We start from the raw sequence: 54,238 nt of genomic DNA, 5'->3' as shown, positions 1-54,238 counted from the left end.
GCGAGCAGTAACACCCGCAATAAACAGTTCAATCAGTTTGTTTTGCTTGTACTGACTTAAACGACTTCTTCTCATAGGGATTATTCTAACCTGAAATTAGATTTCCCTAGTTATCTAGTACAGCCCCATAAACTAAAAAATATAGCGTCCTATAGACAACGATAATTTAAAAAGTTCCAAAGGCACTAAATTTTTAAAAAATTTGCAATAAATTAATAATAATCGCTCAATTACAAGCGGTCAGTAAAAAGTTAAAATTTGCAAATTAACCACTTTTACAAAAAATGTCTCTTAACTAACCGCTTATCTATCCAATACATCAAAATATGTACTACGCTAAGGCTAGTCCGTTATAAAGCGGATGAACTAGAGCAATACACTTTTATATCGCAAAATAAAAAAGGTCTGATATTGCTATCAGACCTTTTTGAAACTGTTGAATTGATTAAGCGACTACTGCTTTCTCAACAACACGAACTAAAGTCCAGGATTTTGTTTTAGAGAGTGGACGACACTCTTTAATTTCAACAACATCGCCTAATTTAGCTTCGTTATTTTCATCATGTACGTGAAGTTTTGTTGTGCGACGGATAAACTTACCATAGATTGGGTGTTTAACCGTGCGTTCGATAGCAACAACGAAAGACTTTTCCATTTTGTCACTAACAACTTTACCTTGTACTGTACGAATTTTATCAGTCATTACTCACCCGCCTTTTCGGTTAATACAGTTTTTACTCGTGCAATATTGCGACGCACTTGTTTTAACTGATGGGTTTGTTGAAGCTGACCGGTGGCTGCTTGCATACGCAATTTGAATTGTTCACCTAAAAGGTTCACTAACTCAGCATTCAGCTCTTCAACATTTTTTGTACGTAGTTCTTGAGCTTTCATTACATCACCGTCTTAGTTACAAATGTGGTTTTAAACGGAAGTTTTGCCGCCGCTAACGCAAATGCGTGGCGTGCAATTTCTTCAGAAACACCATCCATTTCATAGAGAACTTTACCCGGTTGGATTAAGGCTACCCAGTACTCAACGTTACCTTTACCTTTACCCATACGGACTTCTAATGGTTTTTCAGTAATTGGTTTATCTGGGAATACACGAATCCAGATTTTACCTTGACGTTTTACCGCACGAGTCATCGCACGACGAGCCGCTTCGATTTGACGAGCAGTTAAACGACCACGACCAATTGCTTTCAAACCGAATGTACCGAAGCTCACTTCAGTACCACCCGCAATACCACGGTTACGACCTTTGTGGACTTTGCGGAATTTTGTACGTTTTGGTTGTAACATTCAGTGATTCTCCTTATTTACGACCACGACGAGCAGGCTTTTTAGGCTGTGCCGCTGGTTCTTTCTCAGATGCAATCACTGCAGCCATACCACCAAGAATTTCACCTTTGAAGATCCACACTTTAATACCGATTACACCGTATGTTGTGTGTGCTTCTGCAGTGTTATAATCGATGTCAGCACGAAGTGTATGTAGAGGTACACGACCTTCACGATACCACTCTGAACGTGCGATTTCTGCACCACCTAAACGACCGCTAACTTCAACTTTGATACCTTTAGCACCTAAACGCATTGCGTTTTGTACCGCACGTTTCATTGCACGACGGAACATTACACGGCGTTCAAGTTGGGAAGCGATGCTATCTGCAACTAATTTTGCATCTAGCTCTGGTTTTTTCACTTCAGCAATGTTGATTTGAGCAGGCACGCCGGCAATTTTTGATACGGCGTTTCTTAATTTTTCAACATCTTCGCCTTTTTTACCGATAACGATACCCGGGCGTGCTGTGTGAATAGTTACACGGATACTTTTTGCCGGACGCTCAATAGTGATGCGTGAAACAGAAGCATTCGCTAACTCTTTATTTAAAAATTGACGTACTTTGAAATCGCCTTCTAAGTTATCAGCGAAATCTTGTGTATTCGCAAACCAAGTAGAGCTCCAAGGCTTAACAATACCTAGGCGAATACCATGTGGATGTACTTTTTGACCCATTGCTATTCTCCTACTGATTAACGATCTGACACAACCACGGTGATGTGGCTGGTACGTTTTAAGATACGATCTGCGCGACCTTTAGCACGTGGCATTACACGTTTCATGCTTGGACCTTCATCAACGAAAATCTTCGCAACTTTAAGATCATCGACATCTGCACCGTCATTGTGCTCTGCATTTGCAATAGCTGACTCTAATACTTTTTTCACTAAAGCGGCTGCTTTTTTGTTAGTAAAAGTTAAGATTTCTAATGCGTTAGCAACTTTTTTACCGCGAATTAAATCAGCAACTAAGCGAGCTTTTTGGGCAGAAGTACGAGCGTAACGATGTTTTGCAATAGTTTCCATCTTTTACCTCTTATTTCTTAGCTTTCTTATCTGCGGCATGACCGCGGTATGTACGAGTCGGTGCAAATTCACCTAATTTATGCCCGATCATTTCATCAGAAACATAAACAGGAACATGCTGACGACCATTATGGACTGCGATGGTCAATCCGATCATTGAAGGAATGATCATTGAACGACGGGACCAGGTTTTAATTGGTTTTTTATCCCCGCTTTCCACCGCCTTCTCTACCTTCTTCAACAAGTGTAGGTCAAGGAAAGGACCTTTCTTGAGAGAACGTGGCATGGCTTATCCTCTTAATTGATTAAAAAATTATTTACCACGACGACGTACTATAAATTTATCAGTACGTTTGTTATGGCGAGTTTTCTTACCTTTGGTTTGAACGCCCCAAGGTGTAACTGGGTGTTTACCGAAGTTACGACCTTCACCACCACCGTGCGGGTGGTCAACCGGGTTCATTGCAGTACCACGAACAGTCGGACGAATACCTCTCCAACGGTTTGCACCTGCTTTACCAAGTACGCGAAGCATATGCTCTGAGTTACCCACTTCACCAATAGTTGCAGTACACTCAGCTAATACTTTACGCATTTCGCCTGAACGAAGACGTAAAGTTACATAGTTACCTTCACGGGCAATGATTTGTACGTAACTTCCAGCAGAACGTGCGATTTGACCGCCTTTGCCCGGTTTTAACTCAACGTTATGCACCGTGCTACCCACTGGGATATTACGCATAGGTAATGCGTTACCGACTTTAATTGGCGCTGATGCACCCGCTTGGATCTGATCACCTGCAGATAAACCTTTAGGAGCTAAGATATAACGGCGCTCACCGTCTTTATAAAGAACTAATGCAATATTAGCAGAACGGTTTGGATCGTATTCTAAACGCTCAACAACAGCTGGAATATCCAATTTGTTACGTTTAAAGTCAATTAAACGGTAATGTTGTTTATGACCACCACCGATATGACGAGTGGTAATACGACCGAAATTGTTACGACCACCTGTTTTAGATTTTGTATCTAAAAGTGCTGCAAAAGGTTTACCTTTATGAAGCTCAGGGTTAACAATTTTTACTACATGACGACGACCAGCGGAGGTCGGCTTACATTTAACGATAGCCATAGTCTTCTAATCCTCCGAAATTACTCTGCCGCACCTTCAACGAAGTCAAGTGATTGACCTTCTTGAAGAGTTACATAAGCTTTTTTCCAGTCACTGCGACGACCTGATTTTGCACCGTGACGTTTAGTTTTACCTTTAACAACCACTGTACGAACAGAATCTACTTTAACTTCGAAAAGTTGCTCAACCGCATTCGCAATTTCAACTTTATTTGCATCTAATGCTACTTTAAATACGATTGTATTTGCTTTTTCTGCGTTATTTGTCGCTTTCTCAGAGATATGAGGTGCTTTAAGCACTTTTAGCAAACGTTCTTGTTGAATCATGCTAACATCTCCTCAATTTGTTTCACTGCATCGACAGTCATAACTACTTTATCAAAAGCAATTAAGCTAACCGGATCAATACCTTGCACATCACGTACATCTACTTTATAGAGGTTGCGTGCAGCTAAGAATAGGTTTTCTTCTAAACTTGCAGTGATGATAAGAGCGTCAGTTAACGCCATATCTTTTAATTTTTGTACTAAAACTTTCGTTTTTGGTGCATCGATCTCAAATTTCTCAACAACGATCAAACGCTCTTGACGAACTAATTCGGAAAGAATGCTTTTAATTGCACCACGGTACATTTTCTTGTTCACTTTTTGGCTGTGATCTTGTGGTTTTGCTGCGAAAGTCACACCACCAGAACGCCAAATTGGTGATTTGATATCACCTGAACGAGCACGACCTGTACCTTTTTGACGCCAAGGTTTTTTACCTGAACCAGACACTTCAGCACGAGTTTTTTGAGCACGGCTTCCTTGACGAGCACCTGCTGCATAAGCAACAACTACTTGATGAATCAATGCTTCATTGAACTCACGTCCGAAGGTAGTTTCAGAAACAGTTAGTGCGTTAGCACCTACAACTTGTAATTCCATCTCTATCTCCTAGACTTATGCTTTAACTGCCGGTTTAACGATAACGTTACTATTAGTTGCACCCGGAACAGAGCCTTTCACTAATAATAATTTACGTTCAGCATCAACACGAACCACTTCCAGTGATTGAACGGTAACACGTTCAGCACCTAAATGACCCGCCATTTTTTTGCCTTTAAACACACGACCTGGAGTTTGGTTTTGACCAATAGAACCAAGCACACGGTGTGATAAAGAGTTACCGTGAGTAGCATCTTGAGTACGGAAGTTCCAACGTTTCACACCACCTTGGAAACCTTTACCTTTAGACGTACCAGTAACATCAACTTTTTTAACATCTGCGAAGATGTCTACGTTAATTTCTTGACCTAAAGTGAATTCTTCACCTTCAGTACGAAATTCCCATAAACCGCGACCCGCTTCAACACCTGCTTTAACGAAATGACCTGCTTCAGGCTTAGTTACACGACTTGCTTTTTTAGTGCCAGTAGTAACTTGAATTGCAGTATAGCCATCGTTTTCAAGAGTTTTAACTTGAGTAACACGGTTGGCTTCGATTTCGATAACGGTAACCGGTACTGACACACCATCTTCATTGAAGATACGGGTCATACCAATTTTACGACCGACTAAACCAATCATTGTAATAACCTCTTAATTAACCTAGGCTGATCTGCACGTCAACGCCGGCAGCCAAATCTAAACGCATAAGTGCATCAACAGTTTTTTCTGTTGGCTCAACAATATCGACTAAACGTTTATGCGTACGAATTTCGTATTGGTCACGTGCGTCTTTATTTACGTGTGGAGAAATCAACACGGTAAAACGCTCTTTACGAGTCGGTAAAGGAATCGGACCACGAACTTGCGCGCCAGTACGTTTAGCTGTTTCTACGATCTCCGCAGTAGATTGATCAATTAAACGATGATCAAATGCTTTTAAACGGATACGGATTCTTTGGTTCTGCATCAGAACAGAGCTCCATTAAAATTTAGCTAATGAAAAACCGAACCACCACTTAAGCCAAATTAACTAAGGGGGCGCAGTCATACCTTGTTATAGTTTCCCAATCGGAAACATTTTAAGTACTGCTCTATTGGCAGCACCACTCAGTAAATGATTACACTGAGCGACTTTAACCTACAAAATCTGTAAATTAATAAAGCGACAGAATTCTACAAAATAATCGCATACATTGCAAGCAATTTTTAACTTTATCCCCCCACATTCTCCTAAAATTTAGCAATTTCTCTATCAAATTATCTGTTCAACAACCTCTTTTTTATATTTTTACGACAAACATCACAAAAATAATACTATTTTGTCATTGAAATTTAACATTTATTGGGTAAGGTGTTGATCCCAAAAAACAAAAAAATCCTTTAGATACAATCGCTCAGGGTAAGGAGATTTGTATGACATCGGCAGACCAAGAGGCACAAAAATTTAAACAACTACTCTCAACTATCCTTGGAGAGATCAACATAAAATCCTACTTTTTCCTACTATGGATTTCGTAAACATAAATTGCTCTTTGCCTTATATAAAGACGGGAACTTCTACCTACATATCCCCGATGAAATTATCGATCAGCTACTTCCCTACGACGGTGTTGTACAACTTGAGGATAAAAAATCAGGCATACACTCGCAAAATTATTACCAATTACCTCACACATTGATAGAAAATAATGCGCTTTTTTCATACTGGGTAAACAGTTGTTTCACTATACTTCAAAAAAAGCATAACGTCATTACAAAAAAACCACGTCTGATACGCTATATGCCGAATATGAATGCTCACACTGAAAAAACCCTAAAAAAGCTCAATATCCACTCAGTCGATGATTTAATTGCTAAAGGTGAAATCAATACCTTTATCGCCTTACTGGAAAAAGGATTTGATGTAGATGAATCAATGCTATTCAAACTCCATTGCGCCATTCGACATAAACTGATCTATACACTAACCCCCAAAGAAAAAATCGCTTTGCTCACCGAAGCAAACAAAGCCTTATACGAAGCAGGTTTACGAAAACGCTTTAGAATATAGGAAGCAAACTCGCCAATTTATGATCCACATCACATTTTTGGAAAAATGTCGTCCCCTAATGTCGCTTTTCCATTCCTTTATTCCATTGGCAGTGCTACTATTTTTAAGTTATGGTGAACTTTCGGCTCGCTTTATTTTGTAAAACAACGGCTAAAATCGACCGCTTGCAAGTAAGTTATGCCGATAGGTTCCTTCGTAATCGCACTGATGACTATTATCTAGGAGAAAACAATGGCATTCCGTATCGAAAAAGACACAATGGGCGAAGTTCAAGTACCGGCAAATCGTTATTGGGCGGCACAAACTGAGCGCTCACGCAACAATTTTAAAATTGGACCGGAAGGTTCAATGCCGGCAGAAATTATTGAAGCCTTTGGCTATCTCAAAAAAGCGGCCGCCTTCGCCAACCACGATTTAGGCGTGTTATCGATCGAGAAACGGGATCTTATCGCCCAAGCCTGCGATGAAATCTTAGCAAACAAATTAGAAGGAGAATTTCCACTCGTTATCTGGCAAACCGGTTCAGGCACACAATCCAATATGAACCTTAACGAAGTGATTTCAAACCGCGCACACGTTCTCAACGGCGGTAAACTCGGTGAAAAAAGTATTATTCACCCAAATGACGATGTGAATAAATCCCAATCATCCAATGATACCTACCCAACTGCAATGCACATCGCTGCGTACAAAAAAGTAGTTGAGCACACTTTGCCGTGCGTAAAACGCCTGCAAAAAACGTTAAGTGAAAAAGCCGAAGCATTTAAAAATGTGGTGAAAATCGGTCGTACTCATTTAATGGATGCAACCCCACTCACTCTCGGTCAAGAATTTTCTGCTTATGCCGCACAATTAGCCTTTGGTATCAAAGCATTAGAAAATACCTTGCCTCATCTGGCGGAACTCGCCCTAGGCGGCACAGCGGTCGGCACTGGCTTAAACACACCGAAAGGCTATGACGTGAAAGTTGCCGACTACATCGCTCAATTTACCGGCTTACCGTTCATCACCGCCCAAAATAAATTTGAAGCGTTAGCCACCCACGATGCGATTGTCGAAACACACGGCGCATTAAAACAGCTCGCCGTTTCCCTTTACAAAATCGCTAACGATATCCGCTTACTTGCCTCTGGCCCACGCTCCGGTATCGGAGAAATTCTAATTCCGGAAAACGAACCCGGTTCATCAATTATGCCGGGTAAAGTGAACCCGACCCAATGCGAAGCAATGACAATGGTATGCGCCCAAGTATTAGGTAACGATACTACTATCTCATTTGCCGGCACTCAGGGGCATTTCCAGCTTAACGTTTTCAAACCGGTAATGGCGTACAACTTCCTCCAATCCGCCCAACTACTCGGCGATGCGTGCATCTCTTTTGACGAGCATTGCGCTATCGGCATTGAGCCGAACTTCCCTCGCATCAAAAAACAGCTAGACGATTCACTAATGCTAGTAACCGCATTAAACACCAAAATCGGCTATGAAAATGCAGCGAAAATTGCTAAAACCGCCCATAAAAACGGCACAACGCTAAAAGAAGAGGCAATCAATTTAGGCTTAGTTACCGCAGAGCAATTTGATGAGTGGGTTCGTCCGGAAGATATGGTCGGTAGCTTAAAATAAAAACTGAAACAAGCGGTCGGTTCGGATCGAAAATAGACAAAATAGAGTATTAAATCAAAAGGATACAGATTGAACAATCTGTATCCTTTTTGTATATTGAAGGCTTCGCTTTTGTCAAAAATACCCATAACCCGACCGCTTGTTCTTACGAAGATTAAGCGAAACCCGCAAGCCAGAGGCGGATTTTTAAGCCCCAGTAGCTGGTTAAGCCAGTTGTGTGGTTGATAATCTGTCCGTTTTTGATTATTAAAATGGTGGGGGTTGCTTGAATTCCCCACTGTTTTGAAAGTTGCCCGTTAGGATCGTTAATAACACTGAATGTGTAGCGATTATCCGCTAAATAGCCTTGTACCTCTGCCGCCGAGCCGGATTTTAACGCAACACTTAATACCGGCGAACCTTGCTCGGCAAATTTTTGGACGGCGGGAGAGGTATATTCACAAAAATAGCACCAACTGCCCCAGAAGTAGAGTAACATTGGTTGATTATGACTCAACTGTGCAATGATTTTTGGCTGTTGGGTAACATCATAAAGCACCTGATCTGCAAATTGAGCCGGTGCAGTGGGTTTTCGATACCAATCCACCACGATACTCAAGATAATGAACAAGCTGCCGAACAGGAGTAGGTTTTTCGTAAAACGGACAATAAGAGACGGCTTTTTCATTTGTGTTCTTGCCCCATTGCTAAATAATTTGCACCTCTGGCGAGCATTCTAAGTTGCATTACCACCCGTTGCTTGAGTTTTTCCCGCTCTTGCGTATTCATATCAAGTGCGTGAGAACCGGCGGTAAACACTAACGTAACCAGCCCCTCCGATTCAATATAAGCCAATTCTCGCCCGATGCCGTGATTTTTAATCTGAATGTAATCCGCCAATTCCGCCACAAAATGTTGGATTTCCCGAGATGCCGCAGTGCGAAAGGCTTGCGATGTGCCGGAACTTTCCCGTAATAGCAGGCGGAACATATTCGGCCGTTCTTCAATAAACTCAAAAAAGGTTTCCACTGAGATGACGATCACACTGCCGCCCTTTTCCAACCGCTTGCGTGCTTGCCGCATTAGCTGGCGAAGAATTAAGCCCGATTCGTCCACCATTGCCAGTCCTAATTCGTCCATATCTTTGAAATGGCGATAAAACGAGGTGGCAGCGATACCGGCTTCTCTGGCAACTTCTCTTAAGCTGAGATTGGAAAAACTTTTTTCGGCGGTCAATTGGTTAAATGCGGCGTCCACTAAGGCACGGCGGGTTTTCTCTTTTTGAATCGCCCGAATGCCGACCGTACTCATTTGACGTCATCCATCATTGTTTTAATTGTTTTCGCTAAGCGTTCGTAGCGAAGTCTAAGCGGTGAACCGGGGCGATATACCAAACCGATTGTTCTGAAGGGTTTTGGTTCGTTGAAGCCGAGATAGACACTATGCTCATTTTGATCCGAACCTGCCGCCAACTCCGGCATTAAGGTAATCCCTGCACCCGTGGCGACCATATTACGCAAGGTTTCCAAACTGCCTACTTTAATCCGCTCATTCTCTTTTGCGCCAATAGTATTACAGTAGTCCATTATTTTAGTGCGTAAGCAATGACCGTTATCCAACACTAAAATTTCTTGATCGGATAATTGATCCAAATCGATCTTCTCTTGTTTTGCCCAAGGGTGATCGTCCGACACCGCTAACAACATATTTTCATTAAAAATCGGCACTTCGATAAAGGACTCGGTTTCCTTGGCAAGCGATAAAATCGCACAGTCTAGTTGTCCCGACTCTAACTGCTCAATCACCGTATTGGTTGGCAATTCGTAGAGGTAAATTTCAAGTTCGGGGAATTGAGACTTTAACTGCGGCAGAATAAGAGGGGAAATATAAGGTGCTAAGGTCGGAATAATCCCGATATGCATCGGGCCGGACATCTCTTTACCTTGGCTACTCGCCATTTCACGCAGAATTTTTACCTCTCTCAGCACGACTTTTGCCTGCTCGACCAGACCAAGCCCCGCTTGCGTAAATAGCACTTTACGGCTCGTTCTTTCCAGCAATACCGTGCCTAATTCATCTTCTAATTTACGAATTTGCCCGCTTAATGTCGGCTGGCTCACATTACACGCATCGGCCGCTTTACGAAAATGCTTAAAATCAGCGAGCGCAATGAGATATTCTAAGTCACGGATATTCATACTGTTTCCTTGCTAAATTGAAGATGGCGAATTATGGCATATTTATGTGTATAATGCCTGTGATTTTTCACACAACGAAATATTAGGAGAAAATTAAGATGTCTTTTAAAGATATGACCGGGCAAAAAGTCCCGCACGTTACGTTCAAAACCCGCCAAGATGATGCTTGGGTAGATGTTACTACCGATGAGCTGTTTAATAACAAAACCGTCATCGTCTTTTCACTGCCGGGTGCCTTCACACCGACTTGTTCATCGACCCACTTACCCCGCTACAATGAATTAGCACCGGAGTTTTACGCTTTAGGTGTCGATGAAATCATTTGTATGTCGGTAAACGATACCTTTGTAATGAACGCGTGGAAAGCCGATCAAGAATCAGACAACATCACCGTTATTCCAGACGGTAACGGCGAATTTACCGCCGGAATGGGAATGTTAGTCGGCAAAGAAGATTTAGGCTTTGGCAAACGTTCTTGGCGTTATTCAATGTTGGTGAAAAACGGTATCGTTGAGAAAATGTTTGTCGAGCCGCAAGAGCCGGGCGATCCGTTTAAAGTGTCTGATGCCGATACAATGATCAAATATCTCAAACCGGACTGGCAGGCAAAACCGTCTGTGGCGATTTTCACTAAGCCGGGCTGCACCTTCTGCCAACAAGCCAAAGCGTTACTTGCAGAGAAAGGGTTGAGCTATGAAGAAATCGTCTTAGGGCGTGATGCCAGCACCACTTCATTACGGGCGATTACCGGGAAATCCACCGCACCGCAGATTTTTATCGGCGGAAAATTGATCGGCGGTAGCGATGATTTAGCCCGCTATTTCGCATAGTGATCTCTAAAGCTAAGCCCTATGCTTAGCTTTTTTCGTTTCCGGCTCTTAAAGAGATCTCCCCTATCGTAAACGCTCGAATAATTTCCCCCTGCTGCAAAATCAGCTCGCCTTGATCATTAATCCCCAGCGAAATTCCTTGTATTTCCTCCTTTTCAGTGATCAATTTCACCGAGCGGTGATAAAAGAGATCAAAACGTTGCCAACGCTGGGCATACGGCGCAAAACCTTGTTGTCGGTAGTGTTGTAATGCGGTTTGTAATCGCTGACCAAGTTCAATCACCAAAGCGGTACGATCCAACTCATAGGCGGATAAATCACTCCATTGCTGAGTTACGAGTGAGAGATCAACCTGATCCATTCCCAAATTCAGCCCGATCCCGATCACCAAATAAATTCCCTGTCGATCGACACGGCTTTCAATTAAGATCCCGCCCATTTTTCTGCCTTGATAGTAAATATCGTTAGGCCATTTAATCTGAATCGCGGGAATGTCCAATGCTTCAAAGGTTTCCGCAATCACCACCGATACCACCAAGCTCAACGCCGATAGTTGCGGGATCTCCGCCGTTTCATAATGCCATAGCATTGAAAAATAGAGATTACGGCTTTGGGGCGAAAACCACTGCCGCCCCCGTCTGCCCCGCCCCGCCGTTTGTGTTTGTGCTACGCACAGCGATCCGTTGGCTAAATCTCGGTAATGCTGCAACACATATTCATTGGTCGAATTAAGCTGCGCAAAACTCAATACCTGCCCTTGCGTTAAGGCTTGGGCAATCCGCTGTGCATCAATATCGCTCATCGGGTCGCTACCTCGCTATCCACTTCCCCTTGCTTGCCGATAAAACGCACTTCAGGGTGCAATTCCACCCCAAACCGCTCCCGTACTTTACGGCGAACCGCTTGCGCTAATGCCACCACATCTGCCCCGGTGGCATTCTCTTTATTGATCAGCACCAACGCTTGTTGCGTATGTACCGCCGCTCCACCAATTTGATAGCCCTTGAGTGCGGCTTGATCGATCAGCCAGCCCGCCGGCAATTTAACGCGACCATCAGCTTGCGGATAGTGAGGAATGGTAGGGCAAGCGGTCTGAATCCGCACAAAATTTGCAAAATCCACTACCGGATTTTTAAAGAAACTGCCCGCATTACCCACGTCATCGGGATCAGGCAATTTAGCACGGCGAACGGCACACACCTCGTCAAAAATCTGCTTAGGGGTAACCGTTTGCGGGTCAAGCTGCGTGAGCGAACCATAATTCAGCACTGGCTGCCACGCTTTTGCCAGTTTAAGCCCGACCGCTACAATCGCATAGCCTTCACGGTACTGCCGTTTGAAAATGCTGTCCCGATAGCCGAACTGGCAATCCTCTCGGCTTAAACGGATCGTTCCACCGTTGTTTAAATTCAGCAGATCGACATAATCGCACACCTGCTCAAACTCTACACCGTACGCCCCGATATTTTGGATCGGTGCAGAACCGGCCACGCCGGGAATTAACGCCAGATTTTCCAAGCCGCCCATACCGTGAGCCAACGCCCACTCCACCAAAGCGTGCCAATTTTCACCGCCGCCAACGTGTAAATAGTAAAACTGCTCGTCCTCACGCTGTTCAATCCCTTTTAATCGGTTAATTAGCACCGTGCCGTCAAAATCCGCTAAAAAGAGGACATTAGACCCCTGCCCCAGCAACAAAGTCGGCTCATTGTTTTGCTTTGCTTGCCGCCAAGCCGTCAGCAACTGCTCAACCGTATCAAAGGGTACGATCGTTTTGGCTTGTGCAGGCAGATGAAAGGTGTGAAAAGCGGTTAATTGTTTCATTCGGTTTCTCCACGTCAAAGGGGAAGGCACTACTCTAGATTTTGGATCTGCTCACGCATCTGCTCGATTAACACTTTCAGCTCAACCGCAGAATTAGTAATATCAGCATTGATCGATTTTGATGCCAACGTATTCGCTTCTCGGTTCAACTCTTGCATCATAAAATCCAATTTACGCCCGACCGCTCCGCCTTTCTTCAGGATTGCCGTCGTTTCTTTAACGTGAAGCTGCAAGCGATCCAACTCTTCCGCCACATCGATTTTTTGTGCCAATAGCACCATTTCTTGCTCTAAACGTTGCGGGTCGAGTGCCAGATTTAACTCGTCAAAACGCTGCTGCAAGCGGTCTTTTTGCCACTGTAAAATGCAAGGCATCTGCGCCTGCACTTTGGCGGTTTCTAGTGCAATGCTATCGAGACGTTGTTGAATAAGGGTGTGTAAATTCGCCCCTTCCCGCCCTCGCATTGCGATAAACTCCGCCAAAATTTGCTCAAAGCCTTGCAATAAATCTTGGCTAATCACATCGAAATCTTGGTGTTGCGTATCGACCACCCCCGGCACACGCAGAATATCTACCAGGTTAATCTCGCCCTGCCCTGCGGTATTTTGTAGCCATTTTAACGCCTCGATAACTTGGACGGCATAGCCCTCATTTAAAGCTACCCCTTTATTTTCAGCCTGATTAAACTCAATACGCAGGCTACATTCCACTTTGCCCCGAGTGAGCACTTGGCGCAACCGCTCACGCAAGCCCATTTCTAAATGGCGAAAACTTTCCGGCAAGCGAAAATAGGTTTCCAAAAAACGTTGATTAACGGAACGTATTTCCCATACGGCATTGCCCCACGCTTTTTTCAGTTCCAAGTGGGCAAACGCGGTCATACTGTAAATCATTTTGTGCTTCTCTCTTGATAAAATTTGGCATATTGTACTGGTTATTCTGCTAGAATAGGCAAAATTTTATGAAAAAGGAAGAAATATGCGTCCAAATAACCGCCTTGCCCACCAAACCCGCCCGATTAACATCACCCGTCATTACACCCGCTATGCCGAAGGGTCAGTTCTGGTTGAATTTGGCGAAACCAAAGTGCTGTGTAATGCCACAGTCGAAGAAAGCGTGCCACGCTTTCTGAAAGGTCAGCAACAAGGCTGGATTACTGCCGAATACGGAATGTTACCCCGTGCTACCCATAGCCGCAGTCAGCGGGAAGCGGCAAAAGGCAAACAGAGCGGACGCACGATGGAAATTCAGCGACTAATCGCCCGCTCGCTGCGTGCGGTGGTCGATTTAACCGCCTTAGGCGAACGTACGATTACCCTTGATTGTGATGTCATTCAAGCGGACGGCGGCACCCGTACCGCTGCAATTACCGGTGCGTGCGTGGCACTCCACGATGCGTTAAGCAAATTAGTGGCTGACGGTGTGTTAAAGCAGCACCCGATGAAAGCCTTGGTTGCCGCGATTTCGGTCGGCATTGTCGCAGGCGAAGCGGTCTGCGATTTGGAATATGAGGAAGACTCCAACGCCGAAACGGATATGAATGTGGTAATGTTGGAGGACAGACGTTTGGTCGAGGTGCAAGGCACTGCCGAAGGCGAACCGTTCAGCCACACTGAATTGCTCACTCTGCTGGATTTAGCAAAGCAAGGCATTCAACAACTGATTAGCGCTCAACGCCAAGCGCTTAATTTAGCCTAAACAACAAGCGGTCAATAATGACCGCTTTTTTGCAAAAGGAGATAAACGATGCACCACAACACCATTCACCCTAAAATGTTCTATTACGGTTTCCCGGTAATTTTACTCACCACCTGCGATCAACAGGGTAAAACCAACATCACCCCGATTTCGTCCAGTTGGTGCTTAGGCGATAATGTCGTCATCGGTTTAAGCACACAGGGCAAAGCCTTTGAAAATTTACAGCAATGTGGGGAAGCGGTGCTAAATCTTGCCGACCAATCCCTATGGCAACAGGTTGAAAGTATTGCCTCTCTCACCGCCAAAAGCCCGATACCTGATTTTAAACAAGATCACTACCAATTCTGCGACACTAAATTTGAACGAGGCAATTTTACTGCCCAAGCCGCTACACAGATTCAGCCTGCCCGAATCTTAGAATGTCCGATTCAAGCAGAAACCCAAGTGGCGCAGATCAACTTACGGGAGGGCTATGCGATTATTGAGCTGAAAATCGTTGTGGTACACGCCCACCCGGATTTAATCTTCGACAACGACAAAATCAATCCGGAAAAATGGCAACCGCTCATCTACAATTTCCGCCATTATCACGGATTGAGCGAAACCCTCGGTAAAAACTTTCGGGCATAGCTACGACAAGCGGTCGGTTTTCGGTCATTTCTTGCAAAACAGTCGCGTTAAGTTTTTCTTAAGATTTATTTGCTTTAATAGATTTAAGCGCAATGCGCTGCTTAAATGAAACATAATAAATTTAGTAGAGGACACCGAATGAAAAAAGTGATCGCACTCGCCGCTTTAGTCGGCTTATCTTCCATTGCCGTTGCTCAAGGTTTTAAAGACGACAACAACACTTATCACGGTAAACCACATACCCAACACGGTTTTTACGATGACAGAAATGCCGCTAAAAGCGTAAAAGATGCCTTAAACGCCGCCGATAACAGCCTTGTGATTATCGAGGGGAAAATTGTTAAACAAGTCGGCAAAGATGATTTTATTTTCCAAGATGCCACCGGCGAAATGGAAATTGAGGTCAGCCGTAAGGCGTGGAACGGGCAAACCATTACCCCGCAAGATACCGTTGAAATCCGAGGCAAAGTGGATAAAGACTGGGGCAAAACCGAGATTGAAGTGAAACAGGTGATTAAGAAATAATCGCATTAAAGGGATATCGTAACATATCCCTTTATTTTTTAAGATGTTATTTCTTGAGTAACATACTGATACCCCTCTTCGTGCGGGACAAATTCAAAAATGTGGCTAATGCAGTCGGGCGCATCGCTCTCTTGGTGGGAGACGAATAAGAGTTGAGTTTGGCTGTTTTGAACCAGTTGGTCGATAAAATGCTTCACCAGCTTGCGATTTAAGCCGTCCAGTCCTTGTAGCGGTTCATCTAAAATCAAAATCGGTGGGTGCTTTACCATTGCCCGTGCAATGAGCAGTAGCCGTTGTTGCCCCCACGAGAGCGAGCGAAACGGGGCATTTTCCAAATGCAATAGATTTAAACGAGCCAGCCACTCTTGTGCTTTATGTTTTAAGGTATCGGGAATCCGTTGATAAACGCCGATCGAATCAAAAAAGCCCGACACAATCACATCGCACACACTGCAATTTACCCGATAATCCATATGCAACTGGCTGCTCACATAGCCGATACGTTGCTTGATCTCCCAAATGGTTTCGCCCGATCCCCGCTGCTTGCCAAACAGTACCACGTGGTTGGCATAGGCTTGCGGGTGATCGCCCGTGATGAGCGAAAGAAGCGTGGATTTGCCCGCCCCGTTCGGCCCTTTAATCCACCAATGCTGCTGCGGTTTCACCGTCCACGAGAGATCCGCTAAAATCTGCTTTTCGCCATATTGCACGGTTACATTCTTCAATTCAAAGGGGACAACATCAGGTGGCAGGCGAACAGGCGGCTGTGGGCTGGTCGGAAGCGGTACTGCGATAGCCGTCTCCGCATAAATAAGCTGCTGAAATAACGCATTTTGTGCCGCCTCTGCCTGACTCCCCTGCCAAACCAAATTCAGTTGGTCGAGCAAGGCAATATGCGTGGCTTGCGGGGGAATGTCATTAAGCCGATTCACGATGAGTACCACTGCCATTTGCTGCCGGAGCTGCTGCAACAAGCTAAGCCAATGTTGAACGGATAGCTGATCCAGCCCCTAAAAAGGCTCGTCTAAAATCAGCAAATCCGGCTCACTCACCAATAATTGACACAATAGCACTTTGCGGCTTTCGCCGGTGGAGAGCTGAATAAACGGGCGATCCAACAAAGTGAGAATACCTAGCTGATCGGCGTAATACTCACATCGGTTCGCCTCACCGCCTTCTGCTAAGATCACTTGGCGGGCGGTAAGACCAAAATCATCGGGTTCAACAGTATCATTATTACGAGCGTGAAAAATCGCCTCAATCAGTTGCTGTTGCTGCTCAAATGACGATAAGCCGATTTTGCAAAAATCGCTGTCAAACCGACCGCTTATCAGCGGGAAATCGCCCCGCAGCGTGCGGGCAAAAACACTTTTTCCACTGCCGTTACCGCCGACAACGACCCAAAAATCCGAACGGCAGATCGTTAACTGTTCAATCCCTAATCTGTATTTGCCGAGCTGAAATGCCCCTTTCTGAATAGTCAGTTGCATATTTCCCCCTAGTAAATGTCTTGATCCCGCAATAAATGCACGTTGCCCTTACGCCGTAAAAAGCCGCTGCGATCAAAATATTCAATCAGTTGCACCGTCAATTTACGTCCGTATTGCAATTCATCACGCAGCTGATTAACGGAAATATCGCCCTGTTCCGCGATGATCCCTTTAATGCGTTGCGCAAAGTCAACAATCTGTTCGTGCAGTAAAAAGCGATCCTTGACAATCGGCACGAGATAGCCCAATTTGCCCGCTTTATAGAGCAGATGGCGGATCGCCGTTTCATCTGCCGATAATGTCTCGGCAATCTCTCTTACCCACAATGCGTGGTGAGTTGCCGCAAAAAGCGGTTGGATCGCTGCCCATTTTTGCCATTCTTCTTGGCTAAATTCAATCCGATGATCAGGCAAATGCAACCAACCTCGTGTTTGGCTGAGACGCTTGTCTGCCAATAACTGCTCAATAATGTGATAGACCAACAGTTCGGGCTGATGCAAAGCGGCAATCCGATATAAGCGCGCCTTGGTTACGCCGATTTGATCGTTATGCTGTGCGTGATAATCTGCCAATTTAGCCAAAATTTGTTGCCGGAGCTGCTGCTGAAAAGCATGAGTATATAACCATTTGCCATAGGTGAGTGTATCCGAACCGGCTAAATCAGCACTAAACATTTGCTCAAGCCAAGCCAATTTTTCTCTTTCAACCGCATTCTGTTGCGTATAAAGCGCAAGACGTTGCGGATAGTCGGCAGCACACGCCAGCCGTGCCAGATACTCTAGCCGCTGCGGTGTGCGTTTGTGCCGTTTGGGTGCGTCAATTTCTAGCACCCTCGCACCAGCGAGCGTTTGACTATCATCACCACTACGCAGAACGAGCTTATCCCCAAAGGCAATATGCAGCGGTTCATCAAGGCTAATTTCTGCAAAAAATTGTCCGTTTCCGACCGCTTGCTCGGTATTAAGTAAGTTCACTTTTGCGGTAATGTGGCTCGCATAGTGGTAAAGATGCACCACCGTACTGGGCTTTAACGATACAAGCGGGGTCAGTTCAACCGTAATGCGCTGCGTCGCATTATCAAGGGGTAGCTCGGTAAGCCAATCCCCCCGTGTTATTGTCGCCTTATCCGCATTTGCCAAATTTAACGCCAGCCGCTGCCCCGCACAGCCTTGCTCACTCGGTTGATTTTGAGCGTGGATCTGTTTTACCCGCACCGTTGCACCACCGGAAAATGACAATTCATCGCCTACCTTTACCCGACCTGCCACGGCTGTGCCGGTTACAACCACGCCCGCGCCTTTCACCGTAAACACCCGATCAATCGCATAACGAAACGGTTTGGTGATCGGATCATTCTCGCTTTTTAAACGGATTAAGTGCTGCTTTAAGTCATCAATGCCCTGTCCGGAATGGGCTGATGTAATAAAAAAAGGGGCGATGGCTAAACAAGCGTAACGCTGTTTGAGTTCAACGATAAGTTGCTGAATGTGATCCGGTTCGGCACGATCGGCTTTCGTCAGCACCACCATAATATGTTGAAATGCTAACAAAGTGAGAATGCGAAGGTGTTCATCAGTTTGCGGTTTAATCCCCTCCTCCGCCGACACAACCAACAATGCGTGCTGAAGACTGCCCAATCCCGCCAGCATATTGGAGAGAAATTTTTGATGCCCCGGTACATCAATAAAACCGAGCGTATCATTTTCAACGGGCAAATAGGCATAGCCTAAATCAATCGTCAATCCCCGTTTTTTCTCTTCGGGAAGGTGGGCGGTGTGCGTGCCGGTTAATGCTTGCAAGAGTGAGGTTTTGCCGTGGTCAACGTGGCCGGCGGTAACAACAATCATTGTGCCTCCAAATCCATTCAATCAGCCAATGATATAAGGAAAGAGAAAAAGAATCCAGATAAGAAAAACACCGCATTATGCGGTGTTCAACGGATTATAATGATTGAACAATACGATCCAACTCGGCTTTTGCAGATTGTTGCGCTTTTTCAACCGCTTGTTCGCCCATTCCAAGCCCTTCCGCATAGACAAATTCAACATTGGTAATCCCAATGAAAGCAAGGAAGGTTCTTACATATTGTTTCACTAAATCTGTCGGGCTGTCTTTATGTAAACCGCCGGTCGTTAAAATAACCACGGCTTTTTTGCCCTTCACCAACCCTTTCGGTCCTTCTGAAGTATAGCGGAACGTTACACCTGCACGGGCAACGTAATCGAAGTAGCTTTTGAGCTGTGCCGGTACGCTAAAATTATACATTGGTGCATTGATAACCAGTACATCCGTCTTTTGCAACTCGGCAACCAGCTGATCCGAAAGAGCCAATAGCAATTTTTGTGCCTCTGTCTGCGGCTCACCACGGGTTGCGACCGCTGCTTCACTGGTAAAATAAGGTAACGGCTCTGCCGCAAGATCACGGGTAGTTATGTTGGCATTTAACTGCGCCGTGAAATAATCACTTAATAAATTAGATTGGGAATGGTCAGCCAAAATACTGGATTTTAATACTAATACATTTTTCATCATTAACCTCAATATATCAACAACGGCGATAAGAGACGCCATCAAATCTATCGCCAGTTTACGTTATTTTAATCAGAAATAAACCCTCTAAAAATGAAAAGAGTATTTACCCATACTAAATAATCGTAAGTGGCAATTTATCTAATTTCACTATTATATTGTCATTGCATAAACTGATATTTTCACACATCATCATAGTGCAATGCTTACGTTTGCAATTCAATAGCATCTATTCAAGATACCACTTGGCACACAATGTAAAATGCTAATCAATTATTGAATATCTACTGTTGTAAATGCAATACCGCAAATTTTCTCGGCAATCTCACCGCTTGCGAAAGTTTACAGAAAAACAAAAAGCCCGAATAAATCGGGCTTTTAGCATCAATCAAATAGATTATTCAGTTACAGTTTCTGCAGAAACTTCCGGGCGATCTACTAACTCAATGTAAGCCATTGGCGCATTATCACCTGCACGGAAACCACATTTTAAGATACGGGTATAACCACCCGCACGTTGTGCAAAACGTGGACCTAATTCATTGAATAATTTAGCAACGGTTTCGATGTTGCGAGTACGGGCAAAAGCTAAGCGACGATTCGCTACGCTATCAACTTTTGCTAAAGTAATTAACGGCTCAACTACACGACGTAACTCTTTCGCTTTTGGCAATGTAGTCTTGATAATTTCGTGACTAATTAATGAACTTGCCATATTGCGGAACATCGCTTGGCGATGACTGCTGTTACGGTTTAATTGACGTCCACTCTTACGATGGCGCATAACCTATTCCTTCTTAGAAAATCTAATACCTGAATTAGTCTTCAGCAATACTTGCCGGAGGCCAATTCTCAAGGCGCATACCCAGTGATAAACCACGAGAAGCAAGCACATCCTTAATCTCAGTAAGTGATTTCTTACCAAGGTTAGGTGTTTTTAATAACTCAACTTCTGTACGTTGGACTAAATCACCGATATAGTGAATTGTCTCTGCCTTCAAACAGTTAGCAGAACGAACTGTCAGCTCTAAGTCATCTACCGGACGTAGAAGAATTGGATCAAACTCCGGTTTTTCTTCTTTCACTTCTGGCTGACGAACATCACGCAAATCAACGAATGCAGCTAGCTGTTCTGCTAAAATCGTTGCAGCACGGCGGATGGCTTCTTCCGGATCAAGCGTGCCGTTAGTTTCCATCTCAATAACCAGCTTATCTAAGTCTGTACGCTGTTCCACACGTGCCGCTTCTACATTGTAGGCGATACGGTCAACCGGACTAAAACGTGCATCCACTAATAAGCGGCCGATAGGACGATCATCTTCTTGCGTATGTACACGAGCAGATGCCGGTACATAACCCCGACCACGTTGCACACGGATACGCATATTGATAGAGGCGTTTTTATCCGTTAAGTGACAAATAACGTGTTCAGGATTCACAATTTCAACATCACTATCAAGTGTAATGTCGGCTGCAGTTACAGGGCCAATCCCAGATTTAGTCAGTGTCAAAATAATATCATCTTTATTTTGCACTTTTACCGCTAGACCTTTTAGGTTTAACAAGACTTCAAGAATATCTTCTTGAACACCTTCTTTGCTGCTGTATTCGTGTAATACACCATCAATTTCTACTTCTGTAACTGCGCAACCAGGCATAGACGAAAGTAAAATGCGACGAAGTGCGTTACCTAAAGTATGACCGAAGCCACGCTCTAACGGTTCTAATGTCACTTTTGCGTGAGTTGAACTGATTTGTTCAATATTCACTAAGTGGGGTTTTAAAAATTCTGTTACAGAACCCTGCATTTTATCCTCTCTTTGCTTTCAAGCTACTATTGCTAACGATTATTTAGAATAGAGCTCAACGATCAGATGTTCATTAATATCTGCTGATAGATCAGAACGTTCAGGCGTACGTTTAAATACACCTTCCATTTTAGTTGCATCCACGTCTAACCAAGTTGGTTTTTCACGTTGGGTTGCTAACTCTAACGATGCTTTAATACGTGCTTGTTTTTTAGATTTCTCACGTACAGCGATCATATCATCAACAGAAACTTGGAATGAAGGAATGTTAACAACACGACCGTTTACCACGATAGATTTGTGGCTTACAAGCTGACGTGCTTCCGCACGTGTTGCTGCAAAGCCCATACGGTAAACAACATTGTCTAAACGACCTTCTAATAACACTAATAAGTTTTCACCGGTATTGCCTTTTAAGCGGTTAGCTTCTTTATAGTAGTTACGGAATTGACGTTCCAAAATACCATACATACGGCGAACTTTTTGTTTTTCACGAAGCTGACTACCATAGTCAGATAAGCGAGGTTTACGAGCACCGTGTTGACCTGGCGCTGTATCAATTTTACATTTTGACTCGATCGCGCGAACACCTGATTTAAGGAATAAATCGGTACCTTCACGACGGCTTAGCTTGAGTTTTGGACCCAAATATCTTGCCATTTTCTTTCTCCAATTATCCTACGTCAATTACACACGACGTTTTTTCGGTGGACGACAACCGTTATGAGGAATCGGAGTCACGTCAGTAATATTCGTAATACGGAAACCCGCTGCATTTAATGCACGAATAGTGGATTCACGACCTGGACCCGGACCTTTAACCATAACTTCTAAATTCTTTAAACCAAACTCTTTAACCATTTCAGCACAGCGCTCAGCAGCAACCTGTGCAGCGAATGGAGTTGATTTACGAGAACCACGGAAACCTGAACCACCGGCAGTTGCCCAAGCAAGAGCATTACCTTGACGGTCAGTAATGGTTACGATTGTATTATTGAAAGACGCATGGATATGAGCTACGCCATCTGCGATCTGTTTTTTTACACGTTTACGTGCACGAACTGGTGTTTTAGCCATTTTATCTATCTACTCCGATTATTTTTTGATCGGTTTGCGTGGACCTTTACGGGTACGCGCATTAGTCTTAGTACGTTGACCACGTACCGGTAAACTACGACGATGACGTAAACCACGATAGCAACCTAGGTCTAAAAGACGTTTGATGCTTAAAGTTACTTCACGACGTAAATCACCTTCGACAGTAAATTTACCAACTTCTTCACGCAGTTTTTCAATCTGCTCTTCAGACAATTCTCTGATCTTCACATCTTCAGCAATACCCGTTGCAGCGCAAATTGCTTTTGCACGAGTTTTACCGATGCCATAAATAGCAGTCAGTGCAATTACGGTATGTTTTTGATCAGGAATGTTAATGCCTGCAATACGGGCCACTATGCACTCCTATTTTTAAAGTTATTGATATACTGATCTTGAAAAGCCCGTTTCAGGATACTCAAACAGTATATCAGGACAAAATGAGCTGAGCAGTATAACTGCCCAGCAGGTTCTTTGCAAGAAATTTGTCAATTAACCTTGACGTTGTTTGTGTTTAGGATCGCTACAAATAACGCGTACGACACCTTCACGCTTAACAACTTTACAGTTACGACACATTCTTTTTACTGAAGCACGAACTTTCATTGCTTATCCTTTGATATCAAAGGGCTACTGCCCTAAGCCTTTTAGATTGGCTTTCTTCAACACAGAATCATACTGCAAAGACATTAAATGACTTTGTACCTGTGCGATGAAATCCATAATAACAACCACAACAATCAATAATGAAGTTCCGCCTAATTGGAAAGAAACTTTCCATAGAGATGTTATGATATAGGGAACCAAACAAACAAAGGTGATATATAACGCACCAATTAAGGTTAAACGCGTCATCACTTTATCAATATAACGAGATGTTTGCTCGCCTGGTCGATAACCTGGTACAAACGCACCTGATTTTTTCAAATTATCCGCTGTATCACGAGGATTATACTGCATTCCTGTATAAAAGAATGCAAAGAATATGACAGCCATCGTAAATAATACGACATATAACGGCTGACCCGGTTGTAATAACTGTGATAAATCAAATAACCATTCAAATCCTTCGGCAGAACCAAACCATTGTGCTATCGTTGCCGGAAATAAGATAATACTTGAGGCGAAAATTGCAGGAATAACGCCTGCCATATTAACTTTTAATGGTAAGTGAGATGATCTTGCAGGCGCCATCATTCTTCCTTGCTGGCGACTTGCATAGTTTACAACAATTCTTCTTTGTCCACGCTCAACAAAAACGACAAAATATGTTACTGCAAACGCAATGACCGCTATCAACAGTAGGACAAGTAATGAGATCTCACCTTGACGAGATTGTTCAATTGTCTGACCGATTGCCGATGGCAAATCTGCGACAATCCCGGCAAAGATAATAAGTGAAATACCATTACCAATACCTCGCTCCGTAATTTGTTCGCCTAGCCACATCAGGAACATTGTGCCTGTTACTAAGCTGATTACAGAGGTAACATAGAATAGCATACTTGGATTAGGCACTAATCCGTGCAGCATATTCGGAAGCCCGACTGAGATACCGATAGACTGAATGAGTGCTAATAACAATGTTGCATAACGTGTATATTTGCTGATTTTGCGTCTGCCCGCTTCGCCTTCTTTTTTCAATTCAGCTAGGGCAGGGTGAACTGCTGTCAATAATTGAAGAATAATTGACGCAGAAATATAGGGCATAATCCCTAATGCAAATATAGAAGCTCTACTTAAAGCACCACCAGAGAACATATTGAACATATCAATGATGGTGCCTTGCTGTTGTCGAACTAGCTCGGATAATACAGAAGCATCAATACCAGGAACAGGAATAAAAGAACCGATACGAAAAACGATTAAAGCACCCAAAACGAACAATAATCTTGATTTTAATTCACCAGTCCCTTTCTGAGTATTACCTTGATATCCTGGTTGTTTAGCCATTTATTATTCCTCGATAGAACCACCAGCAGCTTCAATAGCAGCTTTTGCACCTTTAGTTACGCTTAAGCCTTTAACCACTACTGCTTTTTCAATTTTACCTGAAAGAATAACTTTAGCAGATAAAATATCTTTTGTGATTACGTTAGCTGCTTTTAAAGCCTCTAAAGTAACTGTGTTACCTTCTACTTTTGCTAACTCATTTAAACGTACTTCAGCTGTATGCAATGATTTAAGAGAAGTAAAACCAAATTTTGGTAAACGACGGTATAAAGGCATTTGACCACCCTCGAAACCACGGCGAACACTGCCACCGGTACGAGATTTTTGACCTTTATGACCACGACCACCCGTTTTACCTAAACCGGAACCAATACCACGACCTAAACGTTTTGCACTGTGCTTAGCACCTTCAGCTGGAGAAAGAGTATTTAAACGCATTTGATTACTCCTCCACTTTAACCATATATGAAACTTGATTGATCATACCGCGTACAGCCGGTGTATCTTCCAACTCAACAGTATGACGAATATGACGCAGACCTAAGCCTTTTAACGTCGCTTTATGCTTCGGTAAACGAGCAATCGAGCTACGGGTTTGAGTTACTTTAATTTTTGCCATATTCAATTACCCCAAAATTTCTTCAACAGTTTTACCACGTTTAGCAGCAACCATTTCCGGTGATTTCATATTTGCAAGTGCATCAATTGTTGCACGAACAACGTTAATAGGGTTAGTTGAACCGTACGCTTTAGAAAGAACGTTATGCACACCTGCAACTTCTAACACTGCACGCATTGCACCGCCTGCGATGATACCTGTACCTTCGCTTGCCGGTTGCATAAATACACGTGAACCTGTGTGAGAACCTTTAACAGGGTGTTGTAATGTACCTTCGTTTAACGCTACATTAACCATATTGCGACGAGCTTTCTCCATCGCTTTTTGGATTGCTGCCGGAACTTCACGAGCTTTACCGTAACCAAAACCTACACGACCGTTACCATCGCCTACTACTGTTAAAGCAGTAAAGCTCATAATACGACCACCTTTAACGGTTTTTGATACACGATTAACCGCAATTAGCTTTTCCTGCAGTTCACCAGCTTGTTTTTCGATGTTTGACATCTCAAATTCCTCTATTAGAACTGAAGACCAGCTTCACGAGCAGCATCTGCTAAAACTTGCACACGACCGTGGTATTTAAAACCAGAACGATCAAATGCAACCGCTTGAATACCTTTTTCTAAAGCACGCTCTGCAATAAGTTTACCTACTACTGCCGCCGCATCTTTATTACCGGTATATTTAACTTGCTCTTTAATTACTTTTTCAACAGTTGAAGCTGCTGCTAAAACTTCTGAGCCATTTGGTGCAATTACCTGCGCATAAATATGACGAGGTGTGCGATGTACAACTAAACGCGTTGCACCTTGCTCTCTCATTAAATGACGTGCACGGCTTGCACGACGGATACGAGCTACTTTCTTATCCATAGTGTTACCTTACTTTACTTTTTCTTAGCCTCTTTTGTACGTACGACTTCATCAGCGTAACGTACACCTTTACCTTTATAAGGCTCTGGACGGCGATATGCACGAATATCTGCTGCTACTTGACCGATTAACTGTTTGTCTGCACTCTTAAGAACGATTTCTGTTTGAGACGGACATTCACCAGTTACGCCAGCAGGCAATACATGTTCAATCGGGTGTGAGAAACCTAAACTTAACGCAACTGTGTTGCCTTTCATTTGTGCTCTATAACCAACACCAACTAATTGTAATTTCTTAGTAAAGCCTTCGGTAACACCGATAACCATTGCATTAACTAATGCACGAGCAGTACCTGCTTGCGCATCTGCATTGACAATCCCTGCTTTAGGGGCAAATGTTAATACATTAGCTTCATATTTTACTTCAACCGCATTATGAATTTCACGAGATAACTCGCCGTTTTTACCTTTAACTGTTAATAGCTGACCATCGAGTTTTACATCAACTCCGGCAGGAACATTAACAGGTGCTTTTGCAACACGAGACATTTTTCCTACCTCACTATTATGCTACGTAACAGATAATTTCACCGCCGAGACCCGCTTGACGCGCTGCACGGTCGGTCATTACACCTTTAGATGTAGAAACTACTGCGATACCTAATCCGCCCATTACTTTTGGTAACTCGTCTTTACGCTTATAAATACGAAGACCAGGACGGCTCACGCGCTGGATACTTTCTACAACCGGTTTGTTTTGGAAATATTTTAACGTAATTTCCAGTTCAGGTTTAACACCTTCAACAACTTTAAAGCTCTCAACGTAACCTTCTTCAGCTAAAACGCTTGCAATCGCAACTTTTAACTTAGATGAAGGCATACTGATTGCAACTTTGTTCGCAGCTTGACCGTTACGAATACGGGTCAGCATATCTGCGATTGGATCTTGCATACTCATGTATTTACTCCCATGATTCCAAATTAAAAGAGGTTATTACCAGCTTGCTTTTTTAAGGCCCGGGATTTCGCCACGCATAGCGGCTTCACGCACCTTAATACGGCTTAAACCAAACTTGCTCAGTACGCCGTGAGGACGACCAGTTTGGCGGCAACGATTACGCTGACGGCTAGGGCTAGAATCGCGAGGAAGTGTTTGTAATTTTAACACTGCTGCCCAACGATCTTCGTCAGAAGAATTTACATCAGAGATGATTTTCTTTAATTCTTGACGTTTAGCGTAGAATTTATCAGCTAATTTCGCACGTTTTACATCACGTGCAATCATTGATTGTTTTGCCACGATAACCTACCTTATTTACGGAATGGGAAATTGAAAGCAGCTAAAAGAGCTTGACCTTCTTCATCACTTTTCGCTGTTGTTGTGATAGTAATATCCAAACCACGCACACGATCTACTTTATCATAGTCGATCTCAGGGAAAATGATTTGCTCACGCACACCCATACTGTAATTACCACGACCATCGAAAGACTTCGCATTTAAACCACGGAAGTCACGGATACGTGGAACAGCAATAGTAATCAATCTTTCAAAGAATTCCCACATACGTTCGCCACGAAGGGTTACTTTGCAGCCGATAGGGTAGCCTTGACGGATTTTAAAGCCTGCAACAGATTTGCGTGCTTTTGTAATTAAAGGTTTTTGACCGCTGATTGCTGTTAGATCCGCCACGGCGTTATCTAATAGTTTTTTGTCGGTCAATGCTTCACCCACACCCATATTTAGGGTTATCTTTTCGATTCGTGGGACTTGCATGACAGATGAGTAGTTGAATTTTGCTTTTAATTCATTAACTACTGTATCTCTGTAGTAATCATGCAGTTTCGCCATCGCATTACTCCAGTTAATTAAATTGTTTTATCGTTAGACTTGAAGAAACGTACTTTCTTACCGTCTTCAAATCTAAATCCTACACGGTCAGCTTTATTTGTTTCAGGGTTAAAGATTGCAACATTTGACGCATCAATCGCCGCTTCTTTTTTCACTAAACCACCCGCTTTGCCTAATGCCGGCACCGGTTTTTCGTGCTTAGTGACAATGTTGATACCCTCAACAAACACTTTACCGTTTGGTAACACTTTAGTTACCTTACCACGCTTACCTTTATCTTTACCGGTAAGTACAATTACTTCATCGTTTTGACGGATTTTTGCAGCCATTACATTCTCCTTATAGTACTTCTGGAGCTAAAGAGATGATCTTCATAAACTTCTCAGAACGAAGTTCACGCGTCACAGGTCCAAAAATACGAGTACCGATTGGTTGCTCTGTGTTATTGTTTAAGATTACACAAGCATTGCCATCGAAACGAATAACTGCGCCATCTGGGCGACGAACACCCTTCTTGGTGCGCACAACAACTGCTTTTAACACATCACCTTTTTTCACTTTACCGCGTGGAATTGCTTCTTTTACAGTAACTTTGATGATATCGCCAATAGCAGCGTAACGACGGTGCGATCCACCTAGAACCTTGATACACATTACGCTACGAGCCCCTGAGTTATCAGCAACATCCAGCATAGTCTGTTCTTGGATCATATTAGTGCTCCGTTAAAATAAAAAACACCCTTTCGGGACGAATCTACTTGCCCTATGCAAATAGCTGGCGGAATATATCATAATTACGCCCAACATATCAAGCAAATTTTTGCTGTAAGCGGTCGCTTTCCATTGAAATTTTGCAAAAAATCACGCCGACCGACCGCTTGCAAATAAAAAGCGAACCGAAGTTCGCTTTTTAGGGTTAATGATCAATACGGCCAAATCGTCCGTTTTTCACATCATCAAATGCCTGTACAATTTCTTCACGGCTGTTCATTACAAACGGACCATAACCGACAACAGGTTCGTTCAACGGCTGTCCGGTTAAAATCAGCAATTTTGCATCATTATTGGCTTCAACCAGCACATCTGCGCCGCCACGTTCAAAGGTAACCAATTCACCTCGGCGGGCAATGTGATCACCACCGATTTGCACCGTGCCGTCCAACACCAAAATCACCACATTATGCTCTGCCGGTACGCTGAATAGGTAGCTTTTGCCCGCATTCATCACCGTATCCCACATATTGATTGGGCTAAAGGTGCTGGCTGCCCCGTGGATATGGAGTAATTCACCGGCAATCACACGCACTGTACCTGCCTCGTTCGGCAATGCCACCACCGGAATCTCCGCCGAGTTAATCGCTTGATATTTTGGTGCGGTCATTTTATCTTTTGCCGGTAAATTGACCCAAAGTTGCACAATTTCAAACAAGCCGCCCTCTTTAGCAAATTTTTCGGAGTGCATCTCTTCGTGCATAATGCCTGAGCCTGCGGTCATCCATTGCACATCACCCGTGCCGATAGTACCGCCGCCACCGTGTGAATCCCGATGAGACACTTCGCCTTGGTAAGCAATGGTAACGGTTTCAAAACCACGGTGCGGGTGCTCTTCCACACCTCGCAAATCAAATGCCGAGTTATCACGGCGACCGCCTTGGAAATATTTCGGCGGGTTATAATCCATCAATAAAAACGGATCAAGGTGTTTATCACGATCGTTATAGTTAAACATTGATTGAACGTGAAAACCGTTGCCGACCCAGTGTTTTTCCGGCGCTTGCCAAACATTGGCGACTTTTTTCATTTTATCCTCACTTATTTGTTACTCAAACGCTGTCGTTTGTTGATGGAGGCATTATAGATACTCAAAACAAGTAGATAAACAAGCATTTTATTGAAATATAATTTCCAAAAAAGAAAGAATAAGCGGTCGGTTTCGTGATGAAATTTACAAAAAATCGCCCGCAACCGACCGCTTACTTACCAGACAATCTTTTCAAAACGGGTAACGAGAAAATCAATCAATGTCCGTACCGCAAGGGGCAGTCGGTGGCGGCTAGGGTAAAGTAAATAGACATTAAAGGTCGGGAGCTGCCACTCATTCAGCACCGTTTGCAGCGTGCCGTTTTGCACCAAATCCGCCACCAAATAAGTCGGTAACATTGCAATGCCCTTGTGAGCCAATACACTGTGAAGCAATGCGTTCGTATCGTTGGTCGCAAATCGGCTACTGAGGGTTAAACTGACCGTTTGTTGTGCTTTCTGAAAAGTTAATACCTTTTGATTGACGTTGATATGCGATAAAAAGCTGTGGCAGCTTAGTTGCTCTAATTGGTTCGGCGTACCAAATTGTGCCAAATACTCAGGGGTGGCAACCAGTACGGAATGGCACTCCGCCAATTTACGTGCAACCAAATGCGGATCGGGGCTATGAGTAAAGCGGACGGCTAAATCAATCCGCTCGGCAATTAAATCGACCAAGGTATCGGTCAGTTGAAGCTGAATATTCAGTTTCGGGTGTAGGGCAAGAAAATCGTTCACCGCTTGCAATAAATGGTTCGCACCGAACGCCGCATTACAAGACAAACGCACCACGCCTCGCAATTCGCCCTGCATTGCCACCATTTCCTGCTGCATTTCTTCGCTTAAATTTGCCATTTTCCGACAGAAAACGACCGCTTGCTCACCTGCGTCCGTCAACGAAACTTTGCGGGTCGTACGTTGTAGCAATCTTGCTCCCAGCCACTCTTCCATTAACGCAACATAGCGGCTAACCATCGGTTTGGATAACCCCAATCGCTCTGCCGTTACCGTAAAATTACCCGTTTCTGCGACACTGAGAAAGACGTGAATAGCGGTTAATCTGTCCATTTTTTCCTCTTATTTGTTTCTTATATTGAAACAATTATATGCAAAAAACGTACTTTTTCCGAGAGTTTATTTCAGTATAATGCCCACCATTCAAAACACATTTCATCATTTAGAGGAACACATAATGAAAAAATCACTCACCTTTTTAGCCGCACTTGCGGCTGCAACAACGGCATTGGCACACACCACACCGGAACAAAATAAAGCAGCGGCACTCGCCTTTTACGAGTTAGCGTTCAATCAGCATAAAGTGCAAGAGGCGGTTGATCAATATGTGGGAGCGGAATATCGTCAGCACAATCCGACTGTTGCGGACGGCGGCAAAGCCTTCGTCGATGCCTTCGTGCCTTTCTTAAAAGCCAATCCGAAGTCTAAAGCCACAATCAAACGTGTTTTGGCAGACGGCGATTTGGTCGCATTGCACGTACACAGCCAACTTGACGATCAAGATAAAGGCGAGGCGGTGGTGGATATTTTCCGTTTTGATGAAAACGGCAAAATTATCGAGCATTGGAACGTGATCCAAGCCGTGCCAGCAGAAAGTGCCAGCGGGCGTGGAATGTTCTAATAAACGGTAACCATTGTTTTAGACACAGCAGTTCAAAAACAAAACCGCCTGAATAGATCGGGCGGTTTTTGACAAGCGGTTACATTCACCGTCAAATTTACAAAAGCCTCACTTAAAGCGTTTACAATATTCACCTCAAGCGGTTGGCTGAGCAGATCTTCAAACGCTTTCACTGTGGAAAGAAAATGCGGCTGTTGCATATGCCATTCTAAATCCGCCATTGATTTCAACTATTCAATATTTCATCAACACTAGTCAAACAAACCTTTAACAGTTAATGCTAGCCAGTCCCACGCCTTGCCGAAAATACCGGCTTCTTCCACGGCTTGCATCACTTGTAGGTTGATCGTTGCCAGATCTTTCCCGTTCAGTTGATACACGATTTTCCCGACTACCTGACCTTTCGCCAGCGGCGCTTCAAGATTTTTCTTATCCAGTGTGAAGCGGGCTTTCAACTCGCCGGCTTTACCTTTCGGCACAGTAATATAGCTGTCTTGCAATACGCCGAGTTGCACTTTGTTCAAATCTCCATAATAGACGCTCTGCTCGGACACGCTCTGCCCCGCAATAAGCGGTTTGACCGTTTCAAAATTAGCAAAGCCCCATTGCAGTAATTTTTTACTTTCGACCTCACGGCCTTTGTAGGTCGGCACGCCCATTACCACAGACACAAGGCGGGTATTGCTGTTGTACGCCGAAGCGACCAGATTATAACCGGCTTTGTCGGTATGACCAGTTTTCATTCCGTCCACATTAATGGTTTTATCCCATAATAAGCCGTTGCGGTTAGGCTGCTTGATTTTATTGAAAGTAAACTCTTTTTCAGCGTAGATTTTGTACTCATCCGGCAAATCGCGAATAATATGGATACCGAGCAACGCCATATCACGCGCAGAGGAATATTGGTTTGCATCGTCCAAGCCGTGTACGGTGGTGAAATGGGTATTTTTCAAGCCGAATTGCTGGGCATACTTATTCATCGTTTCAATAAAGGCTTGCTGCGAGCCGGAAATATGCTCTGCTGCTGCCACGCTGGCATCGTTACCGGAGACAATAATAATCCCTTTGTTCAGATCTTCCAGCGAGACCTGCTGATTAAGGTTGAGGAACATTTTAGACGAGCCGGGGAATTTTTGCCCCCACGAGCTTTCCGTTACCGTAATCATATCGCTGTTTTTTACTTTGCCGCTTTTTAACGCATCGCCAATCACATAGCTGGTCATCATTTTGGTTAGACTGGCAGGGTACTGACGTTGATCCGGATTTAACGCCGCCAACACGGCACCGGAGTTGTAATCCATTAAAATAAAGGTTTGGGCGTTCAGTTGCGGCGCAGGAATGCCGTGCCCGATCTCATCGGCGTGGGCAAATTGCATACCAGAAAATGCCAATGCACACACACCGGCAGAAATGCGTAATTTTTTCTTTAACATATTAAGTCCCATTTATTTTGCTGAATAATGAATAGATTGATAATGCGCCAATTTCACAATCTGCTTTTTCACGCTCTTGCTTTCGCTGAGATTGGTAACGGCGATCACCACCCGATACTGCTTACCGACTTTTTCAACGTAGGCCTTTTGTTTCACCGCTCTTGCGATTTTTTTCGCCTCTTTTTCGTTATCGGTTATCACGGTTAAACTTGGCGAAGGCTGTTTGGCAGCTTTGGAAGCGGTCTGTTTCTCCGGTTTTTTCGCCGAAATCTCCGCTTTAATTGCCAGGTTGTTCCCTGACCCTTTCACCCTAAAGGCTAACCCCTCTTTTTGTGCCAGCTTGCGTAAACTCTCCGCGCCTTTGCCGATGATGTAACCTTGGCTATCCACCTGCATTGCTTCCACCCGCACTTTTGCGACACCGGAATGAAGCATACCGATTTCACGAGCCGCCGCTACCGACAGATCAATAATACGGGCTTTGCTGAACGGGCCTCGATCGTTGATTTTCACAATCACCTTACGCCCATTGCGTAAATTGGTAACTAACGCATAAGAACCTAACGCTAAGGTTTTATGCGCCGCCGTATAGGCATTTTTATTGAAGATCTCACCGCTTGCGGTTTTTCGCCCGTCGAACATTCCGCCATAATAGCTGGCAACGCCCGTTTGACTATACAGACGAGATGCCTCTTTGCTAATTGTGGTATGCGTTTTGCCTTTTTCACGATAGCTGTAACGCTTTGTGCTGACTTTAGTCGGCTGCAACTTTGCCCCTTTCACGCCGTAAAGGGTTTTAGTTTCATTTGCCGTAACCGGCGACTTCTTTTGAGTAACCGCCGTTTTCTTGGTTGCTTTTTTCACCACTGTCTTTTTTGGTGATGACTTTTTTGCCGAACCTTTAGTTGCGCCAAAACTCTGCGTGGGCAACGATGCCATTAAGATTGCCAGCAATACCGCGGCAAATTTTGTGAATTTCATTCAATCCTCCTTAAATTCCTCTGCACGATGCAGACGATTGCGTTATTTTAATTTATTAAACGGATTATTTTTATCCTTACGTTCACGGTGAACATAAGCGGACATCATCAACCCAAAAGCTGCCATCAGGGTAACATAGGACGTTCCCCCATAGCTAAACAAAGGTAAGGGTACGCCCACCACAGGCAAAATCCCGCTTACCATACCAATATTAACGAACACATACACAAAAAACAGCAATGCCGTGCCGCCGGATAAAATCCGCCCGAATGCCGTGCCGGCTTTTGCGCCGATCGTCAGCCCGCGAGCGATAATAAACAGGTAGATCGCCAATAAAATCAACACGCCGATCAAGCCGTGTTCTTCACCCAATACCGCAAAAATAAAATCCGTATGAGGTTCAGGCAAAAATTCCAACTGCGATTGCGTGCCTTCCATCCAGCCTTTGCCTTCAATGCCCCCCGAGCCGATCGCAATTTTCGATTGGATAATGTGATACCCCGAGCCGAGCGGATCTTTTTCCGGATCAATCAGCGTCATTACCCGTGTTTTTTGGTAGTCGTGCATTAAATAGAACCACATTATCGGGATAAAACCGGCTAAAAATACCACACCTGCGCCGATCAGCTTCCAGCTCAAACCGGCAAGGAATAAGACAAAAATCCCCGCTGCACACACCAAAATAGATGTACCTAAATCCGGCTGTAACGCCACCAATAAGGTTGGCACAATAATCATCGCCAAAGCAATAAAGGTATCCCGAAAATCCGGTGGTAGCGGACGCTTACCTAAATAAGTCGCCACCATTAGCGGCACGGCAAGTTTAGCAATTTCAGACGGCTGAAAGCGAATAAAGCCCAAATTCAGCCAACGCTGTGCGCCCTTACTGGTTTCTCCCGCCACATCGACCAACACGAGCAGGATAATGCACACCACATACAGATACGGGGCAAGTTTTTCATAAAAGCGTGGCGGGAAAAATGCCATCACTAGCATTAGCCCCAAGCCTAAACCGACTTGGAATAGGCGGCTGATAAACATTTTTTCACTGCCGCCGCTGGCACTATATAATACAATTAAACCATAGCCGGTAACCGCCAGCAGACCGATCAGCAGGAAAATATCCAATGCGAACACTTTCCAAAAACGAGCTAAAAATTTATTCACGGCGTTCCCCATTATTGACAGGCGGTGCGTTATCGTCATTTTTTTGCAAATCCGGACGTGCTGCGGATTGGTTCAACGCATAATCCATTACTTTACGCCCCATTGGCGCAGCCGTGCTACCACCACCGCCAGCATTTTCTAAAATCACCGCCACCACTACCGTTGGATTGTCGTAAGGCGCATAGCCGATAAACCAGCCGTGATCGTGCAATTTCTTTGAGATTGCGTGCTTGTTATAGGTCGCACCTTTTAAGCTGAACACCTGCGCCGTCCCCGTTTTACCTGCCGCACGGTAAGATGCACCGGCAAAGGCTTTTCGCCCCGTCCCATTGCTGGCGTTAATCACATTGTACATACCGAGCTTGGCAATCTGCCAGTAACGGGGCGGCACGTTTTTAATATCGTCATACAGCAGCGGATCTTGATAAGGGATCGTTTCGGTAGACATAATCTCTTTCATCAAATGCGGGGTATTCACCCGTCCGTTATTGATCAGCACCGCCGTTGCCTTCGCTAATTGCAACGGCGTGGCAATCCAATAGCCCTGCCCGATACCAACAGAAATGGTATCCCCCGGAATCCAGCCTTTTTTATAGCGTTTCTGTTTCCATTCACGGCTTGGCATAATCCCTGAGGATTCTTCGTGCAAATCAATGCCGGTTTTGACCCCAAAACCGAACATTTTCATCCAATCGGACATTTTATCGATCCCCATATCGTAGGCGAGCTGATAAAAATAAGTATCCGACGACTCGGTGATTGCTTTATTCACATCTGTGCTACCGTGTCCGCTTTTTTTCCAATCCCGAAAGCGTTGGGTTGTACCGGGTAAGAGCCAGTAACCGGGGTCAAACACGGTTTTAGTCGGCGTAATTTTGCCTTCCGCCAAGCCCGCCACTGCCATAAACGGTTTAATCGTGGAGGCGGGCGGGTAAGTCCCTTGCGTTGCCCGACTGTACAAAGGGCGGTCGGGATCGTCCAATAATTGCTTATAATCCTTGCCTGAAATGCCGTCCACAAACAGATTATTGTCGTAACTCGGTGTCGTTACCATCGCTAAAATACTACTATCACGAGGGTCAAGCACCACCACCGAGCCTCGATGATTACCGAGTAAATTAGCAACATAGCGTTGCAGTTCGACATCAATGGTCAAGCGAATACTGCCGCCGGCAACCGCCGCTTGATCCCGCAGTTTGCGGATTACTTTGCCCCGGTTATTGATTTCCACCTCTTCAAAACCGGTTATGCCGTGAAGCTGATCTTCATAAAACTTTTCAATCCCCAGTTTGCCAATATCGTGCGAGCCGGCATAATTACCGAATTTCCCCTCATCTTGCAGCCGTTTTTTATCCTTATCGTTAATTTTAGCAACATAGCCGAGAATATGGGTCATTATTTCGCCGTACGGGTAATTCCGTTTGAAATAAGGGTGAATATCCATTCCCTGAAAACGATGTTGATTGACCGAAAAGCGGGCGATCTGCTCTTCGGTCAAATCCGGTTTAAGTAAAATCGGCGTATAGCGGGACGAACGTTTCTTTTCCTTACGAAAATTATCAATATCCGCCTCGCTCAAACCGACCAACGCCTGCAATTCCGCCAGCGTTTGCTCTAAATTATCCACCTTTTCCGGCACGATATATAAGCCGAAAAAGGTTAAGTTTTCCGCCAATACTTTACCGTTGCGATCGTAAATCAGCCCTCTTGTCGGCGTAACCGGCAACAACTTGATGCGATTGCCGTTGGAACGGGTTTGGTAGGATTCATAGTCGGTAATTTGCAAATGATATAGATTCGTCAGCAAAATGCCCGTCAGCCCTAATACGCCGAGAAAAGCAATTAACGCCCGACGGATAAACAGATTTAACTCTGCCTGCCCGTTGCGGACTTTTTCGTAGTGTTTGGGTTTCGTTAATTTGCCCAGTTTGCCAAACATTGCACGTTATTCTCGGTGATAAGGGTGATTGGTGGTTAAAGACCACGCCCGATACAAACTTTCCGCGACCACCACTCGCACGAGCGGGTGCGGTAGGGTCAGCGGGGAAAGCGACCAACTTTGCTCCGCCGCCGCTTTACATTCGGGAGAAAGCCCCTCCGGCCCGCCGATAAGCAGGCACACATCCCGCCCGTCATTTTTCCAAATTTCCAACTGCTCGGCAAGTTGCGGGGTCGTCCAAGGTTTACCGGGAATATCTAAGCTGACAATCCGCCCCCGCCCGCAAGCGTTGAGCATCAACCGTCCTTCCTGTTCCAAAATACGTTTAATATCGGCGTTTTTGCCCCGCTTGCCCGCCGGAATTTCCACCAGCTCAAACGGCATATCTTTGGGAAAGCGGCGCTGATATTCTTCAAATCCTTTTGTTACCCAATCGGGCATTTTAGTTCCCACCGCAATTAACTGAATTTTCATTAGATCCACAATTTTTCGAGTTGATACAATTCGCGGCTTTCCCGTTGCAGAATATGCACAATTGCCTGACCGAAGTCGATCACAATCCAGTCGGCAACGGCTTTGCCCTCGTGGGCAAATACCTCAACACCGGCTTTTTTACTCTCTTCAATCAGATTATCGGCAGTGGATGCCACGTGGCGACTCGAAGTGCCGGTGCAGAGGATCATTGTGTCGGTAATACTGGATTTTCCTTTAACATCAATCGCTTCAATATCCTGTGCTTTCAAGCCGGATAAGGTTTCAACTAAAAAATCAACTAAATTCTGTGCCATATTGATATGTTCTTCTCATTACAAGCGGTCGGTTTTGCCGATTTTTTAGCAATGTTGATTGTACCGACCTAAGATAATAAAGGTATAAAAGGGGTCAAGTATAGCATAGAAATCGGGCGCATTCGGCAGCCCATCAAAAAGAAAGCGGTGGGATTTGCAAAAAATCGTGCTAATCCCACCGCTTGTAGAGGTACTCGATGGAGTGTTTTTTTATTGTGTTGTGTTTGCTGTTTGCTCGGTTTGATCGTCTTTCGGCAGATATTCAATGCGAATATTAAGGCTGGCGAGAATGATCGCAATCACCGGAATGGTGTAATTCATCACTGCATAAGGGGCATATTCAAACGCACTGACCTGCAACATTGAGAAAGCAAATACCCCGCAGGTGTTCCACGGCACAAGTACGGAAGTTACCGTGCCGCCGTCTTCCAACGCACGGGAGAGATTTTTCGAACTTAGCCCTTTATTTTGATAGGCAGTAACATACATTCTGCCCGGCAATAAAATGGAGATATATTGCTCGGAGGTGGTAATGTTGGTTACAATCGCCGAAAAAATGGTGGCAATAATCAGGCTGGAGGCTTTTTTGGCGAAGTTTAAAATCGTTTCCACCACAGAACGTAGCATTCCCGTTTGCTCGGCAATACCGCCAAAAGTCATTGCCACAATCGTCAATGAAATGGTGTACATCATTGATTCAATCCCGCCCCGATTAAACAGCGTGTCGATCATTTCGTGCCCGCTCTCGATTTTATAGCCGTCGTGCAGGGTTTTCACTGCAACCGCCACCTCGCCGCCTTGTACAAAAATATGGCAGAGCCAGCCCATTAAAATCCCTGCGGTCAATGCAGGCAATGCCGGCACTTTCTTCGCAACTAATACCACCACCAATACCGGCACCGCTAATAACCACGGCGAAATCACGAAATTCCGCTCCATTGCCTGCATAATATCGGTGATTTTACTTAAATCTACGTTATCGTTGGCAAACTGAAAGCCCATATAAAGATAGACGCCAAGTGCAATAATAAACGCCGGTACGGAGGTAATAAACATATGGCGGATATGGTCAAACAGCGGCGTGCCGGTAATACCTGCGGCAAGATTGGTGGTATCCGAGAGCGGCGACATTTTATCGCCGAAATACGCACCGGAGATCACCGCACCAGCCACCATCGGTGCCGGAATGCCGATACTCAACCCAATCCCCATTGCCGCCACGCCGATTGTCCCCATTGTTGACCACGAACTGCCGATTGCCAAGGTTACAATGGCACAGATAATACAAATGGTAAACAAAAACAGTGAAGGCGAAATCAGCTTCAAGCCATAATAAATCATCGTGGCGACAATGCCGCCGCCCAACCACGCCCCAATAGTCAGCCCAATCATAATGATGATGACAATCGCAGGTAACGCCATTTTAATGCCGCGGTAAATCCCTTTTTCAATCGTATCCCAGCTATAACCAAAATAGAGAGCGATACAACTGGCGGTAACCGCCCCAATCAGCAACGGCACGTGTGGCGAGGCTTCAAATTTAATAATTGCCACCGCCATTACGCTGACCATCACGACAATCGGTAGCACGGAATAGATAAAGGGAATACGAATATCTTGTTGTGTTTGCATAGTTCCTCCTGCTTACAAGCGGTTATTTTTTCTCTGTTTTTTGCAAGCAGTCTGCTTAACTTAACACTTCACGAATGCGAGCCAACGCCCAGTCGAGATCCGCTTTTTCAATTACGAGCGGCGGTGCAAAGCGAATCACCGTATCGTGCGTTTCTTTACATAACAAACCTTTTTCTTTTAAGGCTTCGCAGTACGGGCGAGCGGCTTCGTGCAATTCTAAACCGATGAACAAGCCACGTCCCCGCACCTCTTTAATGGCAGGGTGCCGGATTTTTTTCAATTCCGCTAAGAAATAGTCGCCCAATTCCCGTGAACGCTCGGCGAGGTTCTCTTCAATCAGTACATCAAGCGAAGCGATTGATACGGCACAAGCTAACGGATTCCCCCCGAAAGTCGAGCCGTGCGAGCCGGGGTTAAACACCCCTAAAATAGCTTTGTCCGCCACCACGCAGGAAATCGGGAAAACCCCGCCACCCAACGCTTTACCGAGAATATACATATCCGGCTCAAACCCTTCCCACTCGCAGGCAAACAGTTTACCGGTACGCCCAAGCCCAGCTTGAATTTCATCGGCGATAAAGAGGACATTATTTTGCTGACAGAGTTGGTAGGCTTGTTTGAGGAAATCTTTTGGTGGGATAATGATGCCGGCTTCGCCTTGAATCGGCTCGACTAAGAAAGCGGCTGTGTTAGGAGTAATCGCCTGCTTTAATGCCTCCAAATCACCGTACGGAACTAGCTTAATCCCCGGCAATAACGGCCCGAAGCCCCGTTGGTAGTCCGGATCGGAAGAGAGCGACACCGCCGCCATTGTCCGCCCGTGGAAATTGCCTACGCAAGCGATGATTTCCGACCGATTTTCTGCAATACCCTTGACATCATAGCCCCAACGGCGTGCCGCCTTGATCGCCGTTTCAACCGCTTCCGCCCCCGTATTCATCGGCAAAGCCATTGATTTTTTGGTTAATTGGCAGATTTTTTCATACCAAACCCCAAGTTGATCATTATAAAACGCCCGAGAAGTGAGGGTAACTTTGTCCGCCTGATCTTTTAACGCCTGCACGATTTTCGGGTGGCAATGCCCTTGATTGACTGCCGAATACGCACTGAGCATATCCAAATAACGTTTGCCCTCCGGATCTTCGACCCAAATCCCCTTCGCTTTGCTAATCACAATCGGCAAAGGAAGATAGTTGCGTGCGCCATACTGTTCGGTTTGAGAGATAAGTTGCTGAGATAAAGCAGACATAATACGTCCTCGTTGTTAATCAAATGTTAAACACCCTGTCGATTGTAACAACTTTTACGCAAAAGGAACGAAAAATTTGTGAAATTTATGATCTAGTTCTCATTTTTGTTTATCCGAAGAATGCGTCTCTTACTTTTTTATGAAGTGCTTAGATAAAAATGCTGTAAGAACATCTTCTACAATCATATATAACGCTCTTTAATAATTTTAGTAGAGTCCCTGCCTAAAATTTGTTAGACTTTTTTCAACATCCTCTCCAATACACTCGAATTTTATTATGTCACAAATACCGAAAAACCGACTCTCAATGACAATTACCAATAGTACCCACCTCGAAAGCGGTAAAATGGTTTCCTCTCATTTTAGTCCCGAAGGCGGGCAAGTCGGGAGTGGGGAAAACAACCATTGGGTTATCCAAGATTTGCATAAAAATATCCCCGCCAATCAATTTCGTATTGAATGGCGTGATCATCATTTCTGTTTATTAGTTCTCCATCAATCGCTTTTACTGAATCACGCTGAATTTACCCCAAAATCCGGTTTTATTCGCTTAAAACAGGGCGATATTATTTCAGTAGGCGATTTGGTGATTCGAGTGAATTTGGAGAAGAATGCAGATACAAATATCCCCCAAACCATTGAGGAAATAGTGCAATCTGAGACAGCCTCGTTACATACTATGCTGTCCGGACACACTTCTATTTCCCGCTTACACTCACCGCTATCCACTTCTGAGACACCGACAATGAAAAAATTTGACGACCCTTTAGTTGCATTAAATGAAACAATAGCAGACACACAGGCTCAAATGCCGATTGCTGATGAATCGCCTCTTGCAAATAAGCCACAAACTTCCACTTTCAAAGAACGTGAGTTCGATCAGACTTTTCTGGATTTGCCTGATACGGTTACAGGACAACATTCAGAAACATTAAATGCACATCACGTTGCCTTAACTCCTTTAATACGAGAATTACACACAACTCTCCCGATTGAAGATACGCAAACGGCTAATGATTTTCTTGAAGAAATCGGTAAAACTTTACACGCAGCGATTATGGGTTTACTTGCACTGCAAAAAGAAAAGAATAACTTATCCGATAAACATTTAAGACCGATTGAAGATAATCCGCTACGATTAAATTTGGATTACAGCACTACTATTGATATTCTCTTTGGTGCGAAAAAAAGTCCGGTACATTTATCCGCACCGGCGGCCGTTTCGGAAAGCTTACATAATGTGTTGTTACACAATAAAGCAAATACGATTGCGATTACCGCCGCATTAAATGCGATTTTAGCCGCATTCTCCCCCAATACATTGTTAAATCGATTTGAAAACTATCGCCGTAGCAATGAGCGCCAAGCGACAACCGATGCTTGGGCGTGGGAAATGTACAACAATTATTATCAAGAACTCACCTCTGCTCGTCAATTTGGGTTTGAGAAACTGTTTTGGGAAGTCTATTCACAAGCCTATGATAAGGCATTAAGGGACGCCCATAAAAATTAAGGATAATCACGTGAAATTACTACACTTTACGTTAATGTGTCTGGTGGCGTGGGCAACAAGTGGTTGTAGCAGCGCCATTGATGCGGCAAAAAAGATCGGGCAAGTCATTATGGATCCGTCTATTCAGGTCGGTAAGGATACGGATCAGCCTTCAACGCTACGATTAACCCTATTAGCCGAACCGAATATTAACCCTAACAGTGCTAATCAGCCTTCGCCTATCAATCTGCAAGTAATTTATCTCACGGAAGATTCAATGTTACAGGCGACTTACTATGACCAATTACAAGAGACGGAACTTAAAGATATTCTCGGTAAAAACTATTTAGATCATCAAGATTACACCCTAGTCCCTGCACAATACAAACCTTTACCCGAGATAACGTTAGACGAGAAAAACCAGTATCTTGGACTAATTGCCTATTATTCCAATCCTGAAATATCGGAATGGAAGCAGGTCATTAAATTAAACGGTACAGGCGGTCATCGTTATCACGTCTTAGCACAAGTTAAAAAACAACATCTTATTATTAAAGTGGAAAAGGAATAAATATGTCGAGTCAAAATCGTATTATTTGGCAAGAAGGGCTCTTCATCAAGCCACAACATTTTCAGCAACAGCAACGCCATATTGATTATTTACTGCATAGTCAGCTTACCACACTGTCTCACTATCACTATGGCATAAGCGCCCTTGAGATTAATCGGGAACTGTTAAATTTAGGGAAGTTCGGGTTGCTTTCAGCCTCCGGCATATTTAATGACGGCACTCCTTTTTCTATGCCGTCCGAAGATTTTTTACCGGATACGATTGATATCAAAGATATTAGCACCCGCGAAAGCCAAGATATTTATTTAGCCTTACCCACCACAAACCCTTCCGTTAACGATATTCAATCCGCCTATCACACATCGGATGCTCGTACGGTTCGTTATAGAGAAGATGTGCAAGAGGTTCGAGATGTGCATACACCACAAGGGAATAATGCTCAGGTATTCGTTGCCCGCCTGGCGCCCCGTTTAATGCAAGGGTCTGAAGATCGCAGTGCCTATACCTGTATTTTGATTGCCCGTATTCGTCATATTGAACAAGACGGTAGAATTGAGTTGGACCAGCAATTTATCCCAACCTGTTTATCCGTCAAAGCCTCAACCATTCTACGGGATTTCTTGACTGAAATTGCCGGCACACTCGATCAGCGCACCGGCACGCTCTCTTCTCGTATCGGTTCACCGAGCCAACAAGGGATTGCCGATGTTACCGAGTTTTTAATGCTACAACTTTTAAACAGGCAGTTTCCGTTTTATACACATTTACAAGCCCAACCGACTATTCACCCAGAGTTTTTATATCGGCACTTAATCAGTTTTGCCGGTGAATTGATGACCTTTACCGACGCCTCCCGCATTGCACACATTTACCCGGAATACGATCACGACGATTTAACCACTACCTTTAATGACGTATTACGGGGTATTCGGATTGCACTGAGTACCGTATTAATGCCTAGAGCCGTCTCTATTCAACTGATTGATCGTGAGCACGGTATTAAGATCGCTTCAATCAACGATCGGGATCTCTTAGAACGTGCCGAATTTATATTAGCCGTAACAGCACAAATCCCTGATGAACAGCTACGCCGCCAATTTGTGCAACAAACGAAAATCACCTCACCGGATAACCTACGCCACTTAGTGAGTATACAGTTACCGGGGGTATTACTCACACCGTTAAGTGCCGTACCACGCCAACTCCCGTATCATTCCGGTTACACTTACTTTAAGTTGGATACACTCGGTCAAGAATGGCAGCAAATTAAGACACATCACGCACTGGCTTTCCATGTATCCGGACACTTTCCGGCATTGGATATGCAACTGTGGGCAATTCGAGGATAATCTATGGCTGAATTAGACTATCACCTTTCATCAGACGAACTTGATTTAGCTTATCACTATCACCTCGCATTAAGAGGACGTAATATCAACCCGATGATTGACGCGGCTACGCCGCTACTGGGGATGGTATTACGCTTAAAAGAATTGGCAGATCGTGATATTCCAAAAGGATTATATCAGCAAGTCGTGCGGGATATTACCGCCATTGAACATACCCTTCAGGCACAGCATTATGAACCGGCTGTCGTGGTCTCTTTTCGTTATATTCTTTGCACCTTTATTGATGAAATTGCACTCGGGCACGGGTGGGATCGCCAAAGCGATTGGTATAAACAATCTCTTCTCACCCATTTCCATAATGAAACTTGGGGAGGTGAGAAGGTTTATCTTTTACTGGATAAATTACTGACCGAACCGAAGCGTTATAAAGAACTCCTAGAGTTTCTTTTCCTCTGTTTTAGTTTGGGATTTCGTGGTCGTTATAAAGTGCAGCAATCCTCAGTAGAATTTAATGAGATTTATCAGAATCTCTACCGCTATATTCGAGAACTCACGCCCGAGCCGGGTCAAATCGTGCTGCATCATACCCCTAACCTAAAAAAATCCCGCTATCTGCTTCTCAAAAAATGGGGGATTAAACACTATGCCTGTTTAGGTCTGATAATCTTAAGCGGGATATATAGCATTTATGCGTTTAAATTACATTACCAAACGCAAGCAATCTTAAAACAAATTGGCAACTTATTACACTAGGATATTGTTATGCTCAAAATCGATCTTCCCGTCCTTGTCGGTAAACTTCACCCTATCGTGAAGTCTGTTTTAGAAGATGTTGCAGCAGACAGCATCAATGCTCAGATTACCGAAATCACGCTTCCGCATCTCTTTAAACAACTGTTTGCTACGCCATTATGTGATGTTCGGCTGATTGCCGAGAATTTTGAATTAGAGATCGGAACGTTAATTGACGCATTTGAGCTGGAAGTAACCCAGATGAAAGGCAAAGGGGGAATAGAAGATTATCCACGCTTTTCACCCTTGTTAGTCGAACTCTTACAAGATGCTTGGTTGCTCGCCTCGGCGGAGATGAAACAAACCGAATTACGCAGCGGCGTGTTATTTTTAGCACTATTATTGTCCAGCCACCGTTATTTACCACACCATTTGAGCCAGCAATTCATTACGATTAACCGTGAACTGCTAAAACGGGATTGGCTATTGATTACCGCCCCCTCTGCTGAAGCGCCGAACGTTGCAAAAAATCCGGCGAATCCGACCGCTTGTTCGCCGACCTTATTAGCCAAATACGCTCAAGATGTTACTGCGTTAGCGAAACAGGAGCAGCTTGACCCGGTATTATGCCGTGATAATGAGATGGACTTAATGATCGACATTCTCTGTCGGCGGCGAAAAAATAATCCTATCATCGTGGGCGAAGCCGGGGTCGGTAAAAGTGCCTTGATTGAAGGGTTAGCATTACGCATTGTCAATGGTGAAGTCCCCGACAAACTTTGTGATACTCGCATTATGAGCTTGGACTTGGGCGCACTCCAAGCCGGCGCCGCGGTCAAAGGGGAATTTGAAAAACGCTTTAAAGGGGTGATGGCTGAAATCGACCAATCACCGATCCCAATCATCTTATTTATTGATGAAGCACACACCCTCATAGGGGCGGGCAATCAACAAGGGGGCTTGGATGTCTCCAATCTGTTAAAACCGGCATTAGCACGGGGAACGTTGAAAACGATTGCAGCCACGACTTGGAAAGAGTATAAAAAATACGTTGAAAAAGATGCAGCGCTCTCCCGCCGTTTTCAATTAGTGAAATTAAATGAACCGACTGTTGATGAGGCAATTATCATTATACAAGGGCTTAGGCTCACCTATGAGCAAGCCCATTCGGTTTTGATTGATGAAGAGGCGGTGATCAGCGCAGCCCGTTTAAGTGATCGTTATTTAAGTGGTCGCCAATTACCGGACAAAGCTATTGATGTGCTAGATACTGCCTGTGCCAGAGTGGCGATTGCGCTGACATCGCCCCCTAAAGCATTATCGCACTTGCGGACGCAAATTCATCAGTTGGCAACGGAAAAAACACTCTTTGAACGGGCATATCGTTTAGGGATGTCAAATGATGCAGAGCGACTTGCAGCATTGACCAATCAAATTGACACATTATCGTACGAGCAAACGCTCTTAGAAGAAAAATGGCATCAGCAACAAGAGCTAGTGAAACAGATCATTGCAGCTCGTCAGCAGTTGCTAGAGAAAGAGGGGAATGACGATAGCGATACTGGCAGCCTCCGAGCAACATTGCAATCCCTTGAAATAGCGTTATCTGATGCGCAGAAAGATCAGATCTTGGTATCACCGCACGTTACTAAATCCCAGATCGAAACGGTTATTGCCGAGTGGACAGGCGTACCGCTAGAACGGTTATCCCAAAATGAACTGAATATCATCGCCGATTTACCGACGTATCTCTCGAAAGAGATTAAGGGGCAAACACTTGCCATTAAGCATCTCCACCGACATTTATTGACGGCACGGGCAGACTTAAGACGCCAAGGCCGACCATTAGGCGCCTTTTTACTGGTCGGCCCTAGTGGCGTGGGCAAAACCGAAAGCGTCCTACAAATCACTAATCTGCTCTTTGGAGGTAAACAATACTTAACCACGATCAATATGTCGGAATTTCAGGAAAAGCACACAGTTTCCCGTTTAATCGGTTCGCCTCCGGGCTATGTCGGTTATGGCGAAGGAGGCATTTTAACCGAAGCGATTCGCCGTATGCCTTACTCTGTGGTTTTATTAGATGAAGTGGAAAAAGCGCACCCTGATGTATTAAACCTGTTCTACCAAGCCTTTGATAAAGGAGAAATGGCTGACGGGGAGGGACGGCTTATTGATTGCCAGAACGTTGTCTTTTTCCTGACCTCTAATTTAGGTTATCAAACTATTGTGGATAACGCTGAAAATGAAAGTCAATTAACCACGTTACTTTACCCCGAGCTTGCCGCGTTTTTTAAACCAGCGTTATTGGCTCGTATGGAAGTTATTCCGTTCCTGCCACTTAGCCAAACGATTTTAGCTGACATTATTGATGGTAAATTATCAACATTAACTGCCCGCTTGATCGAACGTTTTAATACCTCGGTTACGATTGATGATGACGTCAAAACGGAAATTCTGCTTAGAGCAAACCGGGCAGAAAATGGGGCAAGAATGTTGGAATCGATTATTGACGGCCATATGCTACCGCCTATCTCACTGCTGTTATTGCAAAAGCAAGCGCAAAATATGCCCATTGAGGCAATTCGCTTCTCTGTGGTCGATCATCAATTTGTCGCTGCGATTGGAGAAGAACAATGCGATTTTGCTATTTAATCGGTTTATGCTGCGCATTCCCCGTGCTAGCTAATGAGACAGAGACATTAAAGCGTCTCGCTCAATGCCGACAAACACAGTCCAGCCTTGAGCGGCTGGATTGCTATGATAGTGCGTGGCAAGATAGCACGCCCCACGCTATACCCGCAGGACAGCGAAGTGCATCTTGGTTAAGGGCTACAGAACAAGAGAAAGGTCGGGAGACACATTCAACGCAATTTATCATTAAAGAATCCAGCGTCGAAGACATTCCTCAAGTGGTGCTGACGACACCGGCATTAGGTATCGCACCGCCCAGACCGATTTTGATGTTAAGTTGTATTGATAATATCACCCGACTGCAACTGATTTTACATCGCCCCTTAACAGGCCGTGAGTTACCCGTGAGTATTGAAACCGACAAAAGCCGCTTTCAAAGTCGCTGGTTTAGTCGAGACAATGGGTATATTTTAGAAGCAAGTCGTGGCTTACAAGGTATCCGTGAAATTCAACAGTTATTTGGTGCAACCCAAATGACGATTAAACTGCAAAGCGGTGAGCCACGTTGGACATTTAACATTCAAAACATTGAGCAGGATATTAAATCCTTTCGGCAAGCTTGCCATTGGTAATGATCAGAACATCTAAAGGAACAGTATGATAGATATAATAGGTGCGCACCCCTGGCGACAGGCTATTGCGGCTGAGATAAACACAGATATTGCGATAGAGATTGCAGATGACGATCCGGATTGGGAATATCTGGACGGTGAAATGGTTAAACTCGGTTCTCTTGAACATCAATTACTCAATATTAACGATATTCAACAGCGCGCCATTACCCTACTCAGCCATAAAACCAAAGATATGCGTGTGTTGGCACATTTACTGCGCACATTGCAGCATCAAGGGGACACTCAAACACTACTGCTTGCCATCACGTTATTGACCGATTATGTCCGGCAATTTTGGCAACCGGCAGCTCCGATTTCACCACTGAAGAAAAGCCGTTTAACCTTACAAATTCTCAAGCGATTTGAGCCGACATTGGATAATTTTAACCAGCACGCTTCCCGCTATGAGCGAGAGGCGATGCAAGCCCATCTTGAATGGCTTGCTGCTCATCTTTCCGAGGCGACATTAGTTGAACTGCTCACTCGTTACCGTCAGCGATTGCAAGCCGTGCCGGATAGAGTGGTCGAACAGGACACATCAAAACCGGCTGATAACGCTTTAGCGACAACGATACCTTCAGCGCAAAATGCAGAGCAACCCATCGAGACAAATGTAAAAGTAGATGACAGCAATGAGAAAGCTTGGCGATATACATTGTTAAAAGTAGCTGAGATATTAGTTACAAAGCATATTGGCTCACCCATTGGCTACCAACTCCGGCGACATACGATTTGGTCGGGGATTGATACGTTGCCGCCCGTTGAAAACAAAATTACGCCATTAGCTGCCGTGTCTGCAGATATGCGCCAACACTATCTCGCTCACCTAACACAACCGACCTACGCTATTTGGGGTGAGCTAGAATATAGCTTAACCCTTGCCCCCTTTTGGTTGGAAGGGCATTTTATTTCCGCAACCTATGCCGAAAAACTAGGCTTTACTGCCGTTGCTTCTGCTATTCAAGCAGAAACACGTGCTTTTTTAATGCGCTTACCCGAGTTGAAAGACTACCATTTTAATGACGGCTTGCCTTTTCTCTCTGAAGATGCTAAACATTGGCTTTTTAAAACTGAGCAAACAGACACAACATTAAGTACCGGTACACATACCGATTTTAATGACGTATGGGCGTGTTATGAACGTGATGGCTTGACAGCAGCTTTCGCCTTGCTTAACCAACAACCCGCTCAAGACGGTCGTGAAAAATTCTATGCTCAACTGACTGCGTGTCAATTAATGGAGAAAGCAGAGATGACAGTGCTTGCCCAACAAGGTTATCAGACATTGCAAAATACATTGTCTATCACCCCGCTTGCACAATGGGAAGACCGTCTTTTTGCCTTTCTTGCCCAAAAAGTTTCACCTAATACATCGCCGCTTTAGGATACGATAATGAAATTACCCTCTTTCTTTCAGGTGTTAAAACCCACCTTACCTAAATTTAAACTTTCGCCTGCTGTGGTACTCACCCTCTGCTGGCTGGCAGCACTCATTTGGATTTGGGTCAAAGGGGAGACATTTACCCTTAATGGATTTACCCCGTTTGCCGACATATCGCATCGTTGGTTAGCTACCGCTGTGTTATTCATTATTGGAATAGGTTGGCTGACCTGGAAAATTATCGCACGATTACGGGTGTTGGAAAAAGCCCGTCAAGAGGCGAAACAAAATATCAACAGTGCTATTCAAGCCGAACTGGACAGCCAAAACCGTTATCTGCAACACTGGGAAATAAAATGCCAGCGCTATTTGGAGACCAAACGTTACGCCTATGTTTTGCCTTGGTATGTTATGATCGGCGATTCACAAAGTGGCAAATCCCACTTATTAAACGCAATTGAAGGACTAAACCCGCTTTACCAACCTGATTTGGAAGAGAATAGTACGGATAGCGTCTATTTTTCCATATTTAATAACGACCACGCCGTCATTTTTGATATTGAGGGAGCGCTTTTAACCCAACAAGATGCTAATCCGGATAAGCCTCAACTCTATACAAAACTTTGGCGTCATTTATTCTTATGGATAGTGGAAAAGCGCCCGAGACAACCACTGAATGGCGTGATATTAACCCTGGATTTTGCACATTTTTTAACACTCAACAAACCCGAGCGTGAGAATACTGTCGCCCGGTTACACTTACGCCTCGAAGAAATTTATAACCTGACCCATAGCCGTTTACCTGTTTATGTGATTTTTACCAAACTTGACCAACTGGCCGGTTTTACTGCCACCTATGAAAATATTCCGCAATCAACACGGGAGAATATCTTAGGCGTAACCTTTGAAAGTCTCAAAACCGATGAATGGACAAAGGAATTAACGCAATTTTGGTCTGAATGGTGTTACCAATTAAACTTAGCTTCACCACATAAAATGATAGAAAGTACGGAAGAAAAGCGTGCATCAGTCTTTAGCTTTATCCGTCAGATTAACGGTGCCTATGATGATGTTGCCGAGCTCTTGCAAGGGATCAGCACACACCGAGGCAAACGCTTCCATTTTATCAGAGGGGTGTATTTCCTCTCTACCGAGCAAAAAGGCAAAATTGATGATTTATTTATCCAATCGGCGTCAATGCAATATGAACTCGGTAAACAAACCGCCAGCACCTGGTTTAATCGGCTCTCTCAACCGTTTTTCACACAAAAGCTCTTTGAGCAGGTTTTATTCAGTGAACCACATCTAGCCTCTGAAAATGCCTTATACTTAAAAGACTATCACCAACGTCTCAAACGGTTTTTCATATTAGCCGGACTGGGGGCGCTGGCAATTATCGGCGGCTGGCATTATTTCTATTATCAGAACTACCGTGCCGGCTTAGACGTCTTAGAGCAAGTGAAAACCTTTAATCACGTTGAATTAACTGACGAGCAAGATAACTACGGCAATCTCCAACTTCCAATGTTAAACCCTATCGGCGATGCCACATTTGCCAATGGCAGTTATCACGACAGACTGCCGCTGGCGGATATGGGGTTATATCAAGGCAATCATATCGGGCCATTCGTGGAACAAACCTACCTGCGATTGCTACAACGTCGTTTTTTACCGGCGATTATGAATGGGTTACTCATAGACTTAAAACAAGCACCGGCAGAAAGTGAGGAAAAACTCGGCTTGTTACGCATTATGCGTATGCTGGATGATAAAGCCGGTCGCCGTGATGAATGGGTAAAAACCTTTATGCAAAAACGTTGGAGCCAAGCTTTTGAAGGGCAAGCCGATATTCAAGCGGATTTAATGCGTCATCTTGACTATGCCCTTAAACATACCAACTGGTATGGCGGGCGACTCGCCGGTGATGAAGAATTGATTAAAGCATACCGTCCATATCAATTAGAAATCGAAAAAGCCCAAAAAGAGCTGAATACACTCTCAATCTATCAGCGGGTCTATCAAAACCTCAAAATACGGGCAGAGGAAGTGTTGCCTGCACCATTGAACCTGCGTGAACATATTGGTGCCGGGTTTGATAAGGTGTTCATAGCCCAAGATGAAGTCGCTTTATTTATTCCTCAGCTATTGACACTATCTGGCTTAAAACAGTATTTCCTTAAGCAAGATAGTCAATTAGTCGATTTAACAGCGATGGACAGTTGGGTGCTAAATCTATCTGAAAATACGACCTACAGCGATGCCGACCGCGCAGAAATCAAACAGCGTATCACCGAGTTATATCTGAATGACTATACCGGCACTTGGCGTAATGCAATTCACAATTTAGAGATTCGGCCATTTGAAACATTAGCTGATGCGATTACTGCCACAGAAAGCATTATGGGTAGTGAACAAACGATAAAAAAAGCATTAGACATTGTCAAAGAGCATACCCAAACGCCTAATATTCCCAACACATTAGACGAGAAAGAGTTAGAGGCTCGCTTAGCAACACCAGAATATAAGCTCAGAATGGACATCAGCAAACAGTTCGCACTGGCAACCTCCGTTCTAAATACACAAGATGATAAAGCCAGCCTATTACAAGATGTTTACCAAAAACTTGCGGGATTGCACCGCTATTTACTGGCCATTCAAAACGCACCGGATACCGGCAAAGCGTCGCTAAAAGCTGTACAAATGCGAGTAGAGAAAAAATCAACCGATCCGATTTTTGAGTTGCAACAAATGGCGAAAAACTTACCTGACCCACTTAAACGTTGGTTAGAACAATTAGCCGGTCAGGCTTGGCAAAGTATATTAAAATCCGCCTTAGTGTCGTTAGAAACCGAATGGCAGGATAAAGTGGTAAAACAGTATGACCGCTATCTGAAAGGACGATACCCGTTTTCACCGCAAAGTAAGCAAGAAGTACCACTGAGTGAGTTTGAACGCTTCTTTGGTCCGCAAGGTACCCTAGACAATTTTTATCAACAAAATCTCAGCGCCTTTATTGAAAATGGACTTACCCAAGAGGATGAAGAAACGCTTGACGACCAAACCCCATTGATTCGAGACGATGTCTTGACACAATTAGATTTAGCCAAACGCATTCAACAAACCTTTTTCAATGCCGAATACGGTATGGGGGCACAATTTATGGTTGAACCCATTGATTTATCTGCTAACAAACGTCGTAGCATTTTAAACTTAGATGGGCAATTGATTGATTTTACCCACGGCGGCAAACGCAAAGTAAAAGTTGTATGGCCGAACTCCGGCAATGCACAAGTAGAAAGTAAAATCACCTTAGTGCCTACCGAAGCCAATAAAGCACCACGCAGTCTTAGCTTTATCGGGCCTTGGGCACAAATTAAGTTATTGCAATCGGCTAAAGCCTATAATATTACCCCTCATTCCTTTGATGTCCGCTACCAAGTAGATGGGGGAAATGCCACCTATCGCATCTATGTGGATGAAGTCGATAACCCGTTCTCAAACGAGCTTTTTCGGCAGTTTCAACTGCCCGATACTTTATACTAGGATAGCTGTATGGTCGAACAACGTTTCCCAATCCACACTACTGGCAACAACCCCATAGCACAGCCTGAATTTAGTCGGATTAAAACTCAAATTAATTACCTAAACCGCCCAGGCAAATCGGTGGATTGGGCGTTAATTGCATACGAGGCTCAACAGCTTTTTACCCGATACGGCATCGACTTACAAACTGCCGCTTATTACACCTTGGCTAGAACCCACCAACAAGGACTAGCCGGCTTCACCGAAGGGATTGAACTGCTCGCCTACTTACTGAATCACCACTGGGATAATATTTGGCCAACACAACTTACAGCCCGTCTTAATACCTTAAATTGGCTAAACGGTCGAGTCAGTCCGCGACTACGCAAAGCAACCTATACCACGGGTGATTTGCGTTTACTTTACCGTGCCGAACGGGCTCTCAACCTTATTCAAACCACGCTAATCCAACAGGGTCATCCACATACCGATCTCACCAACTGCTTATCCTTTATTCAATCACGCTGCCAACAACTTGAACCAAACGAACCGACTAGACAGCCAGAACCTGTTGAACCCTTAAATGTTGCAATTATACCAACGCCCTTTGCAGAGCCGAATAACACAACCAAAGTACCTCACTATCCTGAATATTCCACACTATCCGATGAACCCGCATCACTACAAACAGAATCTATCCAGCCAAACAGAGATAACAGCACTACTACCTCACCACCAGACAAAGACACCCCCTTGCCCAATACACCAATGACATATAGCACCCAAGAAGGAACGTCATCCCAGCATCGTTCAAATATTCCATTATGGAGTGTGTTTTTGCTTGGTTGCCTTGCGAGTAGTGCAATATGGTTTATCACACCATTATTAAATGTCACCTCAAACCCTCAACAAGAGATAAAAGCACTGACACAACGTTTACAACGTTACCAAGAGAGCCAGTCCGCTATTCAAGCGGATTTAACTCAACTCCAAATGCAACTCTTAGAAGCTGAAAAAAGTAAAAAGGGATTAACGATTTCGTATTTGAAAACAGTGGCGTACGAAATGGAGAGAAAATTGGTGATTGAACGGAAAGAATAATCTGGAAGTATACCATCGTCCCAAATATATTTGGTCGTTGTGTTGTCCCGCTCGCTGTACTTCTCAATCCGTCTGCCCAAGCCGTCATATTTATAGTGCCACTGGTGTTGAGCCTTGTCGTTAAAGGTGATGAGTTGGTTAAA

63 protein-coding genes and 3 pseudogenes are annotated in these 54,238 nt (G+C 44.3%); 17 read left to right on the top strand and 49 right to left on the bottom strand.

The annotated features are described in order from the left end of the window. The 12 genes and pseudogenes from E4T80_RS09225 to rpsJ form a co-directional block, all read right to left on the bottom strand. Positions 1 to 75 (bottom strand): annotated as a pseudogene (locus E4T80_RS09225) (IS1595 family transposase); the annotation flags it as partial. Positions 76 to 445: 370 nt separating this feature from the next. Beyond that, entirely contained in the window at positions 446 to 703 is a 258-nt protein-coding gene (gene rpsQ, locus E4T80_RS09220; protein WP_135057664.1) for a 30S ribosomal protein S17, read from the bottom strand. Beyond that, positions 703 to 894: a 50S ribosomal protein L29 gene (rpmC, locus tag E4T80_RS09215; RefSeq protein WP_047977770.1), complete on the bottom strand. Its 192-nt coding sequence runs from the start codon at positions 892 to 894 to the stop codon at positions 703 to 705. Before rpmC ends, rpsQ begins: the two co-directional genes overlap by 1 nt. Continuing rightward, positions 894 to 1,304: a 50S ribosomal protein L16 gene (gene rplP, locus E4T80_RS09210; RefSeq protein ID WP_005625160.1), complete on the bottom strand. Its 411-nt coding sequence runs from the start codon at positions 1,302 to 1,304 to the stop codon at positions 894 to 896. The genes rpmC and rplP overlap by 1 nt, the downstream gene beginning before the upstream one ends. A 13-nt stretch (positions 1,305 to 1,317) precedes the next feature. After that, on the bottom strand, positions 1,318 to 2,022 hold the full coding sequence (gene rpsC / locus E4T80_RS09205; protein ID WP_047977771.1) for a 30S ribosomal protein S3: 705 nt from the start codon (positions 2,020 to 2,022) through the stop codon (positions 1,318 to 1,320). 17 nt (positions 2,023 to 2,039) lie between these two features. Further along, a complete protein-coding gene (gene rplV, locus E4T80_RS09200; RefSeq protein WP_047977772.1) occupies positions 2,040 to 2,372 on the bottom strand; it encodes a 50S ribosomal protein L22 in 333 nt (110 codons plus the stop codon). Positions 2,373 to 2,382: 10 nt separating this feature from the next. Continuing rightward, positions 2,383 to 2,658 carry a 30S ribosomal protein S19 gene (gene rpsS / locus E4T80_RS09195; RefSeq protein ID WP_005539416.1) on the bottom strand — a complete coding sequence of 92 codons (276 nt, stop codon included), beginning with the start codon at positions 2,656 to 2,658 and terminating at the stop codon, positions 2,383 to 2,385. 27 nt (positions 2,659 to 2,685) lie between these two features. Beyond that, positions 2,686 to 3,507 (bottom strand): 50S ribosomal protein L2, encoded by an 822-nt coding sequence (rplB, locus tag E4T80_RS09190; RefSeq protein WP_047977773.1) that lies wholly within the window; start codon positions 3,505 to 3,507, stop codon positions 2,686 to 2,688. A gap of 20 nt (positions 3,508 to 3,527) precedes the next feature. Beyond that, positions 3,528 to 3,833 (bottom strand): 50S ribosomal protein L23, encoded by a 306-nt coding sequence (gene rplW, locus E4T80_RS09185; protein WP_047977774.1) that lies wholly within the window; start codon positions 3,831 to 3,833, stop codon positions 3,528 to 3,530. After that, positions 3,830 to 4,432, bottom strand: a complete 603-nt coding sequence (gene rplD / locus E4T80_RS09180) for a 50S ribosomal protein L4 (RefSeq protein ID WP_047977775.1) — start codon at positions 4,430 to 4,432, stop codon at positions 3,830 to 3,832. The genes rplW and rplD overlap by 4 nt, the downstream gene beginning before the upstream one ends. 15 nt (positions 4,433 to 4,447) lie before the next feature. Beyond that, entirely contained in the window at positions 4,448 to 5,074 is a 627-nt protein-coding gene (rplC, locus tag E4T80_RS09175) for a 50S ribosomal protein L3 (RefSeq protein WP_047977776.1), read from the bottom strand. A gap of 16 nt (positions 5,075 to 5,090) precedes the next feature. Further along, positions 5,091 to 5,402 (bottom strand): 30S ribosomal protein S10, encoded by a 312-nt coding sequence (gene rpsJ, locus E4T80_RS09170; RefSeq protein ID WP_001181005.1) that lies wholly within the window; start codon positions 5,400 to 5,402, stop codon positions 5,091 to 5,093. A 540-nt stretch (positions 5,403 to 5,942) separates the two neighbouring features. Here rpsJ and E4T80_RS13265 point away from each other — a divergent pair. From E4T80_RS13265 to fumC, 3 genes and pseudogenes are all read left to right on the top strand, one after another. Next, positions 5,943 to 6,143 (top strand): annotated as a pseudogene (locus E4T80_RS13265) (hypothetical protein); the annotation flags it as partial. Positions 6,144 to 6,215: 72 nt separating this feature from the next. Continuing rightward, positions 6,216 to 6,485 (top strand): TfoX/Sxy family DNA transformation protein, encoded by a 270-nt coding sequence (locus tag E4T80_RS13260; protein ID WP_267899461.1) that lies wholly within the window; start codon positions 6,216 to 6,218, stop codon positions 6,483 to 6,485. Between the two features lie 231 nt (positions 6,486 to 6,716). Beyond that, positions 6,717 to 8,111 carry a class II fumarate hydratase gene (fumC, locus tag E4T80_RS09160; RefSeq protein WP_135057658.1) on the top strand — a complete coding sequence of 465 codons (1,395 nt, stop codon included), beginning with the start codon at positions 6,717 to 6,719 and terminating at the stop codon, positions 8,109 to 8,111. Between the two features lie 154 nt (positions 8,112 to 8,265). Here the strand turns inward: fumC and E4T80_RS09155 are convergent, their stop codons facing one another. The 3 genes from E4T80_RS09155 to oxyR are packed head-to-tail and all read right to left on the bottom strand — an operon-like array spanning position 8,266 to position 10,288. Continuing rightward, entirely contained in the window at positions 8,266 to 8,778 is a 513-nt protein-coding gene (locus E4T80_RS09155) for a protein disulfide oxidoreductase (RefSeq protein ID WP_135057655.1), read from the bottom strand. Then, a complete protein-coding gene (gene fabR, locus E4T80_RS09150; protein WP_135057652.1) occupies positions 8,775 to 9,401 on the bottom strand; it encodes an HTH-type transcriptional repressor FabR in 627 nt (208 codons plus the stop codon). The genes E4T80_RS09155 and fabR overlap by 4 nt, the downstream gene beginning before the upstream one ends. Continuing rightward, a complete protein-coding gene (gene oxyR, locus E4T80_RS09145) occupies positions 9,398 to 10,288 on the bottom strand; it encodes a DNA-binding transcriptional regulator OxyR (protein WP_047977325.1) in 891 nt (296 codons plus the stop codon). The genes fabR and oxyR overlap by 4 nt, the downstream gene beginning before the upstream one ends. Positions 10,289 to 10,386: 98 nt before the next feature. Between oxyR and E4T80_RS09140 the strand changes: the two genes are divergently transcribed. Further along, the gene (locus E4T80_RS09140) at positions 10,387 to 11,118 is read left to right on the top strand and encodes a glutathione peroxidase (RefSeq protein WP_047977326.1); all 732 of its coding nucleotides are present in this window, start codon (positions 10,387 to 10,389) and stop codon (positions 11,116 to 11,118) included. Between the two features lie 25 nt (positions 11,119 to 11,143). On the opposite strand, the gene E4T80_RS09135 is transcribed toward E4T80_RS09140, so the two are convergent. From E4T80_RS09135 to E4T80_RS09125, 3 genes are read right to left on the bottom strand one after another with little or no spacing between them, the layout of a single operon-like run. Then, positions 11,144 to 11,920 (bottom strand): biotin--[acetyl-CoA-carboxylase] ligase, encoded by a 777-nt coding sequence (locus E4T80_RS09135; RefSeq protein ID WP_135057649.1) that lies wholly within the window; start codon positions 11,918 to 11,920, stop codon positions 11,144 to 11,146. After that, positions 11,917 to 12,942 carry a UDP-N-acetylmuramate dehydrogenase gene (gene murB, locus E4T80_RS09130; protein ID WP_135057646.1) on the bottom strand — a complete coding sequence of 342 codons (1,026 nt, stop codon included), beginning with the start codon at positions 12,940 to 12,942 and terminating at the stop codon, positions 11,917 to 11,919. The genes E4T80_RS09135 and murB overlap by 4 nt, the downstream gene beginning before the upstream one ends. A 29-nt stretch (positions 12,943 to 12,971) precedes the next feature. Beyond that, positions 12,972 to 13,835: a YicC/YloC family endoribonuclease gene (locus E4T80_RS09125; protein ID WP_135057643.1), complete on the bottom strand. Its 864-nt coding sequence runs from the start codon at positions 13,833 to 13,835 to the stop codon at positions 12,972 to 12,974. A gap of 85 nt (positions 13,836 to 13,920) precedes the next feature. Here E4T80_RS09125 and rph point away from each other — a divergent pair, with 85 nt between their 5' ends. The 3 genes from rph to E4T80_RS09110 all read left to right on the top strand — a co-directional run bounded on the left by rph (position 13,921) and on the right by E4T80_RS09110 (position 15,795). Continuing rightward, a complete protein-coding gene (rph, locus tag E4T80_RS09120; RefSeq protein WP_135057640.1) occupies positions 13,921 to 14,640 on the top strand; it encodes a ribonuclease PH in 720 nt (239 codons plus the stop codon). Between the two features lie 48 nt (positions 14,641 to 14,688). Then, entirely contained in the window at positions 14,689 to 15,270 is a 582-nt protein-coding gene (locus tag E4T80_RS09115) for a flavin reductase family protein (RefSeq protein ID WP_047977331.1), read from the top strand. Between the two features lie 138 nt (positions 15,271 to 15,408). Further along, positions 15,409 to 15,795 (top strand): YgiW/YdeI family stress tolerance OB fold protein, encoded by a 387-nt coding sequence (locus E4T80_RS09110; protein ID WP_047977332.1) that lies wholly within the window; start codon positions 15,409 to 15,411, stop codon positions 15,793 to 15,795. A 38-nt stretch (positions 15,796 to 15,833) separates the two neighbouring features. Here E4T80_RS09110 and modF read toward each other — a convergent pair. The 22 genes and pseudogenes from modF to E4T80_RS09000 form a co-directional block, all read right to left on the bottom strand. Further along, positions 15,834 to 17,285 (bottom strand): annotated as a pseudogene (gene modF / locus E4T80_RS09105) (molybdate ABC transporter ATP-binding protein ModF). Between the two features lie 8 nt (positions 17,286 to 17,293). Continuing rightward, positions 17,294 to 19,132 carry a selenocysteine-specific translation elongation factor gene (gene selB, locus E4T80_RS09100; RefSeq protein ID WP_135057637.1) on the bottom strand — a complete coding sequence of 613 codons (1,839 nt, stop codon included), beginning with the start codon at positions 19,130 to 19,132 and terminating at the stop codon, positions 17,294 to 17,296. A 94-nt stretch (positions 19,133 to 19,226) separates the two neighbouring features. Beyond that, positions 19,227 to 19,814, bottom strand: coding sequence for an FMN-dependent NADH-azoreductase (locus E4T80_RS09095; RefSeq protein WP_135057634.1), 588 nt, complete (start codon positions 19,812 to 19,814; stop codon positions 19,227 to 19,229). A 397-nt stretch (positions 19,815 to 20,211) separates the two neighbouring features. Beyond that, positions 20,212 to 20,598 carry a 50S ribosomal protein L17 gene (gene rplQ / locus E4T80_RS09090; RefSeq protein WP_047977336.1) on the bottom strand — a complete coding sequence of 129 codons (387 nt, stop codon included), beginning with the start codon at positions 20,596 to 20,598 and terminating at the stop codon, positions 20,212 to 20,214. A gap of 34 nt (positions 20,599 to 20,632) precedes the next feature. Further along, positions 20,633 to 21,622 carry a DNA-directed RNA polymerase subunit alpha gene (locus E4T80_RS09085; protein ID WP_047977337.1) on the bottom strand — a complete coding sequence of 330 codons (990 nt, stop codon included), beginning with the start codon at positions 21,620 to 21,622 and terminating at the stop codon, positions 20,633 to 20,635. A gap of 39 nt (positions 21,623 to 21,661) precedes the next feature. Further along, complete coding sequence (gene rpsD / locus E4T80_RS09080; RefSeq protein WP_135057631.1) at positions 21,662 to 22,282, bottom strand: 30S ribosomal protein S4; 621 nt, start codon at positions 22,280 to 22,282, stop codon at positions 21,662 to 21,664. A 27-nt stretch (positions 22,283 to 22,309) separates the two neighbouring features. Then, positions 22,310 to 22,699, bottom strand: a complete 390-nt coding sequence (gene rpsK, locus E4T80_RS09075) for a 30S ribosomal protein S11 (protein ID WP_005705959.1) — start codon at positions 22,697 to 22,699, stop codon at positions 22,310 to 22,312. An 18-nt stretch (positions 22,700 to 22,717) separates the two neighbouring features. Further along, positions 22,718 to 23,074: a 30S ribosomal protein S13 gene (rpsM, locus tag E4T80_RS09070; RefSeq protein WP_005599322.1), complete on the bottom strand. Its 357-nt coding sequence runs from the start codon at positions 23,072 to 23,074 to the stop codon at positions 22,718 to 22,720. A gap of 135 nt (positions 23,075 to 23,209) precedes the next feature. Further along, positions 23,210 to 23,323 (bottom strand): 50S ribosomal protein L36, encoded by a 114-nt coding sequence (rpmJ, locus tag E4T80_RS09065; RefSeq protein WP_005705974.1) that lies wholly within the window; start codon positions 23,321 to 23,323, stop codon positions 23,210 to 23,212. Between the two features lie 24 nt (positions 23,324 to 23,347). Next, positions 23,348 to 24,670 (bottom strand): preprotein translocase subunit SecY, encoded by a 1,323-nt coding sequence (secY, locus tag E4T80_RS09060; RefSeq protein WP_135057628.1) that lies wholly within the window; start codon positions 24,668 to 24,670, stop codon positions 23,348 to 23,350. Positions 24,671 to 24,673: 3 nt separating this feature from the next. After that, positions 24,674 to 25,108: a 50S ribosomal protein L15 gene (gene rplO / locus E4T80_RS09055; protein ID WP_047977340.1), complete on the bottom strand. Its 435-nt coding sequence runs from the start codon at positions 25,106 to 25,108 to the stop codon at positions 24,674 to 24,676. Positions 25,109 to 25,112: 4 nt separating this feature from the next. After that, positions 25,113 to 25,289: a 50S ribosomal protein L30 gene (gene rpmD / locus E4T80_RS09050; protein ID WP_006250021.1), complete on the bottom strand. Its 177-nt coding sequence runs from the start codon at positions 25,287 to 25,289 to the stop codon at positions 25,113 to 25,115. Between the two features lie 6 nt (positions 25,290 to 25,295). Continuing rightward, entirely contained in the window at positions 25,296 to 25,796 is a 501-nt protein-coding gene (gene rpsE, locus E4T80_RS09045; RefSeq protein WP_005711985.1) for a 30S ribosomal protein S5, read from the bottom strand. Between the two features lie 14 nt (positions 25,797 to 25,810). Beyond that, entirely contained in the window at positions 25,811 to 26,164 is a 354-nt protein-coding gene (rplR, locus tag E4T80_RS09040) for a 50S ribosomal protein L18 (protein ID WP_047977341.1), read from the bottom strand. Positions 26,165 to 26,178: 14 nt separating this feature from the next. Beyond that, on the bottom strand, positions 26,179 to 26,712 hold the full coding sequence (gene rplF, locus E4T80_RS09035; RefSeq protein ID WP_135057625.1) for a 50S ribosomal protein L6: 534 nt from the start codon (positions 26,710 to 26,712) through the stop codon (positions 26,179 to 26,181). Between the two features lie 16 nt (positions 26,713 to 26,728). After that, positions 26,729 to 27,121 carry a 30S ribosomal protein S8 gene (gene rpsH / locus E4T80_RS09030; RefSeq protein WP_047977343.1) on the bottom strand — a complete coding sequence of 131 codons (393 nt, stop codon included), beginning with the start codon at positions 27,119 to 27,121 and terminating at the stop codon, positions 26,729 to 26,731. A 36-nt stretch (positions 27,122 to 27,157) separates the two neighbouring features. Further along, complete coding sequence (gene rpsN / locus E4T80_RS09025) at positions 27,158 to 27,463, bottom strand: 30S ribosomal protein S14 (RefSeq protein ID WP_047977344.1); 306 nt, start codon at positions 27,461 to 27,463, stop codon at positions 27,158 to 27,160. Between the two features lie 11 nt (positions 27,464 to 27,474). Continuing rightward, positions 27,475 to 28,014 (bottom strand): 50S ribosomal protein L5, encoded by a 540-nt coding sequence (rplE, locus tag E4T80_RS09020; RefSeq protein WP_047977345.1) that lies wholly within the window; start codon positions 28,012 to 28,014, stop codon positions 27,475 to 27,477. 17 nt (positions 28,015 to 28,031) lie between these two features. After that, the gene (gene rplX / locus E4T80_RS09015) at positions 28,032 to 28,343 is read right to left on the bottom strand and encodes a 50S ribosomal protein L24 (protein WP_135057622.1); all 312 of its coding nucleotides are present in this window, start codon (positions 28,341 to 28,343) and stop codon (positions 28,032 to 28,034) included. Between the two features lie 10 nt (positions 28,344 to 28,353). Continuing rightward, positions 28,354 to 28,725 carry a 50S ribosomal protein L14 gene (gene rplN, locus E4T80_RS09010; RefSeq protein WP_005711998.1) on the bottom strand — a complete coding sequence of 124 codons (372 nt, stop codon included), beginning with the start codon at positions 28,723 to 28,725 and terminating at the stop codon, positions 28,354 to 28,356. Between the two features lie 205 nt (positions 28,726 to 28,930). After that, positions 28,931 to 29,815 (bottom strand): pirin family protein, encoded by an 885-nt coding sequence (locus E4T80_RS09005; protein ID WP_135057619.1) that lies wholly within the window; start codon positions 29,813 to 29,815, stop codon positions 28,931 to 28,933. A gap of 176 nt (positions 29,816 to 29,991) precedes the next feature. Next, positions 29,992 to 30,882, bottom strand: coding sequence for a LysR family transcriptional regulator (locus E4T80_RS09000; protein WP_135057615.1), 891 nt, complete (start codon positions 30,880 to 30,882; stop codon positions 29,992 to 29,994). Between the two features lie 124 nt (positions 30,883 to 31,006). Between E4T80_RS09000 and E4T80_RS08995 the strand changes: the two genes are divergently transcribed. Beyond that, the gene (locus E4T80_RS08995) at positions 31,007 to 31,450 is read left to right on the top strand and encodes a nuclear transport factor 2 family protein (protein WP_135057612.1); all 444 of its coding nucleotides are present in this window, start codon (positions 31,007 to 31,009) and stop codon (positions 31,448 to 31,450) included. 32 nt (positions 31,451 to 31,482) lie between these two features. Here E4T80_RS08995 and E4T80_RS08990 read toward each other — a convergent pair whose 3' ends face one another. The 9 genes from E4T80_RS08990 to E4T80_RS08950 form a co-directional block, all read right to left on the bottom strand. Continuing rightward, on the bottom strand, positions 31,483 to 31,671 hold the full coding sequence (locus E4T80_RS08990; RefSeq protein WP_135057609.1) for a hypothetical protein: 189 nt from the start codon (positions 31,669 to 31,671) through the stop codon (positions 31,483 to 31,485). A gap of 30 nt (positions 31,672 to 31,701) precedes the next feature. Continuing rightward, on the bottom strand, positions 31,702 to 32,883 hold the full coding sequence (locus tag E4T80_RS08985) for a serine hydrolase (protein ID WP_407662375.1): 1,182 nt from the start codon (positions 32,881 to 32,883) through the stop codon (positions 31,702 to 31,704). A 12-nt stretch (positions 32,884 to 32,895) separates the two neighbouring features. Beyond that, positions 32,896 to 33,864, bottom strand: a complete 969-nt coding sequence (locus E4T80_RS08980; RefSeq protein WP_135057603.1) for a septal ring lytic transglycosylase RlpA family protein — start codon at positions 33,862 to 33,864, stop codon at positions 32,896 to 32,898. A 42-nt stretch (positions 33,865 to 33,906) separates the two neighbouring features. Next, positions 33,907 to 35,043: a rod shape-determining protein RodA gene (rodA, locus tag E4T80_RS08975; RefSeq protein WP_135057670.1), complete on the bottom strand. Its 1,137-nt coding sequence runs from the start codon at positions 35,041 to 35,043 to the stop codon at positions 33,907 to 33,909. After that, positions 35,024 to 36,970, bottom strand: a complete 1,947-nt coding sequence (mrdA, locus tag E4T80_RS08970; RefSeq protein WP_135057600.1) for a penicillin-binding protein 2 — start codon at positions 36,968 to 36,970, stop codon at positions 35,024 to 35,026. The genes rodA and mrdA overlap by 20 nt, the downstream gene beginning before the upstream one ends. Positions 36,971 to 36,976: 6 nt before the next feature. Next, complete coding sequence (gene rlmH / locus E4T80_RS08965) at positions 36,977 to 37,444, bottom strand: 23S rRNA (pseudouridine(1915)-N(3))-methyltransferase RlmH (protein WP_135057597.1); 468 nt, start codon at positions 37,442 to 37,444, stop codon at positions 36,977 to 36,979. Continuing rightward, a complete protein-coding gene (rsfS, locus tag E4T80_RS08960) occupies positions 37,444 to 37,758 on the bottom strand; it encodes a ribosome silencing factor (protein ID WP_135057594.1) in 315 nt (104 codons plus the stop codon). The genes rlmH and rsfS overlap by 1 nt, the downstream gene beginning before the upstream one ends. A 210-nt stretch (positions 37,759 to 37,968) precedes the next feature. Further along, a complete protein-coding gene (gene nhaC / locus E4T80_RS08955; RefSeq protein WP_135057591.1) occupies positions 37,969 to 39,390 on the bottom strand; it encodes a Na+/H+ antiporter NhaC in 1,422 nt (473 codons plus the stop codon). A gap of 55 nt (positions 39,391 to 39,445) precedes the next feature. Further along, positions 39,446 to 40,639 carry an ornithine--oxo-acid transaminase gene (locus E4T80_RS08950; protein WP_135057588.1) on the bottom strand — a complete coding sequence of 398 codons (1,194 nt, stop codon included), beginning with the start codon at positions 40,637 to 40,639 and terminating at the stop codon, positions 39,446 to 39,448. 307 nt (positions 40,640 to 40,946) lie between these two features. Here E4T80_RS08950 and tagH point away from each other — a divergent pair, with 307 nt between their 5' ends. Genes tagH through E4T80_RS08905 form a run of 9 tightly spaced genes read left to right on the top strand, consistent with a single transcriptional unit; the run spans position 40,947 to position 54,095 of the window. Continuing rightward, positions 40,947 to 42,152 (top strand): type VI secretion system-associated FHA domain protein TagH, encoded by a 1,206-nt coding sequence (gene tagH, locus E4T80_RS08945; protein WP_135057667.1) that lies wholly within the window; start codon positions 40,947 to 40,949, stop codon positions 42,150 to 42,152. Between the two features lie 10 nt (positions 42,153 to 42,162). Then, positions 42,163 to 42,702 carry a type VI secretion system lipoprotein TssJ gene (gene tssJ / locus E4T80_RS08940; RefSeq protein ID WP_064774266.1) on the top strand — a complete coding sequence of 180 codons (540 nt, stop codon included), beginning with the start codon at positions 42,163 to 42,165 and terminating at the stop codon, positions 42,700 to 42,702. A 2-nt stretch (positions 42,703 to 42,704) separates the two neighbouring features. Beyond that, positions 42,705 to 44,051, top strand: a complete 1,347-nt coding sequence (tssK, locus tag E4T80_RS08935) for a type VI secretion system baseplate subunit TssK (protein ID WP_135057585.1) — start codon at positions 42,705 to 42,707, stop codon at positions 44,049 to 44,051. A gap of 3 nt (positions 44,052 to 44,054) precedes the next feature. Further along, a complete protein-coding gene (gene icmH, locus E4T80_RS08930; protein ID WP_135057583.1) occupies positions 44,055 to 44,804 on the top strand; it encodes a type IVB secretion system protein IcmH/DotU in 750 nt (249 codons plus the stop codon). A gap of 9 nt (positions 44,805 to 44,813) precedes the next feature. After that, positions 44,814 to 47,438 carry a type VI secretion system ATPase TssH gene (tssH, locus tag E4T80_RS08925; RefSeq protein ID WP_135057580.1) on the top strand — a complete coding sequence of 875 codons (2,625 nt, stop codon included), beginning with the start codon at positions 44,814 to 44,816 and terminating at the stop codon, positions 47,436 to 47,438. Continuing rightward, positions 47,420 to 48,049 (top strand): type VI secretion system-associated protein VasI, encoded by a 630-nt coding sequence (gene vasI, locus E4T80_RS08920; RefSeq protein ID WP_135057577.1) that lies wholly within the window; start codon positions 47,420 to 47,422, stop codon positions 48,047 to 48,049. The genes tssH and vasI overlap by 19 nt, the downstream gene beginning before the upstream one ends. A 25-nt stretch (positions 48,050 to 48,074) precedes the next feature. Continuing rightward, the gene (gene tssA, locus E4T80_RS08915; protein WP_135057574.1) at positions 48,075 to 49,475 is read left to right on the top strand and encodes a type VI secretion system protein TssA; all 1,401 of its coding nucleotides are present in this window, start codon (positions 48,075 to 48,077) and stop codon (positions 49,473 to 49,475) included. Between the two features lie 9 nt (positions 49,476 to 49,484). Then, positions 49,485 to 53,015: a type VI secretion system membrane subunit TssM gene (tssM, locus tag E4T80_RS08910; RefSeq protein ID WP_135057570.1), complete on the top strand. Its 3,531-nt coding sequence runs from the start codon at positions 49,485 to 49,487 to the stop codon at positions 53,013 to 53,015. A gap of 9 nt (positions 53,016 to 53,024) precedes the next feature. Beyond that, entirely contained in the window at positions 53,025 to 54,095 is a 1,071-nt protein-coding gene (locus tag E4T80_RS08905; RefSeq protein WP_135057567.1) for a type VI secretion system ImpA family N-terminal domain-containing protein, read from the top strand. Positions 54,096 to 54,238 lie beyond the last annotated feature (143 nt).

Source organism: Muribacter muris (assembly GCF_004569585.1).
GTDB lineage: Bacteria > Pseudomonadota > Gammaproteobacteria > Enterobacterales > Pasteurellaceae > Muribacter > Muribacter muris.
This window is presented reverse-complemented; position numbering and strand designations above follow the sequence as displayed.

What these genes read in the sequence shown, in the direction of transcription:
- tssA (WP_135057574.1), top strand. Translation starts at nt 48,075, where the DNA reads ATGATAGATATAATAGGTGCGCACCCCTGGCGACAGGCTATTGCGGCT.
- nhaC (WP_135057591.1), bottom strand. Translation starts at nt 39,390, where the DNA reads ATGCAAACACAACAAGATATTCGTATTCCCTTTATCTATTCCGTGCTA.
- E4T80_RS08980 (WP_135057603.1), bottom strand. Translation starts at nt 33,864, where the DNA reads ATGAAATTCACAAAATTTGCCGCGGTATTGCTGGCAATCTTAATGGCA.
- rpsE (WP_005711985.1), bottom strand. Translation starts at nt 25,796, where the DNA reads ATGTCAAACATCGAAAAACAAGCTGGTGAACTGCAGGAAAAGCTAATT.
- rpsC (WP_047977771.1), bottom strand. Translation starts at nt 2,022, where the DNA reads ATGGGTCAAAAAGTACATCCACATGGTATTCGCCTAGGTATTGTTAAG.
- E4T80_RS09095 (WP_135057634.1), bottom strand. Translation starts at nt 19,814, where the DNA reads ATGAAAAATGTATTAGTATTAAAATCCAGTATTTTGGCTGACCATTCC.
- rpsQ (WP_135057664.1), bottom strand. Translation starts at nt 703, where the DNA reads ATGACTGATAAAATTCGTACAGTACAAGGTAAAGTTGTTAGTGACAAA.
- rph (WP_135057640.1), top strand. Translation starts at nt 13,921, where the DNA reads ATGCGTCCAAATAACCGCCTTGCCCACCAAACCCGCCCGATTAACATC.
- rlmH (WP_135057597.1), bottom strand. Translation starts at nt 37,444, where the DNA reads ATGAAAATTCAGTTAATTGCGGTGGGAACTAAAATGCCCGATTGGGTA.
- E4T80_RS08995 (WP_135057612.1), top strand. Translation starts at nt 31,007, where the DNA reads ATGAAAAAATCACTCACCTTTTTAGCCGCACTTGCGGCTGCAACAACG.
- rplQ (WP_047977336.1), bottom strand. Translation starts at nt 20,598, where the DNA reads ATGCGCCATCGTAAGAGTGGACGTCAATTAAACCGTAACAGCAGTCAT.
- tagH (WP_135057667.1), top strand. Translation starts at nt 40,947, where the DNA reads ATGACAATTACCAATAGTACCCACCTCGAAAGCGGTAAAATGGTTTCC.
- rplR (WP_047977341.1), bottom strand. Translation starts at nt 26,164, where the DNA reads ATGGATAAGAAAGTAGCTCGTATCCGTCGTGCAAGCCGTGCACGTCAT.
- rplB (WP_047977773.1), bottom strand. Translation starts at nt 3,507, where the DNA reads ATGGCTATCGTTAAATGTAAGCCGACCTCCGCTGGTCGTCGTCATGTA.
- rpsJ (WP_001181005.1), bottom strand. Translation starts at nt 5,402, where the DNA reads ATGCAGAACCAAAGAATCCGTATCCGTTTAAAAGCATTTGATCATCGT.
- E4T80_RS13260 (WP_267899461.1), top strand. Translation starts at nt 6,216, where the DNA reads ATGCCGAATATGAATGCTCACACTGAAAAAACCCTAAAAAAGCTCAAT.
- E4T80_RS08985 (WP_407662375.1), bottom strand. Translation starts at nt 32,883, where the DNA reads ATGTTAAAGAAAAAATTACGCATTTCTGCCGGTGTGTGTGCATTGGCA.
- rpmJ (WP_005705974.1), bottom strand. Translation starts at nt 23,323, where the DNA reads ATGAAAGTTCGTGCTTCAGTAAAAAGAATGTGTCGTAACTGTAAAGTT.
- tssH (WP_135057580.1), top strand. Translation starts at nt 44,814, where the DNA reads ATGCTCAAAATCGATCTTCCCGTCCTTGTCGGTAAACTTCACCCTATC.
- tssM (WP_135057570.1), top strand. Translation starts at nt 49,485, where the DNA reads ATGAAATTACCCTCTTTCTTTCAGGTGTTAAAACCCACCTTACCTAAA.
- rplW (WP_047977774.1), bottom strand. Translation starts at nt 3,833, where the DNA reads ATGATTCAACAAGAACGTTTGCTAAAAGTGCTTAAAGCACCTCATATC.
- rplC (WP_047977776.1), bottom strand. Translation starts at nt 5,074, where the DNA reads ATGATTGGTTTAGTCGGTCGTAAAATTGGTATGACCCGTATCTTCAAT.
- E4T80_RS08950 (WP_135057588.1), bottom strand. Translation starts at nt 40,639, where the DNA reads ATGTCTGCTTTATCTCAGCAACTTATCTCTCAAACCGAACAGTATGGC.
- fabR (WP_135057652.1), bottom strand. Translation starts at nt 9,401, where the DNA reads ATGAGTACGGTCGGCATTCGGGCGATTCAAAAAGAGAAAACCCGCCGT.
- mrdA (WP_135057600.1), bottom strand. Translation starts at nt 36,970, where the DNA reads ATGTTTGGCAAACTGGGCAAATTAACGAAACCCAAACACTACGAAAAA.
- rpsH (WP_047977343.1), bottom strand. Translation starts at nt 27,121, where the DNA reads ATGAGTATGCAAGATCCAATCGCAGATATGCTGACCCGTATTCGTAAC.
- rplN (WP_005711998.1), bottom strand. Translation starts at nt 28,725, where the DNA reads ATGATCCAAGAACAGACTATGCTGGATGTTGCTGATAACTCAGGGGCT.
- fumC (WP_135057658.1), top strand. Translation starts at nt 6,717, where the DNA reads ATGGCATTCCGTATCGAAAAAGACACAATGGGCGAAGTTCAAGTACCG.
- E4T80_RS09085 (WP_047977337.1), bottom strand. Translation starts at nt 21,622, where the DNA reads ATGCAGGGTTCTGTAACAGAATTTTTAAAACCCCACTTAGTGAATATT.
- E4T80_RS09135 (WP_135057649.1), bottom strand. Translation starts at nt 11,920, where the DNA reads ATGAGCGATATTGATGCACAGCGGATTGCCCAAGCCTTAACGCAAGGG.
- rplF (WP_135057625.1), bottom strand. Translation starts at nt 26,712, where the DNA reads ATGTCTCGTGTTGCAAAAGCACCTGTTAATGTTCCTGCCGGAGTTGAT.
- rpsS (WP_005539416.1), bottom strand. Translation starts at nt 2,658, where the DNA reads ATGCCACGTTCTCTCAAGAAAGGTCCTTTCCTTGACCTACACTTGTTG.
- murB (WP_135057646.1), bottom strand. Translation starts at nt 12,942, where the DNA reads ATGAAACAATTAACCGCTTTTCACACCTTTCATCTGCCTGCACAAGCC.
- E4T80_RS09115 (WP_047977331.1), top strand. Translation starts at nt 14,689, where the DNA reads ATGCACCACAACACCATTCACCCTAAAATGTTCTATTACGGTTTCCCG.
- rplV (WP_047977772.1), bottom strand. Translation starts at nt 2,372, where the DNA reads ATGGAAACTATTGCAAAACATCGTTACGCTCGTACTTCTGCCCAAAAA.
- rpsK (WP_005705959.1), bottom strand. Translation starts at nt 22,699, where the DNA reads ATGGCTAAAACACCAGTTCGTGCACGTAAACGTGTAAAAAAACAGATC.
- E4T80_RS09125 (WP_135057643.1), bottom strand. Translation starts at nt 13,835, where the DNA reads ATGATTTACAGTATGACCGCGTTTGCCCACTTGGAACTGAAAAAAGCG.
- E4T80_RS09005 (WP_135057619.1), bottom strand. Translation starts at nt 29,815, where the DNA reads ATGAAAAAAGTCGCCAATGTTTGGCAAGCGCCGGAAAAACACTGGGTC.
- rplP (WP_005625160.1), bottom strand. Translation starts at nt 1,304, where the DNA reads ATGTTACAACCAAAACGTACAAAATTCCGCAAAGTCCACAAAGGTCGT.
- rsfS (WP_135057594.1), bottom strand. Translation starts at nt 37,758, where the DNA reads ATGGCACAGAATTTAGTTGATTTTTTAGTTGAAACCTTATCCGGCTTG.
- rodA (WP_135057670.1), bottom strand. Translation starts at nt 35,043, where the DNA reads ATGGGGAACGCCGTGAATAAATTTTTAGCTCGTTTTTGGAAAGTGTTC.
- E4T80_RS09140 (WP_047977326.1), top strand. Translation starts at nt 10,387, where the DNA reads ATGTCTTTTAAAGATATGACCGGGCAAAAAGTCCCGCACGTTACGTTC.
- rplE (WP_047977345.1), bottom strand. Translation starts at nt 28,014, where the DNA reads ATGGCGAAACTGCATGATTACTACAGAGATACAGTAGTTAATGAATTA.
- rplD (WP_047977775.1), bottom strand. Translation starts at nt 4,432, where the DNA reads ATGGAATTACAAGTTGTAGGTGCTAACGCACTAACTGTTTCTGAAACT.
- rpmC (WP_047977770.1), bottom strand. Translation starts at nt 894, where the DNA reads ATGAAAGCTCAAGAACTACGTACAAAAAATGTTGAAGAGCTGAATGCT.
- rplO (WP_047977340.1), bottom strand. Translation starts at nt 25,108, where the DNA reads ATGCGTTTAAATACTCTTTCTCCAGCTGAAGGTGCTAAGCACAGTGCA.
- E4T80_RS09110 (WP_047977332.1), top strand. Translation starts at nt 15,409, where the DNA reads ATGAAAAAAGTGATCGCACTCGCCGCTTTAGTCGGCTTATCTTCCATT.
- secY (WP_135057628.1), bottom strand. Translation starts at nt 24,670, where the DNA reads ATGGCTAAACAACCAGGATATCAAGGTAATACTCAGAAAGGGACTGGT.
- selB (WP_135057637.1), bottom strand. Translation starts at nt 19,132, where the DNA reads ATGATTGTTGTTACCGCCGGCCACGTTGACCACGGCAAAACCTCACTC.
- rpmD (WP_006250021.1), bottom strand. Translation starts at nt 25,289, where the DNA reads ATGGCAAAAATTAAAGTAACTCAAACCCGTAGCTCGATTGCTCGTTTA.
- E4T80_RS08990 (WP_135057609.1), bottom strand. Translation starts at nt 31,671, where the DNA reads ATGGCGGATTTAGAATGGCATATGCAACAGCCGCATTTTCTTTCCACA.
- E4T80_RS09000 (WP_135057615.1), bottom strand. Translation starts at nt 30,882, where the DNA reads ATGGACAGATTAACCGCTATTCACGTCTTTCTCAGTGTCGCAGAAACG.
- icmH (WP_135057583.1), top strand. Translation starts at nt 44,055, where the DNA reads ATGGCTGAATTAGACTATCACCTTTCATCAGACGAACTTGATTTAGCT.
- rpsD (WP_135057631.1), bottom strand. Translation starts at nt 22,282, where the DNA reads ATGGCAAGATATTTGGGTCCAAAACTCAAGCTAAGCCGTCGTGAAGGT.
- vasI (WP_135057577.1), top strand. Translation starts at nt 47,420, where the DNA reads ATGCGATTTTGCTATTTAATCGGTTTATGCTGCGCATTCCCCGTGCTA.
- rplX (WP_135057622.1), bottom strand. Translation starts at nt 28,343, where the DNA reads ATGGCTGCAAAAATCCGTCAAAACGATGAAGTAATTGTACTTACCGGT.
- E4T80_RS08905 (WP_135057567.1), top strand. Translation starts at nt 53,025, where the DNA reads ATGGTCGAACAACGTTTCCCAATCCACACTACTGGCAACAACCCCATA.
- tssK (WP_135057585.1), top strand. Translation starts at nt 42,705, where the DNA reads ATGTCGAGTCAAAATCGTATTATTTGGCAAGAAGGGCTCTTCATCAAG.
- oxyR (WP_047977325.1), bottom strand. Translation starts at nt 10,288, where the DNA reads ATGAATATCCGTGACTTAGAATATCTCATTGCGCTCGCTGATTTTAAG.
- E4T80_RS09155 (WP_135057655.1), bottom strand. Translation starts at nt 8,778, where the DNA reads ATGAAAAAGCCGTCTCTTATTGTCCGTTTTACGAAAAACCTACTCCTG.